Source organism: Streptomyces tatrensis (assembly GCF_049310065.1).
Classification (GTDB): Bacteria; Actinomycetota; Actinomycetes; order Streptomycetales; family Streptomycetaceae; genus Streptomyces.
Genome location: NZ_JBMDLB010000011.1, coordinates 4115341 through 4170447, shown reverse-complemented (window position 1 = coordinate 4170447; position 55107 = coordinate 4115341). Strand labels below are relative to the sequence as shown.

The following is a 55107-nucleotide window of genomic DNA, read 5'->3' as shown; positions in this document are numbered from 1 at the left end:
GGTGCGGCCGTAGGCGGTGAAGCCCTCGTCGGGCTCCTGCCACGGCCGGCCCTCGACGGTCGCGGACTCGTCCGCGAGCCCGCTCTGCGGGTCGGCCAGCGCCCGTACGTGCGGCAGCAGCCGCGGGTCCAGCCAGGGTTCGCCGCGCTGGAGGAACTCCGGGTAGATGGTGAGGCGTTCGCGGAGCGTGAAGCCGGCGGCCGCGGTGCGTTCGGCGAGCTCCTCGATGTGCGGCCAGGGGCGCTCGGGGTTCACGTGGTCGGGGGTGAGCGGGGAGACGCCGCCCCAGTCGTCGATGCCGGCGCCGATGAGCAGCGCGTACTCGGAGTCGACCAGGTTCGGCGGGGCCTGGATGCGGGCGCTCGGGCCGAGGATGTGGCGGGCCACGGCGATGGCCGCCGCGAGCTCCTCCAGCTCCGCGTCGGGCATGCCGCGCATGGCCGTGTCGGGCTTGGCCCGGAAGTTCTGGACGATGACTTCCTGGATGCCGTGGTAGCTGCGCTGGATGCGGCGCAGCTCGAAGAAGGCGTCCGCGCGCTCCCCGTAGGACTCGCCGATGCCGATCAGCACCCCGGTGGTGAAGGGGACGTTCGAGCGGCCCGCGTCCTCCAGGACGCGCAGCCGGACGGCCGGGTCCTTGTCGGGGGAGCCGTAATGGGGGCCGCCGGGCTCCGACCACAGCCGGGTGGCGGTGGTCTCCAGCATCATGCCCATGGAGGGGGCGACGGGCTTCAGGCGCTGCAGGTCCGACCAGGACAGCACGCCGGGGTTGAGGTGCGGGAGGAGGCCGGTCTCCTCCAGGACGCGGATGGCCATGGCGCGCACGTAGGCGAGGGTGTCGTCGTACCCGTGCGCGTCGAGCCACTCGCGGGCCTCGGGCCAGCGGTCCTCGGGCCGGTCGCCGAGCGTGAACAGGGCTTCCTTGCAGCCCATGGCCGCGCCCTTGCGGGCTATGTCGAGGACCTCGTCGGGGGAGAGGTACATTCCCCCAAACTTCGTTCGGGGGGACCCCCGGTGGCCGTCGCGGCGGAGCTTGCCCGGGACCGTGACGAAGGTGCAGTAGTGGCACTTGTCGCGGCACAGGCGGGTGAGGGGGATGAAGACCTTGCGCGAGTACGTGATGACGCCGGGCCGGCCGGCGGCTTCGAGTCCGGAGTCCCGCACCCGGGCGGCGGAGGCGGCGAGGTCCTTCAGGTCCTCGCCGCGTGCCTGCAGGAGCACGGCCGCCTCGGTCGCGTCGAGCGCGACGCCGTCGCGGGCGCGGCGGAGCGCGCGGCGCATCGAGTTCTCGGTCGGAGCGTCACTCGGAGTGGTCATGGCCCGAGCATACGATCCGCTCGCGCGGGCACGGAGGGGCTCATCGCATCAGCTCCCCGGCGTTGACCAGCAGGGACTGGCCGGTTATCGCCCGTGCGCGGTCGGAGGCGAGGAAGGCGGCGGCGTCGGCGACGTCCCCGTCGGTGGCCAGGTCCGGGAGCGCCATGCGGTCGGTGAGGCGGGCGTGCACCTCGGCTTCGGGGATTCCTTCGGTGTGCGCGGTGAAGGTGACGAAGGCCTGGACCGGGGGACCCCACATCCAGCCGGGGAGCACGGTGTTCACGCGGATGCGGTGCGGGCCGAGCTCGCGGGCCATGGAGTACATGGCGGAGGTCAGCGCGCCCTTGGAGGCGGCGTAGGCGGCCTGCTGCACCTCGTTGGGGGAGGCGATGGCGGACTGGGTGCCGATGATGACGACGGAGCCGCCGGCGCGCTTCAGCGCGGGCAGGCAGGCGCGGGTCATGCGGAGGGTGCCGAGCAGGTTGACGTCGAGGATCTGCTGCCAGGTGCCGAAGTCGGCGTCCTCCAAGCCCCCGAAGTACGAGTCCCAGGCGGCGACGTGCACGACGGCGTCGACGCCGCCGAACCGTTGTTGGGCGAGGGCGGCGAGGGCCTCGCACTGGCGCTCGTCGGAGATGTCGGTCGGCAGGTACGCGGTGTGCGTGCCGTCGGGGTCGATCTCGGCGGCGGCCTTGGCGAGGTTGGCCTCGGTCCGTGCCCCGAGCACGGCGTTGCCGCCGTCGCGGACGACGGTGGCGGCGACCTGGTGGCCGAGGCCGGCGCCTACGCCGGAGACGATGACGGTCTTGCCCTGCAGCAGTAGCGGCGACATGGTGCGGCCTCCCGACGGCCCGATTCATCTGACGGGGCGTCAGGCTACGGCGCGGGGCGCGGGGAGGGAAGGGGTGGGGTGGGGTCGGTCGCCTGGCGCGCGGCGCCGTTGCCGGGGACCGGTCCCCGGGCCCCTGCGCCTCAAACGACGGCGGGGCTGGGGGTGGCCTTGGTCGGTGGTGGCTGCGGGTGGGGGTCGGTGCCGGGGTCGGGGTGGGGTGTCGGCCTGGACTGCATGATTTAGGCGCCCTCTGTTCGGCTCCGACAGGGCGCGGCTTGCTTCTGCGCCACAAATCACGCTTTACGTCCAGGCCGACACCCCACCCCGCCCCCGTCCCCGCCCCCGCCGAGCCTCCGACCCCGACCGGGGGGAACGTCCGACCCCGATCGGGGGGGGAAGGGTCTGACCTCGGCCGGGGGGAAGGTCCGACCCCGATCGGGGGGAAGGTCCGACCTCGGCCGGGGGGAACGTCCCGTCCCGCCCGGGTCCGAGCGTTCCGTCCCGCCCTGGGGTCCGAGTGCTCTGTCCTCCCGCCCGGGGGGCCGGGTGTTCCCTCCTGGTTGGGGGTTCGAGTGTTCCGTCCCGGCTGGGGTCGAGTGTTTCGTCCGGGCTGGGGGCTGAGTGTTTCGTCCCGGCCGGGGTTTGATCTTTTAGCCGTCCGGCGTTTGAGGACCGGGGTCTGGGGCGGAGCCCCAGGGGGTCCGGGCGCAGCCCGGGGCCCCGTTCCTTTCAGCCCGTCCGGCGTTTGAGGACCAGGTCAGGGCCGGCTCTGGGAACGGTGGAAGGGCGGGTAGGGGACTCCGCCCCGCAGGGCCGACCCAGCCGCAGGGTCGGCCGGGCCCCCGGGCAGGAGGGTGGCGGGGCAGCCGGGCAGCGGCAGCCCGGGGGGAGGAGGCCGCGCAGGCGGCCCCCCGGCTACGGGGCCAGGCGGCGTAGGCCCTGCTCGATTTCCGTCGGGGTGTGCGTCGTGAACGACAGGCGCAGGGTTCGGGGGTCCGGGGCCCCGGCGAAGAAGGGGGCCCCGGGGACGAAGGCGACGCCCCGGGAGGTTGCCGCGCGGAGCAGGGGCATCGCGTCGTGCCCCTCGGGCAGGCGGGCCCAGACGAACATGCCGCCCTCCGGCCGGTTCCACGTGGAGCCGGCCGGCAGCGCGGCGGCCAGGCCCGCCAACAGGGCATCACGCCGGATCCGGTACGCATCGCGGACCCGCTCCACGTGCGCGTCCAGATCCACCGCCCGCAGATACTCCGCCGCCGCCAGCTGGTCCACCGTCGAGGTGTGCAGGTCCGCCGCCTGCTTCGCGAGCACCGCCCCGCGCAGCAGCTCGGCCGGGGCGCGCAGCCAGCCGAGCCGGAGGCCGGGGGCCATCACCTTCGAGAAGCTGCCGAGGAGCGCGGTGCGGTCCTCGGCCCCCGGGTGCGCGGCGAGCCAGGGCAGTTCGCGGCCCTCGTAGCGGAGGTCTCCGTACGGGTCGTCCTCCAGCAGCCACAGTCCGAGCCGGGCCGCGAGCGAGGCGATCTCCGCGCGGCGGGCGGCGGGGAGGGTGCGGCCGGTCGGGTTCTGGAAGGTGGGAATCGTGTAGAGGAGTTTGGGGCGTTCGCGGGCGACGAGTTCCGCCAGTGCGTCCGGGAGGATGCCCTCGTCGTCGCAGGGGACGGGGATGACGCGTGCACCGGCGAGATGGAATCCCTGGAGCGCCGCCAGGTAGGTGGGGTCCTCGACGAGCACCGCGTCGCCCGGTTCTATCAGCGCGGTCGTGAGCAGGTTGAGCCCCTGCTGGGAGCCGGTGGTGATCAGTACGTCGTCGCCGGTGGTCGCGAGTCCCCGCCGGTCGATCCGGGCCGCCACCGCCGCCCGCAGTTCGGGGGCGCCCTCGGTGGTCGAGTACTGGAGGGCGCGGCGGGCGGACCGTGCGAAGGCGGCTTCGTACGCGGCCCGCAGGCCCTCGGTGTCGAAGAGTTCGGGCGCGGGCAGGCCGCCGGCGAAGGAGATCATGCCGGGCTGGGCGGTGACGGCGAGGATCTCGCGCACGGCGGAGGGGGCGGTCGTACGGATCCGGGCGGCGAAGGGCGGCGGAGCGGTGGAGGTGGGCGCTGAGGCGGGCACGGGGTCTCCTTCGGGAGGCGGGTGCGCGCATCGTAGCGGCGAGTAGGTGTAGATGGCAGCTATGTATCGGATGCTGAACGGCCGCCAGGGGCTCCCCATCTGACGTCGCATCAGCTAGACCGTGTTCCATGACAGCAGACGAGCGGAACACCCGGGCCGACGACTACGCCGAGCTCGCCTCGGTCGGCCCCTACGGAGTCCACCCCGGCCATGCGCTGATCACCATGGTCGAACCGCACCCGGGCCACGAGTTCGCGTACAACCGCTGGTACGAGGACGACCACTACTACGCCGGCGCCATGGCCATGCCCTGGATGTACGCGGGCCGCCGCTGGGTCGCCACCCGCGAGCTCCAGGAGCTGCGCTACCCGGAGAAGTCGGCCGTGGCGCAGCCCGTGACCGCCGGGTGCTACATCTCCACGTACTGGGTCACCGAGGGCCGCTACGACGAGCACATGAAGTGGACCGTCGGCATCAACAAGCGCCTCAACCGCGACGGCCGGGTCTACCAGGACCGCACCCACGTCTTCACCGCGTTCCAGGACCACGAGGCCACCGTCTACCGGGACGGCGCCGCCGGCCCCCGCGACTTCCACGCCCTCGACCACCCGTACGGCGGGCTCGTCGTCCAGGTCATCGACGCCGAGGGCCCGGAGCAGCGGGCCGAACTGCTGGAGTGGCTGCGCTCGCGCGCCCTGCCGAAGCGGCTGGCCGGTTCACCGGCCGCGATGGTCACGGTCTTCCGGCCGACGCCGCTGCCCGGGGACCGGATGACGTACGTCAAGCAGGTGGAGGGGGTCGATACCCGGCTGACCCTGCTGTGGTTCGTGGAGGCCGACCCGCGCAGCTGCTGGGACCGGTTCCAGGGGCTGGACGCGGAGGTCGCGGAGTCGGGGCTGGGGCGGGTGGAGCTGGTGGCGCCCTTCATCCCGACGGTGCCGGGGACGGACCGGTACTTCGACCAGCTGAGGTAGGTCGAGGAGCGTCCGTCGAGGGGCGTCCGTCGAGGGGGGTCGGACATGGCCGAGCCCCCTCGGCAGGCGACGGCGGGCCGGTCGAGAGGGCTCCAGTCAGTGGTGCAGGTGATGCTGGTTGTGCAGGTGGTTCTTGTGGTGCTGGTCGTGCTGTGGAGCGGGTGGCGCTTGTCGTGTGACGGCGGGTCGGGAGGGTCGCCTCGACGTTCAGGCGAGGCGTCCCAGGCGGCCCTCGGTCACCTCGGTGACGAACGAGGTCCAGGAGCCGGGCGCGAAGGTGAGGGACGGACCGTCCTGCGCCTTCGAGTCGCGGACCGCGATGGCTTCCATGGCGGGGGACTTGACCTCGACGCAGGCGCCGTTGGCGGAGTACGAGGACTTGGTCCAGTTTTCCGTTGCACCTTGACGAATAGCCATGTTTCTCTCCGGTTCAGCGAGTGGTTCCGGTGTCATGTCGGCCATTGCTCCGGCTGACGTGATCGACGCTACCCGCAGCTCCCCTTGCACGAAGGGGGCGTTCACCCGACCGAGTGGCATATTCCATTTAGGTCTTCTGCCATCGGGGAGTGACGGTGTACCGTACCGGCCTTTTCGCCGGAACCCATTACCCCTTGCCCGCGAAGTCCTCGATGATCTGCGCGATGAACTGCCTCGTCTGGTCCACGTTGTGGGCCTGTGCACGCAGATGTTCGTACATCACGCTGTATTTCTGGACGTCGTTGGCCTTTTCCAGGTACAGGTCGCTCGTCACGCCTTCGATGTAGACCACCGTCGAGTCCGAGGCGTCCGGGAATTCCAGAATGGCGTACTGGCCGTTCACGCCCGGGTGGGCTCCCACCGAGAAGGGCATCACCTGGACCGTGACGTGCGGCTTCTCCGACTGCTCTATCAGGAACTCGAGCTGGCGGATCATGAGCTGCGCATCGCCCACGTGCCGCCGCAGGGCGGCCTCGTCGATCACCGCCCACAGGCGCAGCGGACCGATCTCGGGATTGCTGTTCTCGGTCTCGTGCAGCCGCTTCTGGCGGTGCATCCGGACCTGGACGCGCTTCTCCACGTCGACGGGAGCCGTCTCCGGCCACGCGCCGCGGACGAGCGACTGGGCGTACTCCGGGGTCTGGAGCAGGCCCGGGATCACCAGGGGTTCGTAGGTGCGCAGGCTGGCGGCGTCCGTTTCCAGGCCGATGTAGACGCTGTACGGGATGTCGCCGAAGGCGTGCCACCAGCCCTGCTGGCGGGAATCCTTGGCCATCTGCATGAGGGAGTCGACGAGTCGCCTGTCCTCGACCTCGTAGACGTCGCACAGGTCGCGGACGTCGCGCTGGCTGATGGAACGGCGGCCGTTCTCCAGCCGGCTGATCTTCGACTGGGAGACGAGCAGGCGTTCCGCGACCTGCTCGGCCGTCATGCCTTTGTCCTCGCGCAGTTTGCGCAACTCCATGCCCAGTCGGCGGCGTCGGACGGTGGGATTGACATTGGACGCCACGTGAACGGCACCTCCGCCTTCTTCTCGTGCTGTCTCTCTGCGTGTCTGATGGTGAGCAGACTGCCACCGAAGCGTGTGACCTCGCTGGGGAACGGCCCGGAAAAGCAAACGCGCGGGGCGGCGGGGCCGGCGTACCGGCCTCGCCACCCCGCGCGCTGGCGGCTTTCCGGGCCGGGTCCTGGGGACGCCGGCCACGGTGATGGCGTTACGTGTGGTGCGGTCCTGCGGTCCTGCGGATGGTGCCTGTGTGTGCCGCCTGTGGTGCGCGTGATGCCTGTGGTGCGTGTGCTGCGGTGGTGCCGGTCCTGCTGCCCTGCTGTGCTGCCCTTTGCTGCCCGTGCTGCGTGCCCCGCTGGTGGATCAGTGCGCGGCCGCGCGGGCCATCGCACCGGTCCGGCGCGGCTGCAGCGGAACGGCTGCCGCCGTTGCCCTTGCGGGCTGGGCCGGTGCCCGGTCACGGCGCGGCTGTGCGGCCACGCCGTTCTGGACGTCCATGACGGCGTGCGCCACCAGTCCGCCCATCGGGTCGTGCCGGATCAGGTCCCGGAGTCGGGACCTGGACGACCGCCCCTCGTTGCCGGGGTACAGGTGCTTGCCGAGTCCGACCGCGTGGGCCAGTGCGGCAAGCGCCGCGGTCCGCGGGTCCGGCGGTACACCGGTGCGGATCGCACTGTCCAGCCGGCCACGGATCTCCCGGCTGATCGCTGTGTCGGTCGCTTGGTAGCGAACCGTCGGCAGCACCCCGCACATCTGGCCCGCGACGGCATGAACCATGCCGCAACGCTCCAGGTGAGCGAGGTAAATCTGACGGAGCCCCAGTCGGGGTCCGCCGATCCAGTGGACCGCCCGAACCGGGCTGCCGCGCCTGCGCAGCAGTTCCAGTGCGGAGTCCAGAGTCGGATCTCCTGTCGGCCGTGGCATCACCACGGCGATACGATCCCCATCAGGGGCTATCCGTCCTGCCAGAGCCAGCTCCACTAGCTGTGCCCCGGCCAGGCCGAGGTCGAGCGACTGCGGCTGCGCCGTGGTACCCGTGGCCGGGTCCAAGGCGAGCAGCAAAAGCTCCTCCGGAATCGTTCTGCGGCTCTTGCCCATCCATGCCTCCCCGCGTGGATGAGTGACAGGGTGACGCCTCTCACATTCATCTGTCGAGAGTGCCTGGCCGCTTTGTGGGGGAACCGTCAGCTATGTCGTTCTCGTCTAGCACGGGGGCGATGCCCCCTAGACGGGACACTGTTAGACATTCGGACAGCCGGACGTGAAGGCGATCGAGGAGGAACTGGTGGCGGGCGAGTCCCCCGACAAGTCGGTTGATGAAGGAACGTCGGGGACGACGGAGTCGTCCGAGGGGCGTGATCCGAGGGCGTCGCTGTTCCGCCCGAGGGACTCGGAGGACGGGTCCGCGGACCGCGATCCACTGCGGGACGCGGTGGCCGCATGGGTGTCCACGGCGGAGCCCTCGCCCTCCGAGGATGAGCCGTCCGACGCGCCGGCCGCGCCGGGCGCGGAGACCGAGGTCTTCAAGGCCCTCCCCGCGGCTGCCGCTGCCGCTGCCGCTGCCGCTGCGGATGCCAAGGGTTCGGCTCCTGGTTCGAGTTCGGCGTCGGATTCCGCTTCGGGGTCCGGGGGCGGCGAGTCCGCTGGCGCGGGCTCGGTCGAGAGCGAGCGCACGGCGGTGTTCCGCACCGTGACGCCCCCGGCTGCCAAGTCCCCTACGTCCACCCCGGCCGTCCCTGACGCCGATTCCGATTCCGCTTCCGGGCGCGGGGGTTCCTCGAGCGCCTCGGGTGCTCGGGCTGCCGCCGCTCCCGTCGATGGTGGGAGCACGGCCTCGTCCCGTACCGCGACACCTCCGGCAGCCGCCGCCCAGTCGGCACCTTCGGGTTCCGCTTCTGGGGCCGGCTCATCGGCTGCGCCCGCGGGTGGCGACCGTACGACCGCCTTCCGCGCCGTGACCCCTCCGGCCGACACGGACCGCTCCGCGGGCTCCGCCCCGGGCGATTCCGCGGCTGCCACCGGGTCGGCGGGGAGCGACCGCACGGCCTCGTTCCGTACGGCGACCCCTCCGTCCGGTACGGGCCTGCCCGCAGATTCCGCTTCCGCTTCCGCTTCCGGCTCCGACCGGGCGCGCGGCGCCTCGGGCCCGGTCGACAGCGAGCGCACCGCGGTGTTCCGTACGGTCACGCCGCCCCCGGCCGCCCCCGGCCGCCCGACGGGTTCCGCTTCGACACGATCCGGCGAACCGACGACCACCCCCACCGACCCCACCGACAGCGACCGCACGGCCGTCTTCCGCATGCCGGGCACCCCGACTTCCGACGCGCCGCCCTCCGGCACCCCGGCCTCGGGCACTCCGTCCTCCGGTACCCCGTCCTCCAGTACCTCGGCCTCCGGCACTCCGTCCTCCGGTACCCCGGCTTCGGGCGCTCCGGCTTCGGCCGGGTGGGCCTCCGGTACCCCGGCTTCGGGCACCCCGACCTCGGCCGCGTCGTCTTCCGGCACCGCGGCTTCGGGCACCCCGGGTTCGGCTGCGCCGTCCTCCGGCAGTCCGGCTTCGGGTGGGTCGGCCTCCGGTACCCCGGCTTCGGGCACCTCGGCTTCGGCCGCGTCGTCTTCCGGCACCGCGGCTTCGGGTACCTCGGCCTTCGGCGCCGCGACTTCGGGCACCCGGGGTTCGGCTGCGCCGTCCTCCGGCAGTCCGGCTTCGGGCGCGTCGGCCTCCGGCACCCAGGCCTCCGGCACCCAGGCCTCGGGTACCTCGACCTCGGGCCAGGCCTCGGGCACCCGTGGCCCTTCGGCCGCTTCGGCGGCGCCGGGCAGTCCGGCCACGCCGGGCAACCAGGCGACCCCGGGCAACCCGGCCTCTTCGGGTACTGCGGCCTCTTCGGGCCCCCGGGGCTCCGCCAGCCCCCCGTCTCCTTCGGCGGCCCCGGGTGCCTCGGGCAACCTGACGGCTCCGGGGGCCAGGCCTTCTACGAGCACCCCGGGCAACCAGCCGACCTCGGGTGGCCAGGTACCTCCGGGCGCCCCGGCGGCTCCGGCACCCCGGGCCTCCGCGAGCGCCCCGGGCAGCCAGGTGCCCCCGGGCGGCCAGGTGCCCCCGGGTGCCCCGGCCGCTTCGGGAACCCGGGCCCCCTCGGGCGCCCCGGGCAACCGGGGGACTTCGGGCGGCCAGACGCCTCCGCGGGCCCCGGCCGGCTCCGGTGACCCGCGTACCCCCGGTGGCTCCGGCTCCGGTGAGCCCTCCGACAGTGAGCGGACCGCCGTGTTCCGGGCGGTCAAGCCCGGCTCCGGTGCAGGGTCCGCTCCGGGTGGCCAGGCGGAGGACAGCGAGCGGACGGCTGTGTTCCGGGCGGTCAAGCCGCCGGCTCCGGCCGCCCCGGCCGACGGCGAGCCCGCCGACAGCGAGCGGACCGCCGTGTTCCGGGCCATCAAGCCCGGCACCGCCCAGCCGGGCGCGGCGAACCCCGGCACGGCCCGGCAGGGCAACGGCACCGCCCAGCCGGGCTCGGCCAACCCGGGCGCGGCGAACCCCGGCACGGCCCGGCAGGGCAACGGCACCGCCCAGCCGGGCTCGGCCAACCCGGGCGCGGCGAACCCCGGCACCGCCCGGCAGGGCAACGGCACCGCCAACCCCGGCCCCGCCCGGCAGGGCAACAGCACCTTCGTACCGCTGCGGAGCGACGACGTACCCGCGCGGCCCACCCCGGGCGCGCCCCCGGCCCCCGGTGCTCCGAGGACCGCGGCCGGCCCGGCCCAGGCTCCGGCTCCGGGGCGGACTCCGGTACCCGGCGGGGTACGGCCCCCCGCGCCGTACGAGTCCCCCGAGCGGACCACGCAGCAGCCGCTGCCGCCCAAGCCGCCGCTCGACATGCTGGCGGACCTCACCAACAACCCGCCCCCGCCGCCCAGCGCGGCCCGCACCGCCCTGCGCCGGTTCAAGATCTACGCGCCGGTCCTCGTGCTCCTCGCGGTGATCCTCGCCGTCGTCCAGCTCGTGCGCCCGCTGCCCGCGCCGACGCTGAAGGTGACCGCGAACACCTCGTACACCTTCGAGGGCGGCGCCCCGAACCTGCCGTGGCCGAAGGAGGGCCAGGCCTACATGGCCGCGGCCGGCCTCGGCACCGTCGGGTCCTTCGGCGAGCAGAAGCCCGTGGCGATCGGCAGCGTGGCCAAGGCCATGACCGCCTACGTCATCCTCAAGGACTTCCCCATGAAGAAGGGGGAGGAGGGCGAGATGATCCCCGTCGACAAGCAGGCGGTCGAGGACGGCAAGAAGGAGACCGAGGGCGAGTCCACGGTCAACAACCTGAGGGAGGGCGGCAAGATCTCGCAGAAGGACGCCCTCTCCGCGATCATGATCCCGTCCGCCAACAACGTCGCGCGACTGCTCGCGCGCTGGGACGGCGGGCAGGAGGCGTTCGTCCGGAAGATGAACGACACCGCCAAGGAACTCGGCATGACCAACACCACGTACACGGACCCCTCGGGTCTGGACGCGACCACGGTCAGCACCGCCGAGGACCAGGTCAAGCTCGGCCTCAAGATCGTCGAGATGCCGGAGCTGATCGCGATCACGAGGCAGCCGTCGTGGACCGACGCCTCGGGCAAGAAGTGGCGGAACTACAACGACCTGGTTCCGTACAACGGCTCGCTCGGGATCAAGACCGGCTCCACCACCAAGGCCGGCGGCAACCTGCTCTTCGCCGCCCACAAGGAGGTCGGCAAGACCGACCAGCTGATCGTCGGCGCGGTCCTCGGCCAGCACGGCGTGCCGATCCTCGGCACCGCGATCGAGGCGAGCAAGGACGTCATGATCGCCACGCAGAAGATGCTCAAGTCCGTGCGCGTCATCAAGAAGGGTGCGGTCGTCGGCTACGTGGACGACGGACTCGGCACCCGGGTCCCGGTCGTGGCCACCGCCGACGTGGAAGCGGTCGGCTGGCCGACCCTCACCATCTCCACCAAGCTGGCGGACGGCGCCGGCCAGCTCCCGCAGACCGCCAAGGCGGGCTCGGAGATCGGCATGCTGACCGTCGGCGAGGGCGCGAGCCAGGTGAAGGTGCCGGTGGCGCTGCAGAGCGACCTCACCGCACCCGGCATCGGCAAGAAGCTGACGCGCGTCGGCTGAGGCGCGGTCCGCGGCGCCGGCTGAGCCGACGCCGCGCACGAGCGCGGAGCGGGGTCCGGCGCCCCGGGGCAACCCGGAGGCGCCGGACCGCGTCTACGAACCGAGGGACGCACCCGAGGTGACCGGAGTGGGGAGTACGTCGGCGTGACCACCGCTGAGCGGCAGGAACAGGGCCAGGACCAGGGCCACCAGGGCCGGGATCAAGGCCAGGGTCAGGGCCGCGGCCGGGGCCCGGTCCGGGACGAGTCCCCGAGCCGAGCCGCCGAAGCCCCTGAGGCCCCCGAGGCCCCCGAGGCCCCCGGAGCCCCGAGCCCGCAGGCCGGCCCCGGGCCGGTCCGCGGTGCCCTCCTCCGTGTCCCCCTCCGTGCCCTCGACCGGGCCCGCCGGCACCCCGTGGCCGTGGCCACCGCGCTGGCCGGGCTGCTGCACGTGATCTGGTTCTTCGCCGTGGCCAACAGCGGCGGCGACCTCGCCGCGCAGGACGCCTGGGCCGAGTTCGTGGGCCGCCATCCCGACTCCGCGTACAACCTCGCCTGGTACGGCGGCATGCACCCGGTCTCGTACAGCGTGGTCTCGCCCTACGTGATGCACGTGCTCGGCGTCCGCACCACGATGATGATCGCCGGTACGGTCTCGGCCGGGCTGCTCGCGATGATCCTGACCCGCTGCCGGGGCGCCGTCCGCGAGCCGCTGTGGCCCGCCCTGGCCGGGGTGTACGGGCTGCTGTGCAACGCCGTGTCGGGCCGCGTGACCTTCGGTCTCGGCGCGATGTTCGCCCTCGGGGCCGTCGCCGCCGTCTTCTGCTGGCCCCGCAAATGGGCCGAGCGGCGCTGGGCGAAGGCCGCCGTCGCGGCTCCGCTCGCGGCGATCGCCACCGCCTCCAGCCCGGTCGCCGGACTGTTCCTCGGGGTGATCGCGGCCGCGCTGTTCCTGAACGGCCGGCGCCCGGGCGCGTACGCGCTGGGCCTGGCCCCGGCGGCGGTGGTCGGGCTGTCCGCCTGGCTGTTCCCCTTCTCGGGGACCCAGCCGATGAAGCTGATCTCGGCGGCGCTGCCGCTCGCGTGCGCGCTGGCCGCGCTGTTCCTCGTACCGAAGAGCTGGAAATCGGTGCGGACCGCGTCCGCGATCTACGCCCTCGGGGTGGCGCTGACCTGGGCGATCGACTCCCAGGTCGGCTCGAACGTGACCCGCCTCGCGATGCTGTTCGGCGCGGTGGTGCTGCTCGCGGCCCTCCCGTACGAGGCTCCGCGCACGCGCCGCTGGTACGGGCTGCTCCTCGCCCTCACCGGCGTGACCGCCTGGATCACCGTCAACAGCGTCACCGACATCGTCCGCACCACCCCGCTGGCCTCCTGGAGCCGGGAGCTGGCCCCGCTCGTGGACCAGCTCCAGAAGGCGGGCGCCGACCGGGGCCGCGTCGAGGTGGTCCCGGCCAGCAGCCACCGCGAGTCCTCCGCCTTCCCCGCGTACGTGAACCTCGCGCGCGGCTGGAACCGGCAGGCCGACCTGGAGCGCAACCCGGTCTTCTACGACGACACCCTAACGCCCGACAGCTACCGCGAGTGGCTGGAGCGCTGGGCCGTGCACTACGTGGTGCTGCCCGCCGACAAACCCGACGAGGGCGGGCGGGACGAGGCGAAGCTGGTGCGCGAGGGGCTCCCGTACCTCCAGCAGGTGTGGGGCGACGCGAACTGGCAGCTCTTCAAGGTCACGGACCCGACGAACCTGGTCGCCGGCCCCGCGACGGTGGTGCGGGCCAGCGCCGACCAGCTGGTCATCGACGTGAAGCAGGCCGGCCGGGTGATGGTGCGCATCCCGCACTCCCCGTGGCTGGGCCTGGTGGACGGCGCGGGCAAGCCGGTGGAGCCGCCGCAGGAGACGGAGGCCTCGAAGGCCGCCGGGAAGGCCGTACCGAAGGGTGGGGTCGCCCTGCCCAAGGTCTTCGCGAACACGGCGGGGTGCCTGTTCAAGGCGCCCTCGGACGGCACCGGGGACGAGTGGACGGAACTGCTGGCCCCGGCACCGGGGGAGTACCGGATCGCGGCGAAGTACCAGCTCCCGCGGGGCACCCCGTGCCCGGACGAGCTGCTCTACGAAGTACTGGGGCCGCCGGAGCTCCCGGAACCGCCGCGTCCTTGATCGACCGTCCTTGATCCACCATTCTTTACGTCCGGTCCGGGTGCGTTGGACCCTTTATATGCATACGATCCCAGTAGTCCGATTGGGTGCCCCGAGTCTTTTTAGGGAGTGACGACGGGATGAGCAAAGAGCAGAAGCAGGACTTCCAGGCGGCTGTCGCGAAGGCCGCGGAAGCGACCAACCTGCCCCGCGCCGTGCAACACGCGCACGGCTTCTCCGGTCCGGTCCGGAGCAAGATCAAGGGCGGAGCGCACACGAAGGCGGAACTCAAGCGGGCCGGGACCCCGCAGGGCGACCGCATCGGCGAGCGCAGCAGAGGCCTCAGCTGACGGCGGGGCCGAGTCCGCCCCCGCCTCCCCCGGTCGTGAAGTCATGATGTCGTGACATAGCGGATGTGATGACGACGACGATGCGGCCCTTCCGGCTCCGGCCGGGAGGGCCTTTCTCTCTCTTCCTCTCTCCCTTAACGGCTTCGCGGGGAGGTGTCCGGCCGGCTGTTACGTTGCCGACGGACGACCCGTACATGACCCTCGTAACGTCGTGGTCGTCGCCACCGCAGGTGACGCCGACCCGAGGGAAACACTCATGCGCGCCACTGTCCGTACCGCCGCCGCCGTGGCGCTCGCCACCCTCACCGCGTGCGGGACGCTCACGGCGTGCGGCACTGGCGGCGGGTCCCGCACCTCCGCCGGGCTGCCGCCGGACCCCGAGGTGGGCAGCACGGCGGCCCCCGCCCCCGCGGGCGAGGCCGCGCCCGCCCTCCCGGGGTCGAAGCCGACCGGGATGAAGATCGCCGCGGCGGGCGTGGACGCGAAGAAGATGGTCGACCTCGCGGTGGACCCGGCCACGGGCGAGCTCGGCGTGCCGGACGCGGACACCGACGCGGACAACCCGGGCTGGTGGACCCAGGGCGTGACCCCGGGCGAGAAGGGGGCGGCCGTCCTCGTCGCGCACTTCGACACGAAGTACGGGCCCGCGGTGATGAAGAACGTCAAGAAGATCAAGCTCGGCGACCTGATCGAGGTGCCGCGCGCGGACGGGAAGACGGCCAGGTTCAAGATCCGCGAGATCGAGGACGTCGACAAGAAGGACTTCCCGACCGACAAGGTCTACGGGGACACCAATCGCCCCGAGCTGCGCCTGCTGACCTGCGGCGGCGAGATCAAGAACGGCCACCGCACGAACAACGTGATCCTCTACGCCGACCTGCTGGCCTGATCCCGCGCCGGCGAGGCCCGTAGCTGCGTGGGCGCCGCGGGCCCCGAGCCGTAGTCGGGCGTCCGATCGTCCGCGAGTTTCCACGCGCCGTCCGCGGCACGCTTGAACGTCAGCGTGTGGGGGAGGACGTACGAGGTGTGCGTGATCGCGTCCCCCTCCTGGATGTCGGCGAAGTACAGGCGGGTTTCTTCCTCGACCGCAAGCGTCGCGGTATCTCCTCGGACCGTGCTCTTGCCCGAAGTGACGGTCACTTCCGCGTGACTGAACCCGCTCCCGCGCTCTTCCAGCGCCCGGGCGTTGTCCTGCAGAGCGGCGATCTCGCCTCCGAGCTCGTCGGCCGCCTGCGCGGTCAGCGCAAGAGGCGCCGCGTCGCCCACGCCCTGGGATCGCGAGAGGGTGACGGCGTCGGCCCGGCGCTGGAGGTAGGTGTCGGCGATCTGCGCCAGGTGCCCCTTCTCCGCGGCCGGCAACTCGGTCCCCGCCGCCTGCGAGGTGGACGGGGCCGTGCCGAGCGCGAGCGAGGCCAGCGTCAGTGTCACGGCGCCGACAGCGCGTACGGAAACTCCGGTTCTACGCAAAAGGTCCCCCCCGGGATGCATCGAACGATCCATCAGAGTTGTACGGCCACTCATGCCTCGGCGACGAACCATTTCGATCACCTGTCCGGTAACCGTGCCGATGTGGCCGGTTGTACGTACCCAGGCCAACCGGCCGATTCCCTCCAGAACCGGCGCCGCCGGGGTTGCGCCCCGCGTCGTGATGGAGATCGGGGACGCCAAAGGCCCCCAGCCAAGATCGGCTGGGGGCCTCTGCACGTGTGCCCTCGGCAGGATTCGAACCTGCGACACCCGCTTTAGGAGAGCGGTGCTCTATCCCCTGAGCTACGAAGGCGGGCCTTGCGTGAAACGTGGCTGAATACTCTGCGTGAGAGTCCGGCTCGCCTCGGCAAGGTCCTGGGCTGCCACAAGGGCAGCCCAGGGACAGGGTAGCGGATCAGTGGGGGGCTCTGCGGCTCAGTTCTTGGGGGACGGGGTGAGGCCTTCTGCGGTCTCGGCGTCCGCGTCGGCGTAGGTGGGGTCTTCTCGGTAGCGGGCTGCGCTCGTGGCGTTCTGGGCGAGGAGGAAGCCGAGGATGACCAGGCTCTGGGCGTCGGCACCGAAGGCGATCATGCGGCGGTTCCAGAGGGAGCGGTCGAGCTGGGAGAAGCCGGACTCGGTGTCCTCGCGGCCGCCGTAGAGGTGTTGGTGGGTGGCGGTGTTGCCGGGGATCTGGAGGAGGTGCTCGGCGCGGTGGAAACCGGTCTCGGTGTCGCTCTGGCCGTCTTCGCGTTCGCCGGGGGTGGTGGTGATGGAGACGGGCTCGCGGTGCTCGTGGGCGCCGCGGGGGCAGGGGACGGCGATCAGGTGGTACCAGCGGTGGGTGTTCGGGCTGGCCCGGCGCTGGAGCTTGAGGATGGGCAGGGGCAGCAGTTTGGTGGTGCCGGTGTCGAGGAAGACGCGTTCGTGGGCACGGCCTTGCTGTGACCACAGCTCGTGGCGGCACAGGCCGTAGTCGAGGGTCCGCAGGTAGCGGGGTCGGGCGCCTTTGTGCTGCTTGTTGATGAGGAGGCGTCCGCGGCGGGCGATGACGTCACGGTGCATGCCGCGGAAGGCTCCGTCGTACAGGACACCGAGGCAGCCGTCCGCAGCGTCGAGGATGGCGCAGGCGGGTTCGAGGGCGACTGCGGCTTCGCCGCCCTCGGTGTTGCGGGGGACGTGGGCGTAGCGCAGGAAGACGCGGCGGAAGTAGCCGCGGTGGCGGGTGGAGAAGACTACGAACTTGCTGCCCAGGACCAGGGCGGTGCCATCGTCGGTCCCAGACGACGGGTTTTCCTCGTCGTCTCTGTTCCCGCCGCCTTCCTTCTGCCAGGAGGAGGCGGGGTCGACGCGATGACGGCGCCGTACTCCGTCCTTTTCGGTGTAGGGGACGGTGGCGAGGGTGGGTGATTTGGCGACGGTGCCGTCGCCGGCGATGAGCTGGTGGCGTTCGGGGCGGGACCAAGCGCGGCGCGCTTCGGGCGGCAGGAGACCCTGGCTCAGGGCCTGGGCAAGAGCGAGGTCGGCGAAGGTTTCCGAGAGTTCTTCGCGCCGGGGGATGAGCAGGGTCTTCTGGGCGTGCTGCCACTGGTGACGGGTGGGCCCCTGATCGGGAAGGCGGGCGGCCTCGTCGTGGCCGAGATGGTGTGCGACGCCCTGTCGAATCTGGTTCCAGACGTCCGCGTCGTTCAGCTCGGCGGCGCAGTAGCGGGCGGACCCGTGGACGCCGCGCAGGGCCAGGAAGAGGAGGTAGACGTACGGGGGGAAGGCGGGCGGGCGGCCTCCGCGTCCGCTGCCGGGAGCGTCGAGGACGGAGGCGAGCCGGTAGATGTCCTCGAAGACGGCGACGTCCTTGATGCGGCGGGAGACGGTGCGAATGTCGGATTCCAGGGCCCGGCGTGCGGCCTTCTTGCGGACGGTGCGCGGGGCGGGGTCACCGAAGAGGTCATCGGGCATCGCGGCCGGCCTCCCTTTCTGCGGTCGGGGTCTGCCAGTGGTGCCCGATGAGGGCGGCGGTGCTGTCCAGGGAGGCCAGGCCGAGATGACGCGCGGCAGCCTCGATGCGGCCGGTGCGGGTGAAGGTCTCCCAGCCGGCGTACGCGGTCACGGAAGCGGGGCGCACGCTCCTGTCGGCGCCGAGTCCGATCCGTTTGAGGAGGTCCCGGAGCGCGACACACACCCTCGCCTGGACCTGTTCGTCGGAGCCTGCCTGGGCGGAGACCGCGAGGGGGCTGCGACCGGCTGTGGCGGTGTTCTCCAAGTGCCGGGTACGGGCGACGAGTACGCGCATGCCCCAGGCATCCAGAGGACACCATCGCGGTAGCGTCTTCGTCGAGCCGTGCATCCACACCCGGTGCCCGGTGACATCGAGGTCGGCGGGGCGGACGTGCCCGATCTCTCCGCTGAATCCGCCGGCCAGGGCGAGGGCCGCCGCGGCGGCGTGCCGGGTGGGACGGTCGACGTACTCGGCAGCGCGGCGGATCGCGATGGCCTCGTCGTCGTTCAGCGGGCGGGTGCCGCCCTTCACCCGTGGCGGCAGTTCGATGCCCCAGGTCGGGTCGGTTTCGGTGAGGTGGAGCTCGCGGGCGGTGGTGAAGCACATCCGCAGGACGCTGCGCCGCAGGTAGCGGGTGGCGAGGGCGGCCGGTGCGACGTGTCCGTGCCGGGTGCGGCCGTGGGCATCGATGAATCCGGCTGCAACGGACTGGGCGATGCCGCCGAACTTCGACACGCCGTGAGCGGCGGCGAAGTGCTCGAAGCGGTGGAGGAGCTGGACGAAGCGGCCGAAGGACTGCTTCGACATCTCACCCCTGACAACCAACTCCTCCCAGACGGCCAGGACCTGGGCGAAGCCGTCGGAGAGGGGGACCTCACCCGCCATGGGGTACCGCCTGAGCGGCGCATGGGACGGAAACTGGGGTTTCGGACACGAGGGGACCTCCACGCGGTTGGTGCGAACATGCACCACAGTGTGAAAGGGTCGGTCGGTCCGCAACAGGAGGGTGCCGTAGGAGTGAGCGCTACGGCCGTGCGACTGACGGACTGATGTGCTGTCAGGGAACTGGTCGTACTGGCTTGGTTCGCATGCGTACTGGTTCCTCTCGGTGGCTGGGTGTCATGCTGGTCGGCAAGGGGTGGATGGCGAGGGGATCGAACCCTCCGCGTGCGGGTCCAGAGTCCAGACGCGGACACCAGCCGCCACCCTGGAGGCGCCGGTCCGGCCGAGTGCCGGTCCGGCGCTTCCTTCAGGCGGCGGGCGAGTGGGCTCCGCGCAGGGTTTGCAGGACACCCTCCATGAAGGCGATGTAGCGGGCGTCGGGCAGCTCCTGGATCTCGCGGAGGGTCAGGCCGAACAGGAAGGCGGGGTCGGGATCTTCGGCCTCCGGCGCGGGTTCTTCTGCCCGCGGCGCGGAATGCGGGCCCGAGTGGGTCGGAGCCTGGCCGGGAAGGTGGATGTGCAGGCGGTCGTCGCGCTCGACCACCAGGCCGATGACCAGCCACTCGACGAGGTACACGCCGCGCATGGGCATACCGCGCAGGCCGGCACGCAGCAATCGGGCCAGCTCCTCCTGAGGCAGTGCTCCGCCGGCCAGGTGGTGGGCAACTGCGGCGGTGGACCAGTGGGCCTGCATGAGTGGATGGAGCAGGAGGCGGGCCTGGGTGGAGTCACGCTGCCAGACTTCGGCGAAGACGCGTCCTTGATCGGTCAGCTCGTACCGGCCGCGCCCCGGTTCTGCCAGTCCGACCTCGGCCAGGAACCCCATGCAGTCGCTCACCGTGTCCATGCTCCTGCCGGTACGCGCCGCCACGGCCGCACGCCCGACCTCCTTGCCGCCGGCGCCCAGTTCTGCGAGAGCGAGAATGAGCTGGATCTGCTGGGCGGGACTCGTCCGGGCGCTGGGTAGGGTCCGGCGGGGCGCCTGGGGGTCGTCGCCTTCGCGCTTTCCGCCCGAATGTGCCGGTCCACCGCGAGTGGACCAGTCCGAACTGGAATCGGCGTGGGAAAAGAAGGACATGGTGAGCCCAATCCCGGCCACTTGGGGCCGAATCCTCGCAGGGCTCTCGCGTCATCGGGTGTCAGCACCTAGAATGACGGAGATGCGTGCGCCAGAAGAACGCGCGTCCATGTGCCGCCGACTGGTTTCGACGCCTCGGCGGCACTCGCGCGTGTAAAGTCATATTGGAATTTACGCTCCCTCTACGCGTCACCTCCTCGGGCGCTGGGTGGAATCGCGTAGGTGCCCAGTCCGACGCGGATCAGGGCTCCTGTCCTCGTCAGTCTGGTGAGTTCGGGCCCGACGCCAGTGAGCTTGATGTCGGGGCGCGTGGAGCTGAGGTTCTCGAGGATCTCCGTCCGCGTGACGTGTCCGCCGGCGCGAGCGAAGGCGAGCAGTTCCTCGCCGAGCGTCCTGACTCCACGTTCGTGGGTGGACTTGCCTGATGGGGGCGTGTCGCCCTGCTCCTCGGCGCCGTGGGGCAACAGCTCCTCGGCCTCCTGAGCCACCCGCTGTGAGATCTCGGCGCGGGTGTCCGCCGACTCGAAGAGCGAGCGGGCGGACGAAGCCTCCTGCTCTGCCCGCGCGAGGCGGTCCTTCGCTTCCGTGCGGTTGGACGCGTCACTGGCGGCCAGGCGCCTCAGCTGTTCAAGGACGCCCTGTGCCCGGCGTGTGTGCATGAAACACCTCCCCGCAATTCTCCGAACCGGAATTCCTGTTGAGCGTAGCGACTGGCCTAAGAGGCCGGTAGGGCATCTCCACAATTGCCTTTCCTGAAGCTGCAGCACAAGATATGAAAAATAATCGAACGAGACCTGGAACGTGTGGCCTGCGCTTCGCTGAAACGCGATGTTTCACAAAAGCGCCACCATTCTGGCCTGCGCATTCTTCTCGGCCCCTCAGCTACCCAGAGTCAGTGAGGCAAGCACGCTCGGGGTGGGGGCGCGCGGGAGTGAATTGGGGAGGCGGCGCCCCTCGTGCGGGGGTGTCTGCGTGTCGACGGCTGCGGCGGGTCACGCTTCGCTCCGACTGCCTGATCTTGTGAAGTGTTCACGCCCCTGCGTGCCGTCGTGTCTGTGGGCGCCGAACGTGAAAGATTCATTTTGCTGCATGTATGCACCGCTCGTGACTGAATCCACCAACGCGGAGAAGGGAACACCAATGGGTGCATGGGATGATCCAGGCATGCCCCGGAGCAGTAACGACAAGGTACCCAGCGCGTATGTGGCTGACGGCACCTGGCCTCACGCCGCTCTCGCCCCCGACGCGCCCGTCAGTGCCCACTTCGCGCAGGCCCTGGCCCGCAACCTCGAGCGCGGGCTCGCCTCCAGCGGGCAGAGCCTGCGAACTCTGGCGGAAACCACGGGTATCAACCACACGACGATCGGTCGCGTCCTCGGCGGCAAAGTATTGCCGGATATCGGCACCCTGGCACGCCTGGAGGTCGCACTCGGCTTCCAGATCTGGCCCGGGCTCGCAGCCCTGCCGGCCAGCCCTCCGGCGGAGTAGGTCCGACCGGGCGGTCACCTGCCCGGCCCGCCGTGGATGCGGGGCGCCGCGCTCGGTCCTACGCTCGCGATTATGTGCATGTATGCCCCGATGGTGCGGCCTGACGTGTTCCTTGTGTGCTTCGATCAGCGCCACCGAGTGGCCCTGTTCCGGGCCGGGACGCCAGGCGCTGATGGCCGCTGGACTCTCCCCGCAGAACGGCGATCCGAAGGGGAGCCTCATGTTGGGGCGGCCCGTCGCCTGGCTGCGGTGATGGCGCCTGCCGGTGGGGTTCGGTTGGGGGGCCTGACGGGCAGGTTCAAAGCTGCCGCGGGCGCAGTGGGCACTGGCGCTCATCGAAGTGAGGCCCGGATCTTCACCGGGCATGTCGGCCCCGGGGTCCCGCTTGCGCATGTCCAGGGCGACGCGGAGTTGCGCTGGGTTCCGTACAGGCAAGTTCCCCTGGAAGTAGGGCACGTGGGCATTCCGGACCTGGGGCTGTTCCTCGAGGGCTATGTGCAGGGGTGGATCCCGGATGGCTGGATCACCCTGTGCTGAATGCACGCGCTTGATGGTGCCGATTCCGGAAGCCGGCTGGGCAGTTGCGTTACGAGCGGTACTGAGTCTCCGTCTGGGTGCTGCTCGCCTTGGAGGTGCCGAGCGCGAGGCAGGCTGCCGCGATCGAGAGTGAGGCCAGGGCCGCGAAGAGGTGGGGGTAGCCGCCGAGCGGGCCCGCGAGGGCGGCGCCGGCCCAGGGGGCCAGTGCTCCCGCGATGTGGGCCGGGGCGCCGAGGAGCCCGGAGAGGCGGCCGTAGTGGGTGGTGCCCCAGCGGTCGGTGACCGCGGTGGCCTGGAGCAGGGTCAGGTTGCCGCGTACGACGCCTGCCAGGACCGCGAGGGCGATCAGCAGGGGCATCGGGCCGGGGACGAGGGCGAAGGCCGCGGTCGTCGCGCCGCCCAGGGCGATCAGGACGACCGTGCGGGTGGTGACCGAGGTGCGGGCGGACAGGCCGGTGTACAAGGTGCGGCCGAGGGTCTGGCCGGCGCCGCCGAGTCCCAGTGCCCAGGCGGCGGTTGTCGCGCTGGTGCCGCGCTCGGTGAGGAGCGGGATGAGGCCCATGACGACGGCGTACATGGCGAAGCCGGAGAGGGTGAAGGCGATGGCCAGGAGGAGGAAGGGCCGACTGCGGGCGACGGGGGTGCGGTCGGTCGACGCCGGAGACGGCGGAGCCAGGGGCCACGGGGCACGTAGGGCGAGGGCGTGGGCGGGGATGGTGATGGCGGCGAGGATCAGGGCCAGCGCGGCGTAGGTGGCGCGCCAGCTGAGGTGTTCGGCGAGGGCGGCGGTCAGCGGCGCGAAGACGGTGGAGGCCAGGCCACCCGCGAGGGTGACGATGGTCAGGGCGCGGATGCGGTCCGGGCCCCACCAGCGGGTGAGGGCGGCGAAGGCCGGTGGGTAGAAGGTGGCGGCCATGGTCAGGCCCGCGAGCACCCAACCCAGGGTGAACACAGCAAGGTTGGGGGCGGTCGCGATGACGAGGAGCGCGATCGTGCCCAGCACGGAGCCTGCGGTCATCACGGCGCGTGGCCCTCGGCGGTCGAGGATCCGGCCGATGGGGATCCCGGCTATAGCCGAGACCAAGAGGGCGAGGGAGAAAGCTGCCGTCGCGGCGTTGGCGGACCAGCCGGTGTCGGCCGTCAGGCGTGGGAGCAGGACGGGGAAGGCGTAGTAGACGATGCCCCAGCTGGTGATCTGTGTGGCGCACAGGGCGGGCAGGGCGGCGCGCGGCCGCGACCGGACCCCCGTCCCGGTCGCGGCCGCGTCGGCCCGGGTGCGTGGCACGGAGGTCAGCAGCCGCCGGAGGAGGCCGGGGCGCCGATCGTGAGGGTGGCCGGGGACGCGCAGCAGCCTCCGCCGCTGGTCTCCTCGGCCGCCTGGGGCTGGTCGAAGAGGCCGGCTCCGCCGCAGACTCCGGTTTCGGGCAGGGTGAGTTCGACGCGCTCGGCGGCCTCGTGGTCTCCGGCGAGGTGGGCGGCGATGGAGCGGACCTGCTCGTAGCCGGTCATGGCCAGGAAGGTCGGGGCGCGGCCGTAGGACTTCATGCCGGCGAGGTAGACGTCCTTCTCCGGGTGGGAGAGCTCCTTCACACCGTGGGGGTAGACCGTGCCACAGGAGTGCTGGTTCGGGTCGATCAGCGGGGCCAGGTCGACGGGGGCCTGGAGTCGCTCGTCGAGGGCGAGGCGCAGCTCGTTCACGAAGGTGAGGTCGGGGCGCAGGCCGGTCAGGACGATGACCTCGTCGACGGGGTGCAGGTGGCGGCCGTCTTCGGCGACCAGGACCAGCTGGTCGCCGACCTTCTCGACGGCGGAGGTGCGGAAGCCGGTGACCGCGTCGGCGTGGCCGTTGTCGACGGCGGCCTTGGCGGCGAGGCCGAGGGCGCCGCGGGCGGGGAGCTGGTCGGCGCTGCCGCCGCCGAAGGTGGAGCCGCTGATGCCGCGGCGCAGGATCCACACCGAGTGGGTGCCGGGCTCCTCCTTGGAGAGGTCGGCCAGGTAGGCGAGCGCGGTGAAGGCGGAGGCTCCGGAGCCGATCACAGCGGTGCGCTTGCTGGCGTAACGGGCCCGCACGGCCGGGTCCTTGAGGTCGGGGATCCGGTACGAGATCCGGTCGGCGGCAGTCTTCTCGCCGAGGGCCGGCAGGCCGTCGCCGCCGATGGGGCTGGGGGTGGACCAGGTGCCGGAGGCGTCGATGACGGCGCGGGCGGTGAGGCGCTCCTCGGTGCCGTCGGCGTTCAGGACGCTGACGGTGAAGGGCTGCTGCTCGCGGTCGGCGTCGACGATGCGGTCGCGGCCGAGGCGGGAGACGCCGGTGACCTGGGCGCCATAGCGGACCTTGTCGCCGAGGACGTCGGCGAGGGGCTGGAGGTACTGCTCGGCCCAGTCCGCGCCGGAGGGGTAGGTCGCAGGGTCGGGAGCGCTCCAGCCGGTGGGGGCGAGGAGCTTCTCGGCGGCCGGGTCCACGAGCTCGGACCAGGTGGAGAAGAGCCGTACGTGACCCCACTCGCGTACCGCGCTGCCAGCGGCGTGCCCCGCCTCCAGGACCAGGGGCTCGATGTCGCGCTCGACCAAGTGGGAAGCCGCCGCGAGGCCGGCGGGCCCGGCGCCGATCACGATGACGGGCAGGGCTTCAGTGGATGCGCTCACGGCAGGCTCCCGGTTTGATTCGATGAACGTCGATGTCCTTCTGGAGCCCAGCATCCCACCGTGTATCGACGTACGTCAACATAGACATCCGTCGAATTTGGGGGGAGGATTACTTTCATGTCCTCCACGAAGCTGCTGCCGATGCTCGAAGACGAAGCCACGGCACCCTGCTGCCCGCCGCTGACCGAGCGCCCGCTGACGGCCGAAGAGGCCGAGCGGACCGCATTGATGTTCAAGGCCCTCGGCGACCCGGTACGCCTACGGCTCTTTTCTGCGATCGCCTCACACGAGGGCGGTGAGGCGTGCGTCTGCGACATCTCCGACGTCGGCGTGTCCCAGCCGACGGTGTCCCACCACTTGAAGAAGCTCAAGGAGGCGGGCCTGCTGTCCTCGGAGCGTCGCGGCACCTGGGTCTACTACCGAGTCGAGCCTTCCGTCGTCGCTGCGATGAGCCAGATGCTGGGCCGCTCCGCCTGACCTGCTTGCCCGTGCCCCGCGCCCGCACCTGCGGGCGGGTCTTCCAGGCGTCTCATTCATCGACTATCGTCGATTATCGATGAGTGAGACGACGAAAGCCGGTCAAGGACTGAGCCCCGAGGACGCGCAGACGTACTCCGGGTGGTTCAGGGCACTCGCGGACCCCATGCGCGTACGACTGTTGAACCTGCTGGCGGAGGAGCGGCGTCCCCTGACGGTCGGGGAGATCACCGAGCGGCTGCCCATCGGCCAGTCGACCGTGTCCCACCACCTCAAACTGCTGGCCGAGGTGCGCTTCGTGCTGCCCGAGCGGCAGGGCACTTCCGTCAGTTACGAGGTCAACGCCGCGTGCCTGGAGTGCTTCCCGGCAGCCGTGTCGGCGATCCTCGGGCGGCGGCCGTGAACATCGCCCCCGTGACACGGGATCACGCCGACAAGATCTTGGAGATCTACCAGGCCGGCATCGACGAGGGCAACGCCACCTTCGAGACCGAGGCCCCCACCTGGGCCGGGTTCGACGCGGCGAAGCTGCCCGAGCACCGCTTCGCTGCTTTCGGGACCGACGGCAAGCTGCTCGGCTGGGTCGCCGCCTCCAAGGTGTCCGACCGCTGCGCGTACGCGGGGGTCGTCGAGCATTCCGTCTACGTACATCCCGACGCCCGCGGCCGCGGGGTCGCCCGTGCGCTGCTGGACGCGCTGATCGCCTCGACCGAGGCGGCGGGCATCTGGACGATCCAGTGCGGAATCTTCCCCGAGAACACCGCGAGCTTGGCCCTGCACCAGCGGGCCGGCTTCCGGGTCATCGGAACCCGCGCGCGCATCGGCCGTCACCGCGGCGTGTGGCGCGACGTCGTTCTGTTGGAACGCCGCAGTCCCAAGATCGACTGACAGCCGTTCGCACTGCTTCCTTGCCACCTTCCGGGCCTTTGGAGTGAAGGAACCTGGCCGCCGCCCCACCACGCGGTGAGCAGTGCCGAGCGGTACTCGGAGGTCCCGACGAATCCGGGATGAGGGCCCGGTTCCTTTCCCCGAAGGTGGGGCCGGTTCATGGCGGGCAGGGCTCGACACCGGGCAGGATGCCCAAAATGAGCACCGATCAACATCTCGCCCCGTTCCGTTCGAGGTATTCGACGCCCTTGGTGTTCGGTGCCGGGGCGGCCATCGGCATCCTCGGCGGGATGATCGGCCTCGGTGGAGCCGAGTTCCGCCTGCCGCTGCTGATCGGGCTCTTCGGATTCGCCGCGCTCTCCGCGGTCATCCTGAACAAGGCGATGAGCCTGGTCGTGGTCCTGGTCGCGCTCCCCGCCCGCATGGCCGCGGTCCCCGCCTCCGAAGTCGCCGCGCATTGGCCCGTCGCCGCCAACCTGCTGGCCGGAAGCCTGCTGGGTGCGTGGGCCGGAGCGTCGTGGGCGGTGCGGATGCGCAGCTCCACCCTCTACAAGGTGCTGGCGGCCCTGATGGTCCTCATGGCCGCAGCCCTGGTGGCGACGCACGCCACCACTCTGGGATCACTCGCGCTTCCCTGGGCGGCACAGGTGCCGATCGGGGTGGTAGCCGGCTTCGGCATCGGAGTGGTCGCGGCGATCATGGGAGTGGCCGGCGGCGAGCTGCTGATCCCGACGATCGTGCTGCTGTTCGGGCTGGACATCAAGACGGCGGGAAGCATGTCCCTGCTGGTGTCACTCCCGACCATGCTGGTGGCCTTCGCCCGCTATAGCCGCGACGGCAGCTTCGCCGTACTCGGCGCCAACCGGCGGTTCACCGTGGTCATGGTCGCCGGCTCCATCACCGGCGCGGTCCTGGGCGGGTTGCTGCTCGGCGTGTTCTCCGAGCTGGTACTCATCCCCGCGCTGGCCGTGATCCTGCTCGTCTCCGCGGTCAAGCTCGCACGCCACGCGTGAGTGCTCGGGGGATCTCGCCCCCCTCTGCCCCTCAGTCCTGGTGGCCGTGCCGCCCCGGCGGTGCGTTTCACCCCCGATTGGGCCATTCGGCCACGATGTCAGCCTTAGGTGGCATCAGGGCCGAATGATATGAGAGCATCAGCGTGAGCTGACTTCAGTCGCTACTGATGTGATCCCTCTCGATCCGGTGCGTCCGGCGGGGGCGTTTCTGTCGACTGCGGCTCTTCCTGGCAGCGCAGGCGTCGCCGCGCGCGCCGCCCTCCGTGGAACCGAGAGCGAGTCCCCCATGACCACGACTGAACCCGGCCCGGCCGCACAGCCGCCGGGTGTCGAGAGCCCCTCCATCGTCGCCAAGCTGTCCACTCTGGACCGCTTCCTGGCCGTGTGGATCCTGCTGGCGATGGGTGTCGGACTGGGGCTCGGGCGGCTCGTCCCGGGCCTGAACGACGCCCTGGCCAAGGTCGAGGTCGGCGGGATCTCCCTGCCCATCGGGATCGGACTGCTGGTCATGATGTACCCGGTGCTGGCCAAGGTCCGGTACGACAGGCTCGACGCGGTCACCGGCGACCGGAAGCTGATGGCCTCCTCGCTGATCATCAACTGGGTCGTCGGTCCGGCGCTGATGTTCGCGCTCGCCTGGATCTTCCTGCCGGACCTGCCCGAGTACCGCACGGGCCTGATCATCGTCGGCCTGGCCCGCTGCATCGCCATGGTCATCATCTGGAACGACCTCGCCTGCGGCGACCGCGAGGCCGCAGCCGTCCTGGTCGCCCTCAACTCCCTCTTCCAGGTCATCGCCTTCGGTGCGCTGGGCTGGTTCTACCTGGACCTGCTGCCCCGCTGGCTCGGACTCGGCGACGGCCAGGGCCTGGACGTGCCGGTCTGGCACATCGCCCTGAACGTGATCGTGTTCCTCGGCATTCCGCTCCTCGCGGGCTTCCTCACCCGGCGCGTCGGCGAGAAGAGGCTTGGCCGCACCGCGTACGAGGCGAAGTTCCTGCCGAAGATCGGCCCCTGGGCCCTGTACGGGCTGCTCTTCACGATCGTCATCCTCTTCGCCCTCCAGGGGAAGGTCATCACCTCGCAGCCCCTGGACGTTGCCCGCATCGCGCTCCCGCTCCTCGTCTATTTCGCGGTGATGTGGTTCGGGACCTTTGCCCTCGGCAAAGCCATCGGTCTGCCCTACGACCGCACCGCCACCCTCGCCTTCACTGCAGCCGGCAATAACTTCGAGCTGGCCATCGCGGTCGCCATCGCCACCTTCGGGGTGACGAGCGGCCAGGCTCTCTCCGGAGTTGTCGGCCCCCTGATCGAGGTCCCGGTCCTGATCGGTCTGGTGTACGTGTCCCTGGCCTGGCGCAAGAGGTTCACGGCGGGGCGGGCGGCGACTCCGGGCGAGGCGCGCTGATGCACTGCCTCGACTGCCACAGTCAGGGGGCCGCAAGCCCGGCCGTCGGCGTCTGCCGCGGCTGCGGCGCCGCCGTCTGCGCCAACCACGCGCGCGTCGTCACGTACGAGGTCCGCAGGCGGCCCCTTCTCGCGCCGCCCAGTGAGACGCCGGCCCGGAGCGTGCACTGCTTCCCCTGCGCTGCGGCTGACGGCCACTGACCGGCCCCGCTGTCGGGCAGGCCTGCTGGAGACCACACAGCGCCATCACTCACACCTATCAACAGTGATTGCTGTTGATAGGTGTGAGTGATGGTGTTAATGTGTGGGTATGACAACGACTCTTCCGGTCGCGGTGACCACCCCGGCGGCCTTGCTCTCCGAAGGCCACCAGGCCCGGCTCCTGGCCCCCAAGCTCCGCGCCCTGGGAGACGAGACCCGCCTGACCCTGATGCTCCTGATCTCCGAGCGCCCGCGCACCGTCAAGGAGCTCCAGGAGGCCACCGGACTGAGCCAGACCCTGGTCAGCCACCACCTGGCCCCCCTGCGCGAACAGGAGCTGATCAGCTCCAAGCCCCGAGGCCGCAGCAACGTCTACTCCCTGTGCTGCGCCGAGCTCGGCGGCCCAGTCCAGCTCCTCGCGAGCCTCGCCGCCCAGGCCCCCGAGGGCGCGGCGTCCTGCCAGTGACCTGAGCCCGGCGGATCCCGCCCGGCCCCTTCCCGTACAGCCCCAAGACTGAACTCCCCTCACCGACCGGCAGCGCGTTCACGCCGGTGGGACGGCACAGCGATGTCTGCAAGACCGTGAGGTGCACCACCCGTGAACCAAGTCCTCGAAGTCCTCAAGACGTTCGGCATGATCGCCGGGGAACTGATCGTGCTCTTCATCGCGATCACCTTCCTCATCACCCTGGTGATGCGCAAGACGGGACCCGAGAAGCTCGCCCAATGGCTGGGCGGCAGCCACCTGAAGGGCATGATCAAGGGCACCACCTTCGGCGCGCTGACCCCCTTCTGCTCCTGCTCGACGATCCCGGTCCTGGCCGGCATCCTGCGCGCCGGAGTGCCGTTCTCCACCGCCGTGGCCTTCCTGATCGCCTCGCCGATCCTGGACCCGTTCGTGTTCGTCGCCGTCGGGGCCCTGTTCGGCTGGAAGATGGCCGTCAGCTTCACCGCCGTCGCCGCCGTCGGCACCCTGCTCATCGCGCACGGCATGCACCGCTTCGGCTTCGCCTCGCAGGTCAAGCGCGTACGGGTCGCCGGCGGCCAGGAGAAGGCGTACGTGCCCTGGCGCGGCCTGCGCGCCGAACTCCCCGGCGCCTGGCGCGAGGCCCTGCACGAGCTGAAGCCCATGATCAAGCCGATGGTGATCGGCGTATCGATCGGCGCGATCATCTACGGGGCCGTGCCCACCGACCTCATGGCCGCCGTGGCCGGCGACGGCAAGTGGTACGCCATCCCGCTCGCCGCGCTGGTAGCGATCCCCCTCTACATGCGGGCCGAGACCGCCCTGCCCATCGGCTTCGCCCTGATGGAACGCGGCATGAACCTCGGCGCCGTCTTCGCCTTCGTCATCGCGGCGGCCGCCATCAGCCCGCCCGAGATGACCCTCCTGACGAAGCTGTTCAAGCCCAAGCTCCTGGCCACCTTCGGCACTTCGATCTTCGCCCTCGCGCTGGCCGGCGGATTCCTCGTCCCCCTGGTCGCCTGACCACCCCAGCCCATCCCCCATCCCCCGCACCACTCCAAGGAGACACACCTCATGAGCACCAAGGCCGGTATCTTCTCCAAGCTCTTCGGCAAGAACGACACCGCGCCCGCCTCCGACTGCTGCGACGTCCAGATCATCGAAGAAGACGACTCCATCGACGCCCAGCAGCCCGCGGACTCCTGCTGCACCAAAGAGAGCTGAACCACCAACGGACCACCCCAACGGCAGAGGGCAGGGAACCCGACCAGCAACCGGTCGGGTTCCCTGCCCTCTCTCGTGTCGCGCGTCAGCGGCCCAGCAGCTCCGCGATCTCGCGGGCGGCGTCGCGGGCTGGACGTCCGACCCCGATGAGGGTGGCGGAGGCGGGGCCGGTCCAGTCGCCGTAGCCGAGCACGTGCAGGCGGGGCTCGTCGACGGCGCGCGTGCCGACGGTGGTGATGTGACCGTGGGAGCCACGCAGGCGCATCGACGCGAAGTGGGCGAGTGCGGGACGGAAGCCGGTGCACCAGATGACCGCGTCCGCTTCGGCGAAGGTGCCGTCGGCCCACTCGGCGCCGGTGGCGGTGAGCCGGGTGAACATCGGCTTCGCGTCCAGGAGTCCGCTATCGCGGGCAGCGCGTACGGGCGGCACGGCCACGATGTCGCCGAGGGTGGCGACCCCGCCGGTGTCGGTGCTGCCCGCGTCCAGCGCCTTGCGGCGAGCGGTGGCGGCATCGAAGAGTGCCCGGCCGTCGATGTCGTCGGCGAGGTAGCGGGGCGGACGCTGCGTGACCCAGGTCAGCTGCGTACTGGGTGCGAGGTCGGCAGCGATCTGGGCTCCGGAGTTGCCTCCACCCACCACGATCACGCGCTGCCCGGCGAACTCGGCCGGGCTGCGGTACTGCACGGTGTGGAGCTGGCGGCCTCGGAACTCGCGCCGGCCCGCAATGGCGGGCAGGAAGGGACGGGTCCAGGTCCCGGTGGCGCTGATGACCGCGCGGGCTCGCCAGTCGCCGGAGTCGGTCTCCACGCGCAGGTGGTCGCCGTCGCGGTGGACGGCCGAGACCCACGCGCCCCGCTGCACGGGGAGCTCGTAGCGCTTCTCGTAGTCCGCGAGGTACGCGACCACATGCCCGGCGTCCGGGTAGACCTCGCCCTCCTGGACCGGCATGAAGCGGCCGGGCAGCGAGGAGTACGCGGCCGGTGAGAACAGCCGCAGCGAGTCCCAGGTGTGCTGCCAGGCCCCACCGGGAGTCGTGTGGGCGTCGAGGATGACGTGCTCGATGCCCAGTCGGCGCAGGTGGTAGCCGGCGGCGAGCCCGGACTGGCCGCCGCCGATCACCACCACGTCCGTCTGCTGTGTCATGCGGAGGGCGCCCTGCCGTCCGCCTTGCCGCGCATGAAGATGACCGCGACCAGGGCCAGGCCCGCGACCGCACCTACGAGCTGCACGCCGACGAAGGCGGGGACCGAGGCGGGGGCGATGCCCGCGAAGGTGTCGGTGAAGGCGCGGCCGATGGTGACGGCCGGGTTGGCGAAGGAGGTGGAGGAGGTGAACCAGTACGCGGCACCGATGTACGAGGCCACGGCGACGGGCGCGAAGCGCAGCCGGTCCGTGCGCGCCAGGCCGAAGATCAGCAGGATCAGCCCGGCGGTGGCCACGAGCTCGCCGAGCAGGAGGTTCCCGGCGGAGCGGTCGTGGGTGGACCACTTCACCAGCGGCTCGCCGAACATCGCGTCGGCGAGGATCGCGCCCGCGATGGCGCCGACGATCTGGGCGGGCACGTAGACGGCCAGCTCGCGGGCGGTGACTCCGCCGCTGGTGCGGCGGGCCGTCCACCACTCGGCGAGGCTGACCACCGGGTTGAAGTGGGCGCCGGAGACCGGGCCGAGGAGGGCGATGAGGACGCCGAGGCCGAAGACGGTGGCGGTGGAGTTGGCCAGCAGCTGCAGGGCTACGTCCTGGGTGAGCTGCGTGGCCTGGATGCCCGACCCGACGACGATCGCGACGAGGGCTGCGGAGCCCACCAGTTCGGCGGCGGCGCGGGCTATCAGCGGGGTGCGGGGTGGGGTCGCGCCGGGTGCGGGCTGGGGCTCGTCACCAGGTATGGCGTCGGTGGCGGGCTCGGGGGCGGTCACGGCAGGTTCTCCTCGGGCAGGTGAGGCAGAGCGGGGACGGCTGCGGCTACGGGCAGGACCGCTTGAAGTTCGATTCGGCGGTGAGGCGTGCCGTGGACGCGAGGGCGGCGAACTGACCCGCGAGCGCTTCGATGACATCCGGGCGCAGGCGGTAGTAGGTGAACCTTCCGCAGGGCTCCGTCTCCACGACCCCGGCCTCGCGCAGCACCTTCAGGTGATTGGAGAGGTTCGTCTGCTTGGCACCCGTCTCTTCGACCAAGTGCGTGGTGCAGAGCGTCTCGCGGGCGAGGAGGGTCACGATCTGGAGCCTGAGCGGATCGGCCAGAACCCGGAGCAGATCAGTGTCGACTGACGTCATCATGGACTGATACTGTCACATCACCCAGGGCTGATACCAGTCCGGGCTGAGTCATTGCCGCCTGAGCGCGATGGACGGCCCCGTTGACCCTGCCGATGAAGGAAGAACCGATGTCCTCCACGCCGCTCGCGTCCGTGTTGTTCGTCTGCATCCACAATGCGGGCCGCTCGCAGATGGCCGCCGGCTTCCTGCGTCACCTCGCGGGCGACCGGGTCGAGGTCCGTTCCGCCGGGTCCGTTCCCGGGGACCAGATCAACCCTTCCGCGGTGGCCGCCATGGCGGAACTGGGCATCGACATCTCCGACCAGAAGCCGAAGGTGCTGACCTCCGAGGCCGCGCAGGCGTCGGACTACATCATCACGATGGGCTGCGGCGACGCCTGCCCGTACTTCCCGGGCAAGACCTACCTCGACTGGCAGTTGGAAGACCCGGCCGGTCAGGGCGTGGAGTCCGTACGCCCCATCCGCGACGAGATCAAGGGCCTCATCGAGGGCCTGATCGCAGAGATCGACACCAAGAACACGCCGAACACGCAGAACACGCAGAAGCAGGAGAGCTGACCGCATCATGACGACCAACCCGACAGACGCGCAGGACGACGTGCGCGAGGTCATCATCATCGGCTCCGGCCCGGCCGGATACACGGCAGCGCTCTACACCGCCCGTGCCCAGCTGAAGCCCTTGCTGTTCGGCAGCTCCATATTCGTCGGCGGCTCGCTCACCACGACCACCGAGGTCGAGAACTTCCCCGGCTTCCCCACCGGCATCGACGGCCCGGACCTCATGGACAACATGCGGGCCCAGGCGGAGAAGTTCGGCGCCGAGATGATCGACGACGACATCGTGTCGGTGGACCTGAGCGGCGACATCAAGCTGCTGACGGACTCCGAGGGCACGGTCCACCGCGCGAAGACCGTGATCATCGCGACCGGCTCCGGCTACCGCAAGCTCGGCCTGCCCAACGAGGACGCGCTCTCCGGCCGCGGAGTGTCCTGGTGCGCGACGTGCGACGGCTTCTTCTTCCGCGACCGCGACATCGTCGTGGTCGGCGGCGGGGACACCGCCATGGAGGAAGCCACCTTCCTGACCCGCTTCGCCCGCTCGGTCACCATCGTCCACCGCCGTTCCGCCCTGCGCGCCTCCAAGGCCATGCAGGACCGGGCGTTCTCCGACGACAAGATCTCCTTCGCCTTCGACAGCGAGGTCGCCGAGATCAAGGAGACCGGCGGCATGCTCTCCGGTGTCGTCCTGCGCGATGTCCTCACCGGCAAGACCCGCGACCTGGACGTGACGGGCCTGTTCGTCGCCATCGGCCATGACCCGCGTACGGAACTCTTCGCCGACCAGCTCGAACTGGACTCCGAGGGTTACCTCAAGACCCAGGCGCCCACGACCCGTACGAGCATCCCCGGCGTCTTCGGCGCGGGCGACGTGGTGGACCACATCTACCGCCAGGCCATCACCGCGGCCGGCTCCGGATGCTCCGCTGCACTGGACGCGGAGCGGTATCTCGCGGCCCTCGGGGACGCGGCCCACGCGGCCGACGCGGACCTCGTACCGGCAGGCTGACCACAGACGCCGGGCCCGGTCCGTCGTGATTGCGACACGACGGACCGGGCCCGGTTCTCGTTTCCTGCTGCGGTGCTTCGTGCTCAGGCGGCTGCCACAGGAGCAGAACACGTCAGGGTTTCCGGCAGCTCCAGCCGGACCGTGCGGTCGCAGAGCCGCTCCACCTGCGCCGGGTCGTGCGAGACGAGAAGGACCGTGCGGTTGCCGCGGAGGGCTGCCACCGACTCCTCGACCGTGTCTCGGCTCCGCTCGTCCAGCGCGCTGGTGGGCTCGTCCAGCAGCAGCGCCGCCGGTTCCAGTGCCAGGGCACGGGCCAGGCACAGCCGCTGGCGCTGGCCGTTGGAGAGCGACTGGGCAGGAGTGTCCAGCCGGTTGCAGACCTCGTTCCACAGGCCCGCTTCCTTCAGGGCCTGTTCCACCCTGTCGTTCAGGTCCGACCGGGAGGCACGCACCAAGTGGCGCAGCCCGAAGAGGGCGTTGTCCAGGATGCTTCCGCCGAAGACGACGGGCGTCTGCGGTACCAGGACGACGGTGCTCCGCAGGCCGGAGTCGCCCTTGCCGTGGCGGAAGGGGCGGCCCAGTACCTCCAGGTGGCCGTCGCGGACGAGGCCGTGGGGCAGCAGGTCGACCAAGGCGCGCAGCACCGTCGACTTGCCGGCGCCAGAAGGGCCGCACAGTCCCGTGGTGGAGCCCTGCTCCAGGTCGAAGGTGACGGGACCCACCAGGGTCCTCTTGCCGTCGAGGACCCGCAGGTCGCGGACGGAAATCACGTGGTCCATCGTCGTGCTCCTTCGAAGCGGTTGCGCAGGGCCACCGCCAGGCTGAGAAGTACTGCGGTGATCAGGACCAGGACCAGGGCGCTGCCCCACGCCTGCGTGATCGCCTCGGGGGCGCCGGAGTCCTGGGACAAGGTGAAGATGTGGGTCGGCAGCGCCTGCACAGGGGCGTTGACGATCCCGGTCGGCAGAGCGGGCGCCCCGAAGAACACGGTGGCGGTGAAGATCAGGGGCGCAGTCTCACCCGCCGCCCGGGCCAGGCCGAGCAGCAAGCCCGTGAGGGTGGCAGGCCAGGTGTACGGGATGACCACGGAGCGGATGTACTGGGCACGGGTCAGGCCGAGTGCCAGGGCGCTCTCGGTGATTTCGGGCGGCATGCTGCGGATGCGCCCCGCCGTGGTGAGGGCGATGACCGGCACGACCACGGGCACCAGCACGATGGCGCCGGCCAGCCAGGAGCGGCCCCAGCCCATCGCGGAGGAGAACAGTACGTAGCCGGCGAGGCCCAGCAGGATGGTGGGGGTTCCGCCGATGGCCACGGTGAGGGTCTCCAGCACGCGCACTGTCTTCCCGGTGGCCCGGGTGCCGATCAGGACACCCGCCGCGTAGCCGAGGGGCAGCGCAATCAGGGCAGTGGTCGCCAGGAGCAGGAGCGTGCCGAGGATCTGGTCGCGTACTCCGCCGCCGGCGGCGCCGGTGGAGGGTGAGAACCAGAAGGCCGGGTTGAGTGCCGAACCGCCCCGGGTCAGGAGGATGCCGAGCATGCCGAGGAGCAGGGCTCCCGGCAGCGCCAGCGCCGCCATCCGCAGCGCCGTCGTGAGGCGGTCGCGCGGGATGCGCATGCGGGCAGCAGCCTTGTGGCCGCGCAGGCCGCGCTTCGCGGGACGGGTCGACGACTTGCGGGTGCCCCACACGGTCGCCGCGGCCACCAGGAGGAGCAGGATGATGCCGAGGGCGCACAGCGCCGCGAAGTAGGGGCCGGAGGTGCCGGCGAGCATCGGCTCGGGGCCGGCCAGCTTGGTGGTCAGGGTCTGGCCGGGGCGGACCAGGGAGGAGAAGAAGTCTTCGGGCGAGCCCGGGAGCCTTCCGTCGGCGCGGCCGATGACCATGAAGACCGCGATGGCTTCGCCGAGTCCGCGGGCCAGGCCGAGCAGGACGCCGGCGCGCATGCCCGCGCGGGCCTGGGGCAGGAGGACCGACCGTACGACCTCTCGGCGGGTCAGGCCGAGGGAGTACGCGGCCTCCCGGTAGCGGGCGGGGACGGCCGACAGGGCGTCGACGCTGACCGCGACGATCGTCGGCATGATCATCACGGCGAGGACGATGCCCGCGGCGAGCAGGCTGTCGCCGCCCGGTACGCCGCCCAGCATCGAGACGAACGGCCGGATCACCATGATGCCGATGAGGCCGTAGACGATGGAGGGGACCGCCGCCAGCAGTTCCACGCTCAGGCGCAGGGGCTTGGCGAAGCGCGGCGGGAGGTACTCCGACAGTGCGATGGCCGCCGACCAGCCGACCGGAACGGCCAGCAGCAGCGCCAGGACGCATACGACGGCCGAGCCGTAGATCATGGCCAGGGCGCCGAAGGCCCCGTTGACCGGGCTCCAGGACGGGTCGGAGACCAGGTTCAGCCAGTCGACGTCACCGCTCGCGATGCCGGTGGCGAGGTATCCGATCAGCACCGCGAGGACGAGGACCACCGAGAACATTCCGGTGTACACCCATCCCCACACCCACCTGGCCCGCCGCGGGCGGCCGCCCTGGACGGGCGGCCGCGACGCGTTGGAATCTGGCGTGCTGGGTCCGGGCGCCTCGACCGGGCGCTCCAGAGTGACGCTCACGGTCAGAGACCCATCTGCTGACGCGTCAGGTAGCCGTGGACGGGCAGCAGCTTCTGGCCCTCGGGCGAGAGCAGGTAGTCGATGTACTGCTTGACGGCGCCCTTCGGCTGACCGTCGGTGATCATGAAGAGCGGGCGGGTCATCGGGTACTTGGAGGACGCGACGTTCTCCAGGGTCGGCGCGACGCCGTCCAGGGGCACGGCCACCAGGCCGTCACGGCCCTCGATGAAGCCGGTCGACAGGGGAGCGATGGAACCCCGGGTGGACTCCAGCTTGTTGCGGGTCTCCAGGTTGCCGCCGACCACGGCGTAGTTCGCGGACTGCGGGGGCAGCGGGGGCTTGCCCTTGCCGTAGACGAACTTGTCGAGCACCTCGCGGGTACCGCGGCCGGGCTCCTTGTCGTAGACGAAGACGTTCAGGTCCGGGCCGCCCACCTGCTTCCAGTTGGTGATGGTGCCCTCGAAGAGGCCCTTCACCTGCTCCTTGGTGAGGTTCTTGACGCCGCCGTCGGCGACCTCCTTGGTGATGATGATGCCGACCGCGTCCGCACCGATCTGGGTGGTCACGAAGTCCGTGTTCGGGTACGTCTTGCGGTCCGCGTCGGCCAGCGGCTTCGAGCTCAGTGCCACCTGGATCTGCTTCGAGCCGAGCTGCGAGATGCCGCCGGCGGAACCGCCCTGGGTGGCCACCGTGATCTTCAGGCCCTGGCCCTTGAGGGCCTCGGCGGCGTCCGACGCGACCGGGGCGACAGTGGTGGATCCGCTGGCCTGCACCGCGGAGGAGCTGGCCTGGGCCGAACCGGCGCAGCCCGTGAGCACGACGGCGAGGAGCAGTGCGGCGGACGAGGCGAGGCCGGCCTGCTTGCGCCGTCGGGTGAGGAGGGACGGTGCCTGGGGCGGGGTGGTGGTCATGACAGACATGGCGGTGCCTTCACTAGTGAACGGTGGGTGGAATGAGGGTGGAATCCGGGCGGACCACCCCGACGATCACGAGTGTGATCGCTGGGAGAGGGCGGGAGAAGAGGTTCCGTGTGGCATGAAGCGCGAGCGGCACCCACCTGCCGGGCGGCGGCCGGAGGGTGGCTGGGGACCTGACTTAATGACGGGCCAACAATGGGTGAACAGAGTGATCTTCGACGTGGGCGTTCAACTGGTGGACGTAGGGTGACCTGTATGTCCGTAGAACAGGTGACCGGGCAGCCACCTCGGCTCCTGACCTTCATCGAAGAGGATCCGACCTGCGGGCCGCCCCTCGAAGTGGATCCGCTGCCCAGGGAGCGGGCGGAGGTTCTCGCCCGGACCCTCAAGGGCCTCTCGGATCCGACCCGTCTGCAGATCCTCAGCGTTCTGCTGGCCGCTCCGGACGGTGAGGCGTGCGTCTGCGACCTGACGCCGCTGCTGGGTCTGGCCCAGTCCACGGTCAGTCAGCACATGAAGGTCCTCTCCGACGCCGGCCTGGTCACGCGCCGGAAGCGCGGCACATGGGCCTGGTACGCGGTCGCACCCGAGCGGCGTGAGGTACTCAACTCCCTCATCTGGGGAGACGAGGAGCAGCAGCGGTAGACGCGCGGCCGGGCGGGTCGGCGCGGAGCCGACAACCCGCCCGGGGCGCGTCAGCCGGGAGCGTCAGGCGGCGACGACCGCGCGGGCGGCCACCTCGGCCGTGAACGCCTTGATCAGCGGGTGGACGTTCCCCGGGCCCGAGACCAGCTCCGGCTGGAACAGCGTGCCGATGAAGAACGGGTGGCCGGGGACCTCGGCGGCCCGCGGGGCCCCTTCGGTGTCCCAGCCGCTGAACAGCACGCCCGCGTCGGCCAGTCGCTCGACGAAGTCGGAGTTCAGCCCGTACTTGCAGTGGTACGTCTCGGTGGTCATCTCGGCGTCGTCGTAGACGGCGGCCAGCCGGCTGCCGGCCGTGAGCAGCAGCGGGGCCTGCTCGCCCGCGAGGCAGCAGGTGAGCGGCACGATCAGCGGGGTCGGCGCCTCCGGGTCGTACTGCACGTCGTCCGCGTCCGTGAGACCGACGATGGTACGGGCGTACTCGATCAGCGCGTGCTGGAAGCCGCCGCAGGTGCCCAGGTAGGGGATGCCGTTCTCGCGGGCGTGCCGGACGGCCGAGAGCACGCCGTCCTTGTTCTCGTACGGGGAACCGGGCACGACCCAGATGCCCTGGAAGCCCTCCAGGGACTCGGGGCCGGTGATGGTCTCGCTGGGCACCCACTCCGTGTCCACGTCGAGCTCGTGCCGGAAGCTGTCGAGGCGGGCGTGGGCGGGGGACTTGCCGTGGTCGCCGATCAGCGCGATGCGCGGCCGGGGGCCTGTGGCGGTCGTCATGCGGGCTGCTCCTGTGTGGGGTCGGTGCGAGGGACCTCGTCGGTGATCCGGCCGAGGTGGACGTGTCCGTGCGGGGCGAGGCGCGCGACGAGCCGGCCGTCGCGCTCGCTGGTGGTGGATGCCCCGCCGAGGAAGAGCAGCGGGCCGTGGCCGCCCGGCAGCAGCGCCTCGGGGTGGAGCTCCTGGTCGGCGTCGGTCGCGTTGCGCACGGTCAGGACGTGCACCCGGCCGGCGGTGTCGCTCGCGACGTACGCCTCCAGGGCCGGGCTGCCGGCGTCGACGGTGCGCACGTCCGCGTCTTCGGCGAAGGCGGGGGCGAAGGCGGCCCCGCCCGGGGTCGGGTGGCTGAGGGTGGTCGTTGCGGTTACGGTCACAGCAGACTCCGGCCGGTCATGGCGGGGCCGTTCGGGCGGCCCAGCAGGTGGAGGACGGTGGGTGCGATGTCGGCGAGGCTGCCGCCGTCGGTGAGGCGCTCGCCGAGGAGTTGCCCGGGGGCCGGGACGACTACCGCCGGAACGGGGTTGGTGGTGTGGCCGCCGTACGGGCGCGGGGATCCGTCGCGACCGGGCTTCGACATGCGCTCGGCGTTGCCGTGGTCGCCGACGAGCAGGACCCAACGACCGGTCGCTGCTGCTGCGGTGAGGATCTTCTCGACCTCGCGGTCAGTGTGCTCGGCGGCCTTGACGGTTGCGTCGTGGTCGCCGGTGTGGCCGACCACGTCGATGTTGGCCAGGTTGGCGATGACCAGGGCCACGTCGTCACGCCGGGCGGCGGCGGTGATGGCTTCGGTGACCTGCGCCAGGTTCATCTCGGGCCGGGCCACGTAGTCGGGAGTGGTGTCCGCGGTGATGCGGACATGCTCCTCGACCTCGCGGACGCGGTCGTCGCGGCCGTTGACGTAGTAGGTGACGTGCTCGAACTTCTCCTGCTCGGCGATGCGCACGGAGCGCAGGCCGTGGGATTCGAGTACGTCGGCCAGCCCGCCGGAGGCGTCCGCCCGCCCGACCAGGGCGGGGATGCTCGCCTTGGTGTCGTACTGGGTCAGGGACAGGACATCGACGTCAGCGTCGGTGAGGACCCCGACGAGGTCGTCGGCGAGCTGCTGGATGCGGTCGCTGCGGAAGTTGGTGAACAGGACGGTGTCGCCGTCCCGGACGGTGGCGAGCGGCTCGCCGTCGGCGCCGGTGAGGACGGTGGGGGTGACCCACACGTCCCCGTTCTCGGCTCCGGCCAGCACCTGCCCGTAGTCGCGGGCGGTGGCGCCCTTGCCGTCGGCGATGGCCTCGCTGACCTTCGCGGTCAGCTCCAGGTCGCCGCTCTTGTCGAGGCCGTAGCCCCGCCCGGAGACGGTGGCCAGGGCGCCGACGCCGGTCGAGGCGAAGAACTCCTCGACGCGGGCCAGGTAGTCGCCGGCGGTGTGGTCGGCGACGTCGCGGCCGTCGGTGATGGCGTGCACCCACACGTGCTTCACACCGCGGGACGCCGCGATGGACAGGAGCGCGTGGAGGTGGTCGACGTGGGAGTGGATCATCCCGTCGGAGACCTGGCCGATCAGGTGGAGCGCGCCGCCGTTCCCGGCGAGCCGGTCGAGGGCCGCGGTCAGGCGGGGGTTGTCGCCGAGCTCGCCGCCGTCGATCTGCCGCTGGACCAGGACGCTGTCGTAGTCGAGCGGGCGGCCGGCGCCGATCACCATGTGGCCGATCTCGGAGTTCCCGACGGTGCCGGGCAGCAGCCCGACGTGTTCGCCGGAGGCCTCCACGACGGTGGAGGGGTGCTTGGCGGCGATGGCGTCGAGCACGGGGGTGTCGGCGTTGGTGAGGGCGTTGGCGGGCCCGGGGGCGGCGTGGCCCCAGCCGTCGAGGACGAGCAGGATGCCGTTCGTGGCGTGGTCGACGGTCATCGCAGGGTGTCCAGGGTGTTCCAGAAGGCCGGGAAGGACTTGGCGACGCAGCCGGGGTCGTTGATGACGACGCCGGGGGTGCGCAGGCCGATGATCGCGAAGGTCATGGCGATGCGGTGGTCGTCGTAGGTGTCGATGACCGCGCCGTGCGGGGTGCCGCCGTGGATGGTCATCGCGTCGTCGTACTCGTCGACGGTGATGCCCATCTTGCGCAGCTCGGTGGTGACGGCCGCGATGCGGTCGCACTCCTTGACGCGCAGGCTGGCGATGTTGGTGATGTGGGTCTTGCCCTGGGCGAAGGCCGCGACCGCCGCGAGGGAGGGGACGACGTCGGGCATGGCGTCCATGTCGACCTCGATGCCGTGCAGTTCGCCACCCTTGACGGTGATGGAGTTCTCGGCGATCTCCACATGGGCGCCCATCCGGCCCAGGACCTCGGCGAGGCCGACATCCCCCTGGTGGGAGGTGGAGCCGATGCCCGGGATGGTGACCCGGCCGCCGAGGATTGCGGCGGCGGCGATGAAGTACGACAGCCCGGAGGCGTCGGGCTCGACGACCGCGTGGCCGCCCTTGAAGGACTGGCCGGCGGCGACCTTGAAGCTGCGGTAGCCGTCGCGCTCGACGGTGATGCCGTGCTCGGCGAGGGTGGCCAGCGTCATCTCGACGTACGGCTTGGAGACCAGCTCGTCGACGATCTCGATCTCGGTGTCCTGCTGGGCGAGGACGGAGCTGATGAGGATCGAGGAGGTGTACTGGGAGGAGATGGCGCCGGAGATCTTCGTCTTGCCACCGACGAAGTTGCCGCCGGTGACCTGGATCGGCGGGGAGCCGTTGCCGCGGACCGCGACCGCTTCGACGCCGAGGGCCGGGAGGGCGGCGAGCAGGTCACCGAAGGGGCGCTCCTGCATGCGGGAGTTGCCGGTGATGGTGGTGATGCCCTCGGCGAGGCCCGCCATGGAGATCAGGAAGCGCAGCGGGGTGCCGGCGCCGCCGACGAAGATGTCGTCCTCGGGGGCGGTCATCGGCTTGCCGGTGGGGGTGAGGGTGAAGCGGTAGTTGTCGTGGTCGACCTCGACGGCGACGTGCCCGAAGGAGGCGACGGCGTTCGCGAAGTAGATGGTGTCGTCGGAGACGAGGGCGCCGTCGATCACGCCGGTCTTGCCGTCGAGGGCGGCCAAGGACGCGATGGCGATCTGCCGGTTGGTGTAGCTCTTCGAGCCGAGGACGCGCACCTCGTGGTCGATCGAGTCGATGGTCTCGACGGCGAGCTGTTCGGCCTTCAGGCGGGGGTCGTTGAGAGCGCTCATGGGGTGGGACTCCTAATGCTGGGGTGTGATCTGGGTCACGCGAGTACGGTGCCCGAGCCGGGCATGGCGTCGGGAAGCTGAGGGGTGACGGCAATTCGCCATTGCGCCAAGGTGGGGCTGGAATTCAGTGCACGGCGGCAAATCTCGGCGGCGGCGGACAATGCGCCGTCGAGGCTGCTCGTGCGGTGGAAGAACGTCAGCTCGATGCGTCCGGAAGTCGTCTTCGCGTGGACGTGTTCGAGGTCGTCGCCCGGCATTGCGGCGGCCCACACGATGTCGGTGACGATGGCCGATTCCAGCTTCGCGGCCTCGGCTTCCCGGGCGGCGACGAGCGTGGCGGTGGCCATGAACATGGGCCCTCCAGGCCGGGCGGTAAGTCCTGGTACAGACCACACGTGCTGGTCGGCTTCGGCCTGCGTGACGGCGCTGTAGTGCTCCGTGTGGCGGCACTTGGGGCCGCAGCCGTGCCCGCCGGCGGGAGAGAAGCCCAGCATGACCGCAGCCGCTCTGTTCATCAGGCGCAGGGCTCTCCGCGCAGCAGGCATGACTGTCCTCCGTGTGTGGGGGGTGGATTTCGTTTCGGGGCGGGGGCGTACTCGACGCGCTGCGGATTCCGTTTCCAGAGACTTCCGCTGCCCTGCGATCACTAGTTTGCTGAGCATTCCGAGGGGGCGGAAGAGTTCCCCACTGGCATGAAGTGCGACCGGCAGGCACCTGCCTGGAGATGGCCGGAATTCCGGCCTTCGGTGACGGGCAGAGCGCCCTGGGGGTGCTCATCCTGCGGACATCTCTTGTCGGCCGCCTCCCTGACCTGCCAAGATCGGCCTCCGCCGATATATTTGAGGGGTTGTCTCGACATCTGAGACATCAAGCGGGGGGTCGCTGTGCTGGCGAGTTTGGGACTGGATGCTGAAGCCGAGTCGGTCTACCGGCTGATGCTCACCCAGCAGGACTGGGGAGTTGCGGAAATCGCAGTCCACTTGGCCTGCCCGGAGGAATCCGTACGCGGCTGCCTGGACCGGCTGGCCGAGCTGAACCTGCTACGACGCTCCGTACAGGCACCCGGCGGACTCAGACCCGTCAGCCCGGACCTTGGGTTCCAGCTCCTGCTCCAGCGCCAGCAGGCCCATCTGCTCGCTCAGCAGCAGCAGTTCGCCGAGAGCCAGGCGGCCATCAGCAAGCTCCTGGACGAATACTCCGAACTGCGGACCGGTGAGCGGCACGGAGTCGAGTACCTCCAGGGCATGGACGCGATCCAGGCCCGCCTCGAAGAGCTGGCCCATCGCTCCACCAGCGAGTGCTTGTCCTTCATGCCCGGCGGCGCGCAGTCCGTGGCCAGCCTGGACGCCAGTCGCCCGCTGGACGAGGACCTGATGCGCCGGGGCGTACGGGTCCTGACCGTCTACCTGGACAGCGTCCGCAACGACAACCCGACGGTCGAGTACGCCGAGTGGCTCCACGGCAACGGCGGCGAGGTCCGCACGGTGCCGGCCCTGCCCCTGCGCATGGTGCTCTTCGACCGCGAGGTGGCCCTGTTGCCGGTGGACCCGAACAACACCAAGAAGGGCGCGGTCCAGCTGACCGGCCCCGGAGTCCTGACCGCGCTGGCCTCCCTCTTCGAGCAGGTGTGGACCGGCGCCGCCCCCATCGGCAGCGCGCGCGACCGCGACGAGGCGGGACTGACCGCGCAGGAACGGGAGTTGCTGCGTCAGCTCACGCAGGGTGCCACCGACGAGATCGCGGCCAAGAAGCTCGGCATCGGCCTGCGCACCGCCCGCCGCATGATGTCGGAGATGATGGCCCGCCTCGGCGCGCGCAGCCGCTTCGAGGCCGGGGTCCTGGCGACGAAGGCGGGCTGGACGGACTGAGCTTGCCGCGTCTACGGGCCCAGGTAGGACATCAGCAGGTCCGGGCCGGTCGTCCGGAGCCGCGGGTAGATCAGTACGGCGACCACAGCGGCCGGGACCAGGGTCCAGGGGCTCTCGAGCCCGAGCTTGGCTCCGTACCAGGTGCCCAGCCATCCGACCGCACCCACCAGGGCGAGCGCGCCCGCGAGGTGGAGCGTCTCCTTCAACGCGGTTCGGTCCCGAACCGGCTGCAGGTCCTTGAGATCCTCCTCCGGGAGCAGGGCGCCGAGTCTGCCGACGGAGTAGTTCTCCGCCACGCTGAGGAGCATGCGTCCCAGTTCCTTCGCGCCTTCGACCGGATCAGTGTCCAGGCGGAGCTCCGCCTGGCGGAGCGCGGCCACGACCAGACGTGAATGAAGCCTGAGCTGTTTGCGGCGAGGAGAGGAACGCGGGGCCGTGCCGAACCGGCTCGGGCCGCGCAGGACGGCGCGCTCCGAGCTGCGAAGAGCCTTCGACACCGTGTCCATGTGTGCGGGGCGCGCAGAGGGCGGGGCCGCCACCAGCGCGGTGCAGCTCCGTAGCGTGCGGATGGCGGCGACGACCGGGACGAACTGCCGCAAGGGCCGCAGGCTGCCCCGGGCGAAGTACGTGACCCAGACCCTCCACCACGCGGGTGTGGTGTACAGGACGATGGCGGGCAGGAGCCACCGGAGCGGCGTCGGCTCCTCTCCGGTCCGGGATTCGGCGGCCAACCCCACCAGGCCGACGAGGAGCGCGGCCGCCGTCGAGAGCACTGCGATGAAGCCGACCTGGTTTGCGCGTGCCGCCGCGAACACGCGCTTGCGGAGGACCGCGCGGACGGCCGGAGGTACGGCAGGTGTCGTGGTGAGGGCCTGGAGGTCCTGGGACAAGGTGTCCGTCAACGTGACGATGCGCTGGTGAAGACGCGGCCAGTTGCTTCGATGCGTCCCCCTGAGCATCCACCACTTGAACGTTCCGCGCTGTACTGCCACTTAGCCCCCAGCTTCTCGGCCGCTCCTTTCAGCCTGGCACCGCGCGTGTGCCGAGCGGGGTGGTGTTGCCGACCTGTGACGGCTTCGGCCGGGCAGCGCACGGCCGGTAGGCCCGGCGCGCGTCGCGCACCGGGCCTACTCAGGGGGTGTTGATGTGTGGACGAAGGGTCAGCCGCAGCAGCCGCCCTCCGGCTGGAGGGGCTGGATCGGCTCGTAGGCGGAGCCGCCGAGCAGCTTGGCCTTCAGGCGGCCGATCGCCGTGGTCGGCTCCTCCTCCGTGGTGGCGCCCAGCGCCTCACGGCGGGCCTGACCGAAGGCGGCGTGCAGCTTGGCGACCTCGGGGCGCAGGGCCGTGTCGGTGACGAGGATCGCCGAGCGGATCTGGTGGGGCTTGAAGCCGCGCAGCCGCTTGGCCTCGTCGGCGCCCGGACCGGCCTCGATGGAGGTGACGCCCTCGGCGTACGCGTCGCGCAGCGGGCGGTCCAGGACGATCTCGAAGTAGATGCCGCTGCGCTCGCCGAGCGCCTCGTAGTCGAAGCCGGCCCACTTCACGAACAGCCGCTTGCCCTGGCGGACGGTCACCGAGACCGCGGCGGCCACGTCGTCCTTGTAGGCGAGGTAGGCACGCACGTCGGCGCCGCCCTCGACGAGCGCGCTGAGCAGGGCGCCGATGTGCGCCTCGTCCTCGCCGCCGCCGTACTTCTGCCGGTTCTGCGTGATCAGCTCGGAGATCCGGCCGACCAGCGGACGCAGCTCCTCGCCGTCCAAGCGCTCGATGCGGGTGCCCGAGTTCGCCGCGCGGTCGCGGTCCTCCTTCACGCGACGCCGCTTACGGGCCGGGAGGGAGGCGAGGTACGCGTCGTAGCTGTCGTGCTGGAGGTCGAGCAGGTTGTTCTCGCCGTGGAAGGCGATGTCGCCGCCGTACGCCTGGAGGGCGAGCGCGAGGACCTCGCTGTACGGGCTGTCGTGCAGCCAGGGCGCGACGATGGACCGTACGCCGGCCTCGGCCGCGGCCGGGACGATGCGGTCGATCAGGTCCGCGACCAGCAGCGGGTCCTCGACCGAGGCGGAGGCCTCGGAGCGGTAACCGAGTGGGGAACCGAGCAGCAGGGCCGGGAAGAACGCCTCGGTGCCGAGCGCCTCGACGGTGTCGTTGGTGGTGTCGCAGCAGGAGGTGGCCGAGCAGCAGGCGACGGCGCCGTTCTTGGGCTGCCAGCCCAGGTAGGTGCGCGGGTCGGCGTCCACGATCGGGTCGGCGTCGAAGAGGAAGCCGGGCAGGAAAGCGAGCTCGCCCTCGCCGCGGTCGGCCACCGTGTACCAGGGCTTGGCGCCTTCGAGGCTCGTCTCGGTGGCCTTGAGCCAGTGCGGCAGGACGTACGGCGCCGGGTCGGTGACCTGCGGGACGCTGCCGCCGAGGGCGGCGACGGCGTCGTCGAGCGTGAGGCCGGTCCGTACGTCGGCCGGGTCCTCTTGCTCGGCGCTGCTGCCGCAGCAGGAGACGGGCTCGGGCTTGGCGGGACCGCAGCAGCCGGAAGCGGCCTCGGGCTCCGGCTCGGGGGCGGGACCGCAGCAGCCGGAGGGCTCCTCGGCCTTCACGGTCTCAGGTGCTTCGACAGCTTCGACGGCTTCGGTGACCTCGGGGGCTGAGCAGCAGCCGGTGGCCGGCTCATCCAGCACCACGAGCGCCGGGACCGGCTGCTCAGTGGTGGCGCTGCAGCAAGTGGTGCTCATCTGTTCTTCTCCTCGGGTGGGGGCGGCTCTGGGGTGTGGGCCGGGTCAACGGGGTTCGGTACGGATGCGGGTGCGGGCCGGGGATCAGTCCCAGCCGGCGCCGTTGGTGGAGGGGTTGATGGGGGCGGCGTCCCAGCCGGCGCCGTCCGTGGTCACCGGGGCCGTGTCCCAGCCCGCACCGGCCAGGGTCAGGGGGGCGTTGTCCCAGCCGGCACCGGTCGGGGCGGTGTCCCAGCCGGCGCCAGCCAGGGAGGCGAGCTGCGCGGAGGAGGAGCCGAGTCCGATCACGGCAACCAGGACGGTGGCGGCAAGGCTCATCGAGGTACGCGAAACAGACATGGCTATCCCCTTGGACGTGGCGTTGGTTTTTTGGCGACCGGCGGCCAGCGGTCTGCTGGCCGGTTCCGGCGGTCCCGGGGGCTTGTCGCCCTCCCGGTGTTCATGAGTCTGTCCGAGGTCACCCAGGGTGCGGAAGGGATCACTGCTGGCAGGAAGCGCGCCCGGCACCCTCATGCCTGAACATGCCGAAAGGGCCGGCTGTCCGCGCGTGGCGCGAAGACAACCAGCCCTTGGCTCAAACGAGTTGGGTCAGGCGGAGAGCAGCTCAGGCGAGGGGTCCAGTGCCTGGCACAGCACGGTCATGCTGCCGGCCGCGATCCGGTAGTACGTCTGGCGTCCGCGACGCTCGCGCTCCAGGAAGCCTGCCTCGAAGAGCACCTTCAGGTGGTGCGTGACAGTCGGCTGGGTCAGGCCCAGCGGCTCGGTGAGGTCGCAGGTGCACGCCTCCCCGTTCGGCTGGGTGCGGATCAGCCCGAGCAGGCGCAGTCGGGTCGAGTCGGCGACGACCTTCAGTGCGGCCGCGAGGTCGTCGGCCGCCTCAAGGGTGAGCGGACCGGCGAGCACGGGGGAGCAGCAGAGCTCCGAGATGGGCGTAGGCATACCCAATCCAACGATGGCCATCTATGGATTGTTCCCCAAACACATTGACAGTCATCTATGAGTCCGACAGAGTTCAACCCATCGACAGCCGTCTATGAGTTGAGTTGGAGCTCTCCGTGTTCGACACCGTCCTTGACGTCCTGGGCAAGACAGCCCAGGACGTCGGCCACACCCTTGCGGCGAACTGGCCCTTCCTGCTGATCAGCGTCATCGTGGCCTCGGCCATCCCGGTGTACATCGGAGCGGAGCGACTCTCCTCCTGGCTGCGACGCAAGACCCTCTGGGCGGTCATCGGGGCCGTCGTCCTCGCGACGCTCACCCCGTTCTGCTCCTGCGGAACCACCGCGGTCGTCCTGGGCGCCCTCGCCTCCAGCGTCCCGTGGGCCCCGGTCGTCACCTTCATGGTCGCCTCGCCGCTGACGAGCCCTGAAGAACTCGTCTACTCCATAGGCCTCTTCGGCCCCGACTTCGCCCTGACCTTCTTCATCGCGGCGATCGTCCTCGGCTTCCTCGCCGGTGCCGTCACCTGGCTCATCGAGAAGACCGGCTGGCTCGAGGGTCAGGCCCGCCTGACCTCCACCGAGGCGGAGAAGAAGGCCGAGGAGAGCTGCTGCAGCAGTGACGACGCGGAAGACGGGATCTCGGGTGGCGGCGGCGTGAGCGCCCCGGCCGGCTCCGGTGGTGGTGGCGGTCTCGCCCGTACCGCCCTGCTGAACCGCCCCATCGCTCCAGCGCCCGCCCCCGCGCCGGTCGAGACCAGCCTGATCAAGCGCTGGAAGCTCGACGAGTTCGGCAACGAGCTCAAGATCACCAGCAAGCGCCTCGCGCTCTACTTCCTGGGCTTCGCGACGCTGGGCTTCCTGATCATCAACTCGATCCCGACCCGCTACCTGACCGAGTACCTCGGCGGCGACAACTGGTACTCCGTCCCGCTCGCCGCGCTCATCGGCATCCCGGTTTACCTGAACTCCGACGGCTCCCTGCCGCTCATCGCCGCCCTGATGAAGGGCGGCATGGGCCCGGGCCCGGCGATCGCCTTCCTGATGACCGGCGCGGGCACCAGCGTCGGCGCCATCAGCGGCATGCTCCTCATCGCCCGCTGGCGCGTGGTGGCCCTGGTCGTCGGCATCCTCTTCACCGGCGCGGTCATCCTCGGCTACACGGCTCCGATGTGGCTCTGACCCTCCTGCGGGTCTGATCGCCACCGCACGAACGCACCAACGCACCAACACGTAAGACGGCAACGGCCCGCCCCCTGCTCCGGGGCGGGCCGCAGCCGTATGTAGGGACGGACGCGCTCAGCAAGCCGGGCTGACCGTCGCCTTCATGGCGGCCAGCTGGGCTATCAGCGCATCCAAGCGGTCCGAACGCACCTGGTAGTAGACCTCGTTCGCCCGCCGCTCGGAGGACAGCACGCCCGCTTCGCGCAGCTTCTTCAGGTGATGACTGATGGTCGGACCGGAGACGGAGAACTCCGAGGCGATCTCCCCCATGCAGACCTCGCCGGCCGGGCAGCAGGCCACGATGCTCGCGATCCGCAGCCGCACCGGATCGGCCAGGGCCTTGAACGCGGCCGCCAGGTCCTCCGCTTCGGTGGCGGTCATGGGCGCGGGGCAGCAGGAGGCGGATATCCCGGCAGGTGCAGGCTCGATCATGCGCACAATCTGGCCGATCAAAGCCCCCTGCGTCCAGATCTGCCCGAGAGGCGGGACGTTCCGCAAAACCCATTGACAGTCATCTATGTATTCCGACATCCTCAATCCATAGACACTCATCTATGAATCGAGGATGTCATGCCGTTCATCCGCCGCTCCATCCGCAACCTCCGCCGGACCCGCAACGCCGCCTTCGTCGCCCGCGTCAGCTTCTGCGACAGCTGCGCCGAAGTCAGCAGCCCCGTAAGCCGCTCCGACGAGTTCCGCCGCGCCCAGGACTCCGCGATCGCCGCCTACGGCATCCGTATCTGACGCACACCTCCACCCACGCCCCACCCGATCCCACCCCAAGGAGCGCCGTGAGTACCGCAACGCCCACCCCAGAAGAGGCCGGCCGCATCCGCCTCGCGCACCGGGCGGCACAGGTCCCGCCGTCCGCGACCGCGGCTCTCGACGCTCAGGCGAAGGCGCTGATCGCGCTCGGGGTGGACGTCATCAACCTCACCAGCGGCGAACCGGCCTTCCCCACCGTCGAACCCGCCGCCCAGGCCGCCACGCAAGCCATCGCCGAAGGCTTCACCCGCTACACCCCGGCGGCCGGCATCCCCGAACTCCGAGCGGCCGTGGCGGCACACCTCAACCGCCACGGCACCACGTACGAACCCTCCGCCGTAGTAGTCACCGCAGGCGCCAAACAAGCCCTCCACTACGCTTTCACCGCCCTTCTGAACCCGGGCGACGAGGTCCTGATCCCCGCCCCGCACTGGGTCAGCTATCCCCACCTGACCACCCTGGCCGGCGGCACCCCGGTCCCGGTCCACCCATCCCCGGACGCCGGCCTCAAGGTCACCCCCGACCAGCTCCGCGCGGCTGTCACCACCCGCACCCGGGTCCTCCTCCTCAACAGTCCGGCCAACCCCTCGGGCGTCGTCTACAGCCGCGCCGAACTGGCGGCCCTGGCCCAGGTCGCCGTCGACCACGACCTCACGATCATCAGCGACGAGATCTGCGACCACTGGGTCTTCGGCGCCGCGGCCTTCGCCTCTGTCGCCTCCCTCTCCGACGACATCGCCGCCCGCACCCTCACCATCGGAGCCGTCTCGAAGACCTACGCGATGACGGGCTGGCGCATCGGCTGGGTAGCGGCGCCCACCCCCGTAGCCCAAGCCATCACGGCCCTCCAGAGCCACACCGCCTCGGCCCCCTCCTCCATCGCCCAGAAGGCAGCCCTCGGCGCCCTCACCGCAGACCTCACCACCGAACTGGAACACCGCCGCCAGGCCCTGGACGCCCGCCGCCTGACCACCCTCAAGGCCCTCGCGGACATCCCCGGCCTGGAAGCCGGCGGAAACCCGGAAGGCGCCTTCTTCCTCCTCGCCGACGTCTCCGCCACCTACGGCCGCACCCACGCGGGCCGCACCATCACCTCAGCGGCGGACTTCGCGGACCTCCTCCTCGCGCAGTCCAACGTCGCGGTAGTCCCCGGCGCCGACTTCGCAGCCCCTCACCACGTCCGCATCTCCTACACGGTCCCGCCGGACCGCCTGGAGGAGGCGCTGACCCGCATCGCAAGCTTCGTCGAAGGCCTCAAGCCCGCGGCGGCGTGAGGGCCCGGGCTATGCCCAGGGAGTCTGTGAGACCTCGCCCTGCCAGCTGCCCATCTGAGCCAAATTGCGGTGGTCTCCGTGGTAGCCCAAGGACTCCAGGATCAGCAGGGTGAGGTAGTGCCTGGCCAGCAACCATGCGTCAACGACGACGCGCTCGCGGCCGTAGATCTTCTTCTGCGACTCCTTCGGATGAACGAGGCTGTTGCGCACGCGAGTGAGTGCCTCAGGGCCGTCGAGGGATGATCCGTCGCTGCTCTGGTTCTCATTGGCGAACTGTGCGAGAGCCGGTAGCTGGGAGGAGTCGATCGAGGTCGGGACGCTGACATCCTGCAAGATTCGCCGCAGTCGGGCATGGGCGTGAAGGGAGTCGTAGGCCTTCCGATTCCAGCCGGCTTCCATGTGGAGGCGCTGCCACATCATGTGTTCCAGCCCTGCCGCACCGATGATGACGCGCTGCTCCACAAACCCCTCGCCGCTGATCGCTGTGATCGCGTAGTTGATCTGAAGGCGCAGCGCTTCGGATCTGGCGGGGTCGGCGTATGCGGGTACGAGCCCGTCCAGGAATCGGGCCAACGGTGCCGGATCGAGTGGCTCCCACCATCCGCCGGAGGAGTTGCGGGCGGGATCGCAGTGCATCACCCGCCATTCCTCCCAGACGACGCGTCCGTCCGCCGCGAACCCGACGGGGAGCATGGGGGCGACCCACCTGCCCAGGGAGAACGAGAGGCCGGTGTGTAGCGCCGTCAGAACGCGCCTGGCGCTAGCGGAGGTGAAGTCACCTCCGTCGCAGCGGCTGATCTCCATCACGTGGGTCATGGCGTAGACCCTGCTGCGGCGCAGCTCAGGCCAGATCTCCTTGTGGTCCGGCCTGACGTCGAGAGTGATGCGCCAGCCATCCACTTCGTGCATCCAGCGGCTTCTGGGCCGTACCCGCTCTTGGCCCTCGCCGGCGCTCAGGTGGTGCTGACCTTCGAAGCGCGGCAGGTTGAACCAGTGAGCCACCATCCGTGTGATGGGGGACTCCGCGTCACCAAGGGTTGCTCCGTTGGAGCTGCCCTCTGATCCAGGTGTGTGAATGTCCATCGGATAGTCCCCGTAGGGACGCCGCAAGAGCAGCGGGCCGGGCTCACTGAGGTCAGGCATCAGGTTCGGCCAGCTGGACGGGGTTGGCGTCACTTTCCAGTCGAGACCCAACCTTGGAGCACACGACAAGGTGACTTCCCCAGGCAGGTCTTTCTCCTCGACTCCACCGATATCCCCGGAGTGGAGGACGATCGGAGCACCGATGTCGTTGAAAGGATGGAACGGCTCGATCGGTGGCTCTGCGGTGGGCTCCGGCGGGCTGGGAGTGGCCTTGGCGCCCATCTCAGTGCCAACCGTTGAGGGAGACCTCGGGGCCGTCCTCAAGGTACCCACGCAGGGCACTTCCCGTTGTAGGGACGAACTGCTCTGGCAGGTTGTCGGTGGAGACCCAGCGGACCTGAGAGTGCTTGCGGGGTTCACGGTTCTCGGGTTCGCCTGTCCACTCGTGCGTGGCGAAGACGATGGTGAGGAAGCCGTTGGGGGCTTCGACGCCCCAGGCGCCGTGGATGACGTGGGCGACCGTGAGGGACTCGGGCTTCACGGTGAGGCCCGTCTCCTCGTAGAGCTCGCGGACCGCAGTAGCGGTGATGGGCTCGCCCGGTTCGCTCTTGCCGACGGGGAGGTCCCACATGCCCTGGGCGAACTTGGCGTTCTCGCTCCGCTGGAGGAGGACGACGCGGTTGGTGGCCTTGTCGTGGACGATGACGGCCGCGACCAGCAGGGTCATCGAGTCGAGCGCCGGCTTGAGGGCAGGGGAGCGGTCATCGGTCTGCTGTGCCACGGAGCATTTCCCTTCGTCGGGCGGGTTGTTGCGCATGTTAGGCGAGGGCCTCGCGGGCACGCCGCGCGAGATCGGCGGCGCCGGGGACGCGGCGGCGCTGGTAGACCGCGAGGGTGGACCGGATTGAGGTGATGGCCTTGCGGGTGCGGTCGGATGTCATGCCCTCCATGAGGACAAGGGCCTGGGTCCAGGCGGCGACCGCTTCGTCGGCGCGGGCCTGGGCGGCGAGGCTGTCGCCGAGGTCAGCATGGGTGAGGGCATGGACGCGCTTGTACTGCTCCGGGTCCCAGCGAGTGAGCGCGTCGCGGTGCTGCTGTTCCGTGCCGATGTGGTCGGCGAGGTCGGTCAGGGTGCGGGCGGTGTGGCTGGCCACTGTGCCGGCGGCTGGGCCGCTGACGCGGGAGAAGCTGGGTTGTGGGCCGTCCTCGCGTAGGAGTGCGTCTTCGGCGGCGAGGAGGGCACGTGCGGCCGAGGGGTTCTCGCCGACGGCTGCGTAGGCACGGGCGTGGGTGATGTGGAGGAGGGCTTCGGTCTGGCCGTCTACGTGGCCGAGGCCGCGGTTGAGGGCGCCTTCGACGAGGTCGACGCAGTGGTGGGGTTGTTTGAGGCTGAGGGACTGGTGGGCGAGGGCGCGCATCATCCAGGCCGCGTGACCGTGGTGGTCGGCTTCGCAGGCGAGCTGGTAGCCGACCTGGTAGTAGCGCTGGGCAGCGCCCTCGTGACCGAGGTCGTGATGTTTCCACCCGGCAAGGTAGGAGAGCTCCGCAACGGCACCGAAGGCGGCCTGGCGTAAGGCTTCGGAGGGGAATCGGCCCCGGAGCATGGGTGCGGCGGTGTCGGCGAGGTAGGCGGTGACCGTGGTCAGGCCGTGGCCACCGCCGAGGCGTTCGTCTGCGGCACTGAAGGCCGCCGTGATCTGCCGGACGACGTCGATGTCCTCGCCACCGACGCGGGACCCCGCGGTGCGGGCGCGGAGCATCCGTGAGGTGGCTTCGTGGTCGTGCAGGAGGGGCATGGCTACGCCAGCCGTGGTGAAGGCGGCGATGGCGAGGAAGCGGCGACGCTCGACATCCGCACGGCCGAGGTTCGTGACGGCAGTGACCGGGTCCCCGTCACCGGACGGCTCGGTATCGGCCGACTGGAACCCGATCTCGCTCTGGGTGACAACACGGCCGAGCCTGCGCGAGAGGGCTTCGGCGAGATACTGGCCCGCCTGGCCGGAGGGGACGCGGGTGCCGCTCGCCCAGTGGGAGACGGCAGATTTGTTGGTCTGGAGCAGCTCGCCGTTCTCGGCGGCGATACGCCGCACATCCTTGGCGAGTGCCTCGTACGTACACCCGGCCGTGTTGATCGTGTCGCGCAGGCGGGAGTTGGCACTAATCGGCGCTGGCACGATCTCCTCCGCTCCGGAGCTGTAAACCGCGTATACCGCTTGGCCTCCGCCACACCGTACCCACTCTGCGTAGCGGGCGGTTCACTTATCGACAGCCGCCCCACTCTTGGGCCGGGCGGCCCCCAAGTTCCGTACGCCCTACCGGACTCGGGCATTCCTATGCCCTGGCCCGGCGATCAGAGACGGAGACACGGTGACCACCATCGACACCGCGACCATCAAGGTCGAGCTGCCCGACGCCTTCGACCCGCGCTGGAGCCGCCTGCCCGGCATCCAGGTGGACGGCCGGCGCATCACCATCGACCCGGCGGAGTACTTCTTCCGGTTCGAGTCGAACACCTGGCTCGTCGCCGACTGGAAGCTGGTCAAGGCCCAGCTCCTCGACGTGGACGAGACGACCGAGAGTGCGGTCGAGCAGCTCGCGCTCGACTTCATCAAGAACCACGGTGAGTCCACGTCCGATGCCGCCCGCGTCCTGGCAACGGCGTACGGGGTCTACTCGTACCTCTTCCGCGAGGAGCACCTGGCCGGCCTCGGCCTGCCGCAGATCACCGCCGACCACCTGCGCATGCTGCGCGAGGCGGCCACGCTGATGGCGCTCAACAAGGTCGAGCTCGACGGCCACATCTCCAACGTCGGTCCCTGCTGGTTCTTCCCCGCCGCCACCTCCGTCGTCTTCGACCTGGACGACGCGACGGGCGGAATGCTGGACGAGGTCTACCACGGCGGCTGGTTCAACGAGCACCGCCGGATCGAGTCCATCAAGGCCCACGCCGCGCTCGGAGGCCGGCTCGTGCACGGCTGCCAGTCCGTGCCGGACCAGACCGGCGGGGTCGTCGCGCCCTACGGTGCCTCGATGGCGAACTTCCGTGACGACCTAGCCGTGTTCAAGGCGGGCTGGATCGAGCAGGTCTAC

56 protein-coding genes and 1 tRNA gene (2 of these 57 cut by a window edge) are annotated in these 55107 nt (G+C 70.5%); 23 read left to right on the top strand and 34 right to left on the bottom strand.

The genetic code is table 11. The annotated features are described in order from the left end of the window. The 3 genes from ACODT5_RS34540 to ACODT5_RS34530 form a co-directional block, all read right to left on the bottom strand. On the bottom strand, positions 1-1317 hold the 5' portion of the coding sequence (locus ACODT5_RS34540; RefSeq protein ID WP_422523017.1) for a bifunctional FO biosynthesis protein CofGH. It extends 1308 nt beyond the left edge of the window; only the first 1317 of its 2625 coding nucleotides appear in the window; its start codon is at positions 1315-1317; the stop codon falls past the left edge of the window. Positions 1318-1357: 40 nt separating this feature from the next. Then, positions 1358-2149 carry an SDR family oxidoreductase gene (locus tag ACODT5_RS34535; RefSeq protein ID WP_422523016.1) on the bottom strand — a complete coding sequence of 264 codons (792 nt, stop codon included), beginning with the start codon at positions 2147-2149 and terminating at the stop codon, positions 1358-1360. 915 nt (positions 2150-3064) lie between these two features. Beyond that, positions 3065-4255: an aminotransferase-like domain-containing protein gene (locus ACODT5_RS34530; protein WP_422523015.1), complete on the bottom strand. Its 1191-nt coding sequence runs from the start codon at positions 4253-4255 to the stop codon at positions 3065-3067. Positions 4256-4383: 128 nt separating this feature from the next. Between ACODT5_RS34530 and ACODT5_RS34525 the strand changes: the two genes are divergently transcribed. Next, a complete protein-coding gene (locus ACODT5_RS34525; protein WP_422523014.1) occupies positions 4384-5229 on the top strand; it encodes a hypothetical protein in 846 nt (281 codons plus the stop codon). Between the two features lie 207 nt (positions 5230-5436). Here the strand turns inward: ACODT5_RS34525 and ACODT5_RS34520 are convergent, their stop codons facing one another. The 4 genes from ACODT5_RS34520 to ACODT5_RS34505 form a co-directional block, all read right to left on the bottom strand. Continuing rightward, positions 5437-5646 (bottom strand): DUF397 domain-containing protein, encoded by a 210-nt coding sequence (locus ACODT5_RS34520; RefSeq protein WP_422523013.1) that lies wholly within the window; start codon positions 5644-5646, stop codon positions 5437-5439. 187 nt (positions 5647-5833) lie between these two features. Further along, entirely contained in the window at positions 5834-6715 is an 882-nt protein-coding gene (locus ACODT5_RS34515; RefSeq protein WP_266878421.1) for a helix-turn-helix domain-containing protein, read from the bottom strand. A 360-nt stretch (positions 6716-7075) separates the two neighbouring features. Next, the gene (locus tag ACODT5_RS34510; protein WP_243341876.1) at positions 7076-7810 is read right to left on the bottom strand and encodes a GOLPH3/VPS74 family protein; all 735 of its coding nucleotides are present in this window, start codon (positions 7808-7810) and stop codon (positions 7076-7078) included. Between the two features lie 141 nt (positions 7811-7951). Continuing rightward, positions 7952-9661, bottom strand: a complete 1710-nt coding sequence (locus ACODT5_RS34505; protein WP_422523012.1) for a hypothetical protein — start codon at positions 9659-9661, stop codon at positions 7952-7954. 319 nt (positions 9662-9980) lie between these two features. Between ACODT5_RS34505 and ACODT5_RS34500 the strand changes: the two genes are divergently transcribed. The 4 genes from ACODT5_RS34500 to ACODT5_RS34485 all read left to right on the top strand — a co-directional run bounded on the left by ACODT5_RS34500 (position 9981) and on the right by ACODT5_RS34485 (position 15203). Next, positions 9981-11846 (top strand): D-alanyl-D-alanine carboxypeptidase family protein, encoded by a 1866-nt coding sequence (locus ACODT5_RS34500; RefSeq protein ID WP_422523011.1) that lies wholly within the window; start codon positions 9981-9983, stop codon positions 11844-11846. A gap of 144 nt (positions 11847-11990) precedes the next feature. Next, entirely contained in the window at positions 11991-13985 is a 1995-nt protein-coding gene (locus tag ACODT5_RS34495) for an MFS transporter (RefSeq protein WP_422523010.1), read from the top strand. A gap of 119 nt (positions 13986-14104) precedes the next feature. After that, complete coding sequence (locus ACODT5_RS34490; protein ID WP_422523009.1) at positions 14105-14314, top strand: hypothetical protein; 210 nt, start codon at positions 14105-14107, stop codon at positions 14312-14314. A 256-nt stretch (positions 14315-14570) separates the two neighbouring features. Then, entirely contained in the window at positions 14571-15203 is a 633-nt protein-coding gene (locus ACODT5_RS34485; protein WP_422523008.1) for a sortase domain-containing protein, read from the top strand. Here ACODT5_RS34485 and ACODT5_RS34480 read toward each other — a convergent pair. From ACODT5_RS34480 to ACODT5_RS34455, 6 genes are all read right to left on the bottom strand, one after another. Next, the gene (locus ACODT5_RS34480) at positions 15182-15742 is read right to left on the bottom strand and encodes a hypothetical protein (RefSeq protein WP_422523007.1); all 561 of its coding nucleotides are present in this window, start codon (positions 15740-15742) and stop codon (positions 15182-15184) included. The genes ACODT5_RS34485 and ACODT5_RS34480 overlap by 22 nt on opposite strands. Positions 15743-16021: 279 nt before the next feature. Further along, positions 16022-16094, bottom strand: a tRNA-Arg gene (locus ACODT5_RS34475). A gap of 122 nt (positions 16095-16216) precedes the next feature. After that, complete coding sequence (locus ACODT5_RS34470) at positions 16217-17734, bottom strand: hypothetical protein (RefSeq protein ID WP_422523006.1); 1518 nt, start codon at positions 17732-17734, stop codon at positions 16217-16219. Next, positions 17724-18659: a hypothetical protein gene (locus ACODT5_RS34465; protein ID WP_422523005.1), complete on the bottom strand. Its 936-nt coding sequence runs from the start codon at positions 18657-18659 to the stop codon at positions 17724-17726. Before ACODT5_RS34465 ends, ACODT5_RS34470 begins: the two co-directional genes overlap by 11 nt. A 364-nt stretch (positions 18660-19023) precedes the next feature. Beyond that, on the bottom strand, positions 19024-19563 hold the full coding sequence (locus ACODT5_RS34460; RefSeq protein ID WP_422523004.1) for a hypothetical protein: 540 nt from the start codon (positions 19561-19563) through the stop codon (positions 19024-19026). 413 nt (positions 19564-19976) lie between these two features. After that, on the bottom strand, positions 19977-20453 hold the full coding sequence (locus tag ACODT5_RS34455; protein ID WP_422523003.1) for a hypothetical protein: 477 nt from the start codon (positions 20451-20453) through the stop codon (positions 19977-19979). Positions 20454-20958: 505 nt separating this feature from the next. Between ACODT5_RS34455 and ACODT5_RS34450 the strand changes: the two genes are divergently transcribed. Then, positions 20959-21282, top strand: a complete 324-nt coding sequence (locus tag ACODT5_RS34450; RefSeq protein WP_328299286.1) for a helix-turn-helix domain-containing protein — start codon at positions 20959-20961, stop codon at positions 21280-21282. Positions 21283-21868: 586 nt separating this feature from the next. On the opposite strand, the gene ACODT5_RS34445 is transcribed toward ACODT5_RS34450, so the two are convergent. Next, positions 21869-23104 carry an MFS transporter gene (locus ACODT5_RS34445; protein ID WP_422523002.1) on the bottom strand — a complete coding sequence of 412 codons (1236 nt, stop codon included), beginning with the start codon at positions 23102-23104 and terminating at the stop codon, positions 21869-21871. Positions 23105-23109: 5 nt separating this feature from the next. Continuing rightward, on the bottom strand, positions 23110-24465 hold the full coding sequence (locus ACODT5_RS34440) for an NAD(P)-binding domain-containing protein (RefSeq protein WP_422523001.1): 1356 nt from the start codon (positions 24463-24465) through the stop codon (positions 23110-23112). 117 nt (positions 24466-24582) lie between these two features. Here ACODT5_RS34440 and ACODT5_RS34435 point away from each other — a divergent pair, with 117 nt between their 5' ends. The 9 genes from ACODT5_RS34435 (at position 24583) to ACODT5_RS34395 (ending at position 30141) form a co-directional block, all read left to right on the top strand. After that, the gene (locus tag ACODT5_RS34435) at positions 24583-24942 is read left to right on the top strand and encodes an ArsR/SmtB family transcription factor (RefSeq protein WP_422523000.1); all 360 of its coding nucleotides are present in this window, start codon (positions 24583-24585) and stop codon (positions 24940-24942) included. A gap of 79 nt (positions 24943-25021) precedes the next feature. Further along, entirely contained in the window at positions 25022-25345 is a 324-nt protein-coding gene (locus tag ACODT5_RS34430) for an ArsR/SmtB family transcription factor (RefSeq protein WP_422522999.1), read from the top strand. An 11-nt stretch (positions 25346-25356) separates the two neighbouring features. Next, positions 25357-25830, top strand: a complete 474-nt coding sequence (locus ACODT5_RS34425; RefSeq protein WP_422522998.1) for a GNAT family N-acetyltransferase — start codon at positions 25357-25359, stop codon at positions 25828-25830. Between the two features lie 197 nt (positions 25831-26027). Continuing rightward, entirely contained in the window at positions 26028-26843 is an 816-nt protein-coding gene (locus ACODT5_RS34420; protein ID WP_422522997.1) for a TSUP family transporter, read from the top strand. 286 nt (positions 26844-27129) lie between these two features. After that, positions 27130-28251, top strand: coding sequence for an ACR3 family arsenite efflux transporter (gene arsB, locus ACODT5_RS34415; RefSeq protein ID WP_422522996.1), 1122 nt, complete (start codon positions 27130-27132; stop codon positions 28249-28251). Further along, positions 28251-28451 carry a DUF2180 family protein gene (locus ACODT5_RS34410; RefSeq protein ID WP_422522995.1) on the top strand — a complete coding sequence of 67 codons (201 nt, stop codon included), beginning with the start codon at positions 28251-28253 and terminating at the stop codon, positions 28449-28451. Before arsB ends, ACODT5_RS34410 begins: the two co-directional genes overlap by 1 nt. Before the next feature lie 109 nt (positions 28452-28560). Beyond that, entirely contained in the window at positions 28561-28917 is a 357-nt protein-coding gene (locus ACODT5_RS34405; RefSeq protein WP_422522994.1) for an ArsR/SmtB family transcription factor, read from the top strand. Between the two features lie 132 nt (positions 28918-29049). Continuing rightward, positions 29050-29940 carry a permease gene (locus tag ACODT5_RS34400; RefSeq protein ID WP_422522993.1) on the top strand — a complete coding sequence of 297 codons (891 nt, stop codon included), beginning with the start codon at positions 29050-29052 and terminating at the stop codon, positions 29938-29940. A gap of 51 nt (positions 29941-29991) precedes the next feature. Continuing rightward, the gene (locus ACODT5_RS34395; RefSeq protein ID WP_422522992.1) at positions 29992-30141 is read left to right on the top strand and encodes a hypothetical protein; all 150 of its coding nucleotides are present in this window, start codon (positions 29992-29994) and stop codon (positions 30139-30141) included. An 85-nt stretch (positions 30142-30226) separates the two neighbouring features. Here ACODT5_RS34395 and ACODT5_RS34390 read toward each other — a convergent pair whose 3' ends face one another. The 3 genes from ACODT5_RS34390 to ACODT5_RS34380 are packed head-to-tail and all read right to left on the bottom strand — an operon-like array spanning position 30227 to position 32419. Then, on the bottom strand, positions 30227-31285 hold the full coding sequence (locus tag ACODT5_RS34390) for an ArsO family NAD(P)H-dependent flavin-containing monooxygenase (RefSeq protein ID WP_422522991.1): 1059 nt from the start codon (positions 31283-31285) through the stop codon (positions 30227-30229). Further along, positions 31282-32058: an aquaporin gene (locus ACODT5_RS34385; protein ID WP_422522990.1), complete on the bottom strand. Its 777-nt coding sequence runs from the start codon at positions 32056-32058 to the stop codon at positions 31282-31284. Before ACODT5_RS34385 ends, ACODT5_RS34390 begins: the two co-directional genes overlap by 4 nt. Positions 32059-32104: 46 nt before the next feature. Next, the gene (locus ACODT5_RS34380) at positions 32105-32419 is read right to left on the bottom strand and encodes an ArsR/SmtB family transcription factor (RefSeq protein WP_422522989.1); all 315 of its coding nucleotides are present in this window, start codon (positions 32417-32419) and stop codon (positions 32105-32107) included. A gap of 107 nt (positions 32420-32526) precedes the next feature. On the opposite strand from ACODT5_RS34380, the gene ACODT5_RS34375 reads away from it, so the two are divergent. Together ACODT5_RS34375 and trxB are read left to right on the top strand one after the other, a co-directional pair. Next, positions 32527-32976 (top strand): arsenate reductase ArsC, encoded by a 450-nt coding sequence (locus ACODT5_RS34375; protein WP_422522988.1) that lies wholly within the window; start codon positions 32527-32529, stop codon positions 32974-32976. Between the two features lie 7 nt (positions 32977-32983). Next, complete coding sequence (trxB, locus tag ACODT5_RS34370; protein ID WP_422522987.1) at positions 32984-33985, top strand: thioredoxin-disulfide reductase; 1002 nt, start codon at positions 32984-32986, stop codon at positions 33983-33985. An 83-nt stretch (positions 33986-34068) separates the two neighbouring features. Here the strand turns inward: trxB and ACODT5_RS34365 are convergent, their stop codons facing one another. The 3 genes from ACODT5_RS34365 to ACODT5_RS34355 all read right to left on the bottom strand — a co-directional run bounded on the left by ACODT5_RS34365 (position 34069) and on the right by ACODT5_RS34355 (position 37522). Then, a complete protein-coding gene (locus tag ACODT5_RS34365) occupies positions 34069-34764 on the bottom strand; it encodes an ATP-binding cassette domain-containing protein (protein ID WP_422522986.1) in 696 nt (231 codons plus the stop codon). Next, complete coding sequence (gene pstC, locus ACODT5_RS34360) at positions 34752-36494, bottom strand: phosphate ABC transporter permease subunit PstC (protein ID WP_422525128.1); 1743 nt, start codon at positions 36492-36494, stop codon at positions 34752-34754. Before pstC ends, ACODT5_RS34365 begins: the two co-directional genes overlap by 13 nt. Positions 36495-36604: 110 nt before the next feature. Beyond that, positions 36605-37522, bottom strand: coding sequence for a phosphate ABC transporter substrate-binding protein (locus tag ACODT5_RS34355; protein WP_422522985.1), 918 nt, complete (start codon positions 37520-37522; stop codon positions 36605-36607). A 252-nt stretch (positions 37523-37774) separates the two neighbouring features. On the opposite strand from ACODT5_RS34355, the gene ACODT5_RS34350 reads away from it, so the two are divergent. Further along, a complete protein-coding gene (locus ACODT5_RS34350; protein WP_422522984.1) occupies positions 37775-38164 on the top strand; it encodes an ArsR/SmtB family transcription factor in 390 nt (129 codons plus the stop codon). A gap of 63 nt (positions 38165-38227) precedes the next feature. On the opposite strand, the gene ACODT5_RS34345 is transcribed toward ACODT5_RS34350, so the two are convergent. The 5 genes from ACODT5_RS34345 to ACODT5_RS34325 are packed head-to-tail and all read right to left on the bottom strand — an operon-like array spanning position 38228 to position 42495. Beyond that, the gene (locus ACODT5_RS34345) at positions 38228-38935 is read right to left on the bottom strand and encodes a glutamine amidotransferase-related protein (RefSeq protein WP_422522983.1); all 708 of its coding nucleotides are present in this window, start codon (positions 38933-38935) and stop codon (positions 38228-38230) included. Beyond that, the gene (locus ACODT5_RS34340; RefSeq protein WP_422522982.1) at positions 38932-39309 is read right to left on the bottom strand and encodes a hypothetical protein; all 378 of its coding nucleotides are present in this window, start codon (positions 39307-39309) and stop codon (positions 38932-38934) included. The genes ACODT5_RS34345 and ACODT5_RS34340 overlap by 4 nt, the downstream gene beginning before the upstream one ends. Next, on the bottom strand, positions 39306-40835 hold the full coding sequence (gene gpmI / locus ACODT5_RS34335; protein ID WP_422522981.1) for a 2,3-bisphosphoglycerate-independent phosphoglycerate mutase: 1530 nt from the start codon (positions 40833-40835) through the stop codon (positions 39306-39308). The genes ACODT5_RS34340 and gpmI overlap by 4 nt, the downstream gene beginning before the upstream one ends. Further along, complete coding sequence (gene aroA / locus ACODT5_RS34330) at positions 40832-42142, bottom strand: 3-phosphoshikimate 1-carboxyvinyltransferase (protein ID WP_422522980.1); 1311 nt, start codon at positions 42140-42142, stop codon at positions 40832-40834. Before aroA ends, gpmI begins: the two co-directional genes overlap by 4 nt. A gap of 35 nt (positions 42143-42177) precedes the next feature. Continuing rightward, positions 42178-42495, bottom strand: a complete 318-nt coding sequence (locus ACODT5_RS34325) for a hypothetical protein (protein WP_328299265.1) — start codon at positions 42493-42495, stop codon at positions 42178-42180. Between the two features lie 543 nt (positions 42496-43038). Here ACODT5_RS34325 and ACODT5_RS34320 point away from each other — a divergent pair. Continuing rightward, positions 43039-44010 carry a LuxR C-terminal-related transcriptional regulator gene (locus tag ACODT5_RS34320; RefSeq protein WP_422522979.1) on the top strand — a complete coding sequence of 324 codons (972 nt, stop codon included), beginning with the start codon at positions 43039-43041 and terminating at the stop codon, positions 44008-44010. A gap of 11 nt (positions 44011-44021) precedes the next feature. Here the strand turns inward: ACODT5_RS34320 and ACODT5_RS34315 are convergent, their stop codons facing one another. The 4 genes from ACODT5_RS34315 to ACODT5_RS34300 form a co-directional block, all read right to left on the bottom strand. Further along, the gene (locus tag ACODT5_RS34315) at positions 44022-44912 is read right to left on the bottom strand and encodes a hypothetical protein (RefSeq protein WP_422522978.1); all 891 of its coding nucleotides are present in this window, start codon (positions 44910-44912) and stop codon (positions 44022-44024) included. Positions 44913-45170: 258 nt separating this feature from the next. Next, on the bottom strand, positions 45171-46733 hold the full coding sequence (locus ACODT5_RS34310) for a GNAT family N-acetyltransferase (protein ID WP_422522977.1): 1563 nt from the start codon (positions 46731-46733) through the stop codon (positions 45171-45173). 84 nt (positions 46734-46817) lie between these two features. Next, positions 46818-47072, bottom strand: coding sequence for a hypothetical protein (locus ACODT5_RS34305; protein ID WP_422522976.1), 255 nt, complete (start codon positions 47070-47072; stop codon positions 46818-46820). 249 nt (positions 47073-47321) lie between these two features. Next, complete coding sequence (locus ACODT5_RS34300) at positions 47322-47672, bottom strand: ArsR/SmtB family transcription factor (RefSeq protein WP_422522975.1); 351 nt, start codon at positions 47670-47672, stop codon at positions 47322-47324. 116 nt (positions 47673-47788) lie between these two features. Here ACODT5_RS34300 and ACODT5_RS34295 point away from each other — a divergent pair, with 116 nt between their 5' ends. Beyond that, positions 47789-48853 carry a permease gene (locus ACODT5_RS34295; RefSeq protein WP_422522974.1) on the top strand — a complete coding sequence of 355 codons (1065 nt, stop codon included), beginning with the start codon at positions 47789-47791 and terminating at the stop codon, positions 48851-48853. Between the two features lie 117 nt (positions 48854-48970). On the opposite strand, the gene ACODT5_RS34290 is transcribed toward ACODT5_RS34295, so the two are convergent. After that, positions 48971-49327, bottom strand: a complete 357-nt coding sequence (locus ACODT5_RS34290; protein ID WP_422522973.1) for an ArsR/SmtB family transcription factor — start codon at positions 49325-49327, stop codon at positions 48971-48973. 138 nt (positions 49328-49465) lie between these two features. On the opposite strand from ACODT5_RS34290, the gene ACODT5_RS34285 reads away from it, so the two are divergent. Both ACODT5_RS34285 and ACODT5_RS34280 read left to right on the top strand, forming a co-directional pair. Then, complete coding sequence (locus ACODT5_RS34285) at positions 49466-49639, top strand: hypothetical protein (protein WP_328299258.1); 174 nt, start codon at positions 49466-49468, stop codon at positions 49637-49639. 47 nt (positions 49640-49686) lie between these two features. Then, positions 49687-50934 carry a pyridoxal phosphate-dependent aminotransferase gene (locus ACODT5_RS34280; protein ID WP_422522972.1) on the top strand — a complete coding sequence of 416 codons (1248 nt, stop codon included), beginning with the start codon at positions 49687-49689 and terminating at the stop codon, positions 50932-50934. 9 nt (positions 50935-50943) lie between these two features. Here the strand turns inward: ACODT5_RS34280 and ACODT5_RS34275 are convergent, their stop codons facing one another. Genes ACODT5_RS34275 through ACODT5_RS34265 form a run of 3 tightly spaced genes read right to left on the bottom strand, consistent with a single transcriptional unit; the run spans position 50944 to position 54191 of the window. Continuing rightward, positions 50944-52299, bottom strand: coding sequence for a YopA family protein (locus ACODT5_RS34275; RefSeq protein WP_422522971.1), 1356 nt, complete (start codon positions 52297-52299; stop codon positions 50944-50946). Between the two features lies 1 nt (position 52300). Further along, positions 52301-52834 carry an NUDIX domain-containing protein gene (locus tag ACODT5_RS34270; protein ID WP_422522970.1) on the bottom strand — a complete coding sequence of 178 codons (534 nt, stop codon included), beginning with the start codon at positions 52832-52834 and terminating at the stop codon, positions 52301-52303. Between the two features lies 1 nt (position 52835). Beyond that, the gene (locus ACODT5_RS34265; RefSeq protein WP_422522969.1) at positions 52836-54191 is read right to left on the bottom strand and encodes an NsdA family TPR-like regulatory protein; all 1356 of its coding nucleotides are present in this window, start codon (positions 54189-54191) and stop codon (positions 52836-52838) included. 193 nt (positions 54192-54384) lie between these two features. Between ACODT5_RS34265 and ACODT5_RS34260 the strand changes: the two genes are divergently transcribed. After that, positions 54385-55107 carry the 5' portion of a hypothetical protein gene (locus tag ACODT5_RS34260; protein WP_422522968.1) on the top strand. The gene runs 27 nt beyond the window's last position, so only the first 723 of its 750 coding nucleotides appear in the window; it begins with the start codon at positions 54385-54387; its stop codon lies off the right edge, out of view.

Excerpts from the sequence above, each read along its gene's own strand:
- ACODT5_RS34470 (WP_422523006.1), bottom strand. The coding sequence starts at position 17,734 with ATGCCCGATGACCTCTTCGGTGACCCCGCCCCGCGCACCGTCCGCAAG.
- ACODT5_RS34460 (WP_422523004.1), bottom strand. The coding sequence starts at position 19,563 with ATGGACACGGTGAGCGACTGCATGGGGTTCCTGGCCGAGGTCGGACTG.
- ACODT5_RS34435 (WP_422523000.1), top strand. The coding sequence starts at position 24,583 with ATGTCCTCCACGAAGCTGCTGCCGATGCTCGAAGACGAAGCCACGGCA.
- ACODT5_RS34365 (WP_422522986.1), bottom strand. The coding sequence starts at position 34,764 with ATGGACCACGTGATTTCCGTCCGCGACCTGCGGGTCCTCGACGGCAAG.
- ACODT5_RS34465 (WP_422523005.1), bottom strand. The coding sequence starts at position 18,659 with ATGGCGGGTGAGGTCCCCCTCTCCGACGGCTTCGCCCAGGTCCTGGCC.
- ACODT5_RS34410 (WP_422522995.1), top strand. The coding sequence starts at position 28,251 with ATGCACTGCCTCGACTGCCACAGTCAGGGGGCCGCAAGCCCGGCCGTC.
- aroA (WP_422522980.1), bottom strand. The coding sequence starts at position 42,142 with ATGAGCGCTCTCAACGACCCCCGCCTGAAGGCCGAACAGCTCGCCGTC.
- arsB (WP_422522996.1), top strand. The coding sequence starts at position 27,130 with ATGACCACGACTGAACCCGGCCCGGCCGCACAGCCGCCGGGTGTCGAG.
- gpmI (WP_422522981.1), bottom strand. The coding sequence starts at position 40,835 with ATGACCGTCGACCACGCCACGAACGGCATCCTGCTCGTCCTCGACGGC.
- ACODT5_RS34390 (WP_422522991.1), bottom strand. The coding sequence starts at position 31,285 with ATGACACAGCAGACGGACGTGGTGGTGATCGGCGGCGGCCAGTCCGGG.
- ACODT5_RS34300 (WP_422522975.1), bottom strand. The coding sequence starts at position 47,672 with ATGCCTACGCCCATCTCGGAGCTCTGCTGCTCCCCCGTGCTCGCCGGT.
- ACODT5_RS34350 (WP_422522984.1), top strand. The coding sequence starts at position 37,775 with ATGTCCGTAGAACAGGTGACCGGGCAGCCACCTCGGCTCCTGACCTTC.
- ACODT5_RS34520 (WP_422523013.1), bottom strand. The coding sequence starts at position 5,646 with ATGGCTATTCGTCAAGGTGCAACGGAAAACTGGACCAAGTCCTCGTAC.
- ACODT5_RS34420 (WP_422522997.1), top strand. The coding sequence starts at position 26,028 with ATGAGCACCGATCAACATCTCGCCCCGTTCCGTTCGAGGTATTCGACG.
- ACODT5_RS34375 (WP_422522988.1), top strand. The coding sequence starts at position 32,527 with ATGTCCTCCACGCCGCTCGCGTCCGTGTTGTTCGTCTGCATCCACAAT.
- ACODT5_RS34525 (WP_422523014.1), top strand. The coding sequence starts at position 4,384 with ATGACAGCAGACGAGCGGAACACCCGGGCCGACGACTACGCCGAGCTC.
- ACODT5_RS34355 (WP_422522985.1), bottom strand. The coding sequence starts at position 37,522 with ATGTCTGTCATGACCACCACCCCGCCCCAGGCACCGTCCCTCCTCACC.
- ACODT5_RS34325 (WP_328299265.1), bottom strand. The coding sequence starts at position 42,495 with ATGTTCATGGCCACCGCCACGCTCGTCGCCGCCCGGGAAGCCGAGGCC.
- ACODT5_RS34345 (WP_422522983.1), bottom strand. The coding sequence starts at position 38,935 with ATGACGACCGCCACAGGCCCCCGGCCGCGCATCGCGCTGATCGGCGAC.
- ACODT5_RS34285 (WP_328299258.1), top strand. The coding sequence starts at position 49,466 with ATGCCGTTCATCCGCCGCTCCATCCGCAACCTCCGCCGGACCCGCAAC.
- ACODT5_RS34485 (WP_422523008.1), top strand. The coding sequence starts at position 14,571 with ATGCGCGCCACTGTCCGTACCGCCGCCGCCGTGGCGCTCGCCACCCTC.
- ACODT5_RS34310 (WP_422522977.1), bottom strand. The coding sequence starts at position 46,733 with ATGAGCACCACTTGCTGCAGCGCCACCACTGAGCAGCCGGTCCCGGCG.
- ACODT5_RS34290 (WP_422522973.1), bottom strand. The coding sequence starts at position 49,327 with ATGATCGAGCCTGCACCTGCCGGGATATCCGCCTCCTGCTGCCCCGCG.
- ACODT5_RS34305 (WP_422522976.1), bottom strand. The coding sequence starts at position 47,072 with ATGTCTGTTTCGCGTACCTCGATGAGCCTTGCCGCCACCGTCCTGGTT.
- trxB (WP_422522987.1), top strand. The coding sequence starts at position 32,984 with ATGACGACCAACCCGACAGACGCGCAGGACGACGTGCGCGAGGTCATC.
- ACODT5_RS34455 (WP_422523003.1), bottom strand. The coding sequence starts at position 20,453 with ATGCACACACGCCGGGCACAGGGCGTCCTTGAACAGCTGAGGCGCCTG.
- ACODT5_RS34535 (WP_422523016.1), bottom strand. The coding sequence starts at position 2,149 with ATGTCGCCGCTACTGCTGCAGGGCAAGACCGTCATCGTCTCCGGCGTA.
- ACODT5_RS34380 (WP_422522989.1), bottom strand. The coding sequence starts at position 32,419 with ATGATGACGTCAGTCGACACTGATCTGCTCCGGGTTCTGGCCGATCCG.
- ACODT5_RS34275 (WP_422522971.1), bottom strand. The coding sequence starts at position 52,299 with ATGGGCGCCAAGGCCACTCCCAGCCCGCCGGAGCCCACCGCAGAGCCA.
- ACODT5_RS34395 (WP_422522992.1), top strand. The coding sequence starts at position 29,992 with ATGAGCACCAAGGCCGGTATCTTCTCCAAGCTCTTCGGCAAGAACGAC.
- ACODT5_RS34270 (WP_422522970.1), bottom strand. The coding sequence starts at position 52,834 with ATGCGCAACAACCCGCCCGACGAAGGGAAATGCTCCGTGGCACAGCAG.
- ACODT5_RS34405 (WP_422522994.1), top strand. The coding sequence starts at position 28,561 with ATGACAACGACTCTTCCGGTCGCGGTGACCACCCCGGCGGCCTTGCTC.
- ACODT5_RS34430 (WP_422522999.1), top strand. The coding sequence starts at position 25,022 with ATGAGTGAGACGACGAAAGCCGGTCAAGGACTGAGCCCCGAGGACGCG.
- ACODT5_RS34450 (WP_328299286.1), top strand. The coding sequence starts at position 20,959 with ATGCCCCGGAGCAGTAACGACAAGGTACCCAGCGCGTATGTGGCTGAC.
- ACODT5_RS34510 (WP_243341876.1), bottom strand. The coding sequence starts at position 7,810 with ATGGGCAAGAGCCGCAGAACGATTCCGGAGGAGCTTTTGCTGCTCGCC.
- ACODT5_RS34490 (WP_422523009.1), top strand. The coding sequence starts at position 14,105 with ATGAGCAAAGAGCAGAAGCAGGACTTCCAGGCGGCTGTCGCGAAGGCC.